Origin of the sequence: Pedobacter suwonensis (assembly GCF_044762335.1) — a bacterium.
Lineage (GTDB): Bacteria > Bacteroidota > Bacteroidia > Sphingobacteriales > Sphingobacteriaceae > Pedobacter.
Window position 1 is genome coordinate 1 of the sequence record NZ_JBIWEB010000026.1, and the last position, 57,671, is coordinate 57,671.

48 protein-coding genes (1 of these 48 running past the window's edge) are annotated in these 57,671 nt (G+C 39.0%); 20 read left to right on the forward strand and 28 right to left on the reverse strand.

From position 1 onward, the window contains the following. The first annotated feature begins 200 nt into the window (after window positions 1-200). The 9 genes from ACIQXP_RS23650 (at window position 201) to ade (ending at window position 10,505) form a co-directional block, all read left to right on the forward strand. Entirely contained in the window at window positions 201-1,397 is a 1,197-nt protein-coding gene (locus tag ACIQXP_RS23650; protein WP_387508243.1) for an LVIVD repeat-containing protein, read from the forward strand. 121 nt (window positions 1,398-1,518) lie between these two features. Beyond that, a complete protein-coding gene (gene tatC, locus ACIQXP_RS23655) occupies window positions 1,519-2,400 on the forward strand; it encodes a twin-arginine translocase subunit TatC (RefSeq protein WP_090986442.1) in 882 nt (293 codons plus the stop codon). Between the two features lie 45 nt (window positions 2,401-2,445). Beyond that, on the forward strand, window positions 2,446-2,895 hold the full coding sequence (rpiB, locus tag ACIQXP_RS23660; protein ID WP_387508246.1) for a ribose 5-phosphate isomerase B: 450 nt from the start codon (window positions 2,446-2,448) through the stop codon (window positions 2,893-2,895). 25 nt (window positions 2,896-2,920) lie between these two features. Beyond that, complete coding sequence (locus tag ACIQXP_RS23665; protein ID WP_387508248.1) at window positions 2,921-4,555, forward strand: M28 family peptidase; 1,635 nt, start codon at window positions 2,921-2,923, stop codon at window positions 4,553-4,555. 87 nt (window positions 4,556-4,642) lie between these two features. Continuing rightward, on the forward strand, window positions 4,643-4,852 hold the full coding sequence (gene vapB / locus ACIQXP_RS23670; RefSeq protein WP_293742596.1) for a type II toxin-antitoxin system VapB family antitoxin: 210 nt from the start codon (window positions 4,643-4,645) through the stop codon (window positions 4,850-4,852). Continuing rightward, window positions 4,852-5,238, forward strand: coding sequence for a type II toxin-antitoxin system VapC family toxin (locus tag ACIQXP_RS23675; protein ID WP_293742597.1), 387 nt, complete (start codon window positions 4,852-4,854; stop codon window positions 5,236-5,238). The genes vapB and ACIQXP_RS23675 overlap by 1 nt, the downstream gene beginning before the upstream one ends. Before the next feature lie 137 nt (window positions 5,239-5,375). Then, the gene (locus tag ACIQXP_RS23680; protein ID WP_387508251.1) at window positions 5,376-6,764 is read left to right on the forward strand and encodes a LutB/LldF family L-lactate oxidation iron-sulfur protein; all 1,389 of its coding nucleotides are present in this window, start codon (window positions 5,376-5,378) and stop codon (window positions 6,762-6,764) included. A gap of 30 nt (window positions 6,765-6,794) precedes the next feature. Continuing rightward, window positions 6,795-8,771 (forward strand): alpha-ketoacid dehydrogenase subunit alpha/beta, encoded by a 1,977-nt coding sequence (locus tag ACIQXP_RS23685; protein ID WP_387508253.1) that lies wholly within the window; start codon window positions 6,795-6,797, stop codon window positions 8,769-8,771. 96 nt (window positions 8,772-8,867) lie between these two features. Then, entirely contained in the window at window positions 8,868-10,505 is a 1,638-nt protein-coding gene (gene ade, locus ACIQXP_RS23690) for an adenine deaminase (protein ID WP_387508255.1), read from the forward strand. Here ade and ACIQXP_RS23695 read toward each other — a convergent pair whose 3' ends face one another. From ACIQXP_RS23695 to ACIQXP_RS23715, 5 genes are all read right to left on the reverse strand, one after another. After that, window positions 10,506-10,733, reverse strand: coding sequence for a DUF5615 family PIN-like protein (locus ACIQXP_RS23695; protein WP_367117513.1), 228 nt, complete (start codon window positions 10,731-10,733; stop codon window positions 10,506-10,508). Between the two features lie 98 nt (window positions 10,734-10,831). Further along, window positions 10,832-11,068, reverse strand: coding sequence for a DUF433 domain-containing protein (locus ACIQXP_RS23700; RefSeq protein ID WP_387508257.1), 237 nt, complete (start codon window positions 11,066-11,068; stop codon window positions 10,832-10,834). Window positions 11,069-11,113: 45 nt separating this feature from the next. Further along, window positions 11,114-11,722, reverse strand: a complete 609-nt coding sequence (locus tag ACIQXP_RS23705) for a SprT-like domain-containing protein (protein WP_387508259.1) — start codon at window positions 11,720-11,722, stop codon at window positions 11,114-11,116. 46 nt (window positions 11,723-11,768) lie between these two features. Then, window positions 11,769-12,146, reverse strand: coding sequence for a GxxExxY protein (locus ACIQXP_RS23710; protein WP_293742603.1), 378 nt, complete (start codon window positions 12,144-12,146; stop codon window positions 11,769-11,771). A gap of 63 nt (window positions 12,147-12,209) precedes the next feature. Continuing rightward, on the reverse strand, window positions 12,210-14,480 hold the full coding sequence (locus ACIQXP_RS23715) for a helix-turn-helix domain-containing protein (RefSeq protein ID WP_387508262.1): 2,271 nt from the start codon (window positions 14,478-14,480) through the stop codon (window positions 12,210-12,212). A 447-nt stretch (window positions 14,481-14,927) separates the two neighbouring features. Between ACIQXP_RS23715 and ACIQXP_RS23720 the strand changes: the two genes are divergently transcribed. Continuing rightward, window positions 14,928-16,511 (forward strand): peptide chain release factor 3, encoded by a 1,584-nt coding sequence (locus ACIQXP_RS23720; protein WP_387508264.1) that lies wholly within the window; start codon window positions 14,928-14,930, stop codon window positions 16,509-16,511. A gap of 140 nt (window positions 16,512-16,651) precedes the next feature. Here ACIQXP_RS23720 and ACIQXP_RS23725 read toward each other — a convergent pair whose 3' ends face one another. After that, window positions 16,652-18,169 carry a glycoside hydrolase family 32 protein gene (locus ACIQXP_RS23725; protein WP_293742606.1) on the reverse strand — a complete coding sequence of 506 codons (1,518 nt, stop codon included), beginning with the start codon at window positions 18,167-18,169 and terminating at the stop codon, window positions 16,652-16,654. A gap of 60 nt (window positions 18,170-18,229) precedes the next feature. Further along, on the reverse strand, window positions 18,230-19,276 hold the full coding sequence (locus ACIQXP_RS23730) for a helix-turn-helix transcriptional regulator (protein WP_387508266.1): 1,047 nt from the start codon (window positions 19,274-19,276) through the stop codon (window positions 18,230-18,232). A 1,023-nt stretch (window positions 19,277-20,299) separates the two neighbouring features. Between ACIQXP_RS23730 and ACIQXP_RS23735 the strand changes: the two genes are divergently transcribed. Further along, window positions 20,300-21,397 (forward strand): slipin family protein, encoded by a 1,098-nt coding sequence (locus ACIQXP_RS23735; protein ID WP_387508268.1) that lies wholly within the window; start codon window positions 20,300-20,302, stop codon window positions 21,395-21,397. Between the two features lie 62 nt (window positions 21,398-21,459). After that, window positions 21,460-22,884, forward strand: a complete 1,425-nt coding sequence (locus tag ACIQXP_RS23740; protein ID WP_387508270.1) for an RtcB family protein — start codon at window positions 21,460-21,462, stop codon at window positions 22,882-22,884. 367 nt (window positions 22,885-23,251) lie between these two features. Here ACIQXP_RS23740 and ACIQXP_RS23745 read toward each other — a convergent pair whose 3' ends face one another. The 14 genes from ACIQXP_RS23745 to ACIQXP_RS23810 form a co-directional block, all read right to left on the reverse strand. Beyond that, a complete protein-coding gene (locus ACIQXP_RS23745) occupies window positions 23,252-24,103 on the reverse strand; it encodes a hypothetical protein (RefSeq protein ID WP_293742610.1) in 852 nt (283 codons plus the stop codon). A 70-nt stretch (window positions 24,104-24,173) separates the two neighbouring features. Next, complete coding sequence (locus tag ACIQXP_RS23750; RefSeq protein WP_387508273.1) at window positions 24,174-25,427, reverse strand: pyridoxal phosphate-dependent aminotransferase; 1,254 nt, start codon at window positions 25,425-25,427, stop codon at window positions 24,174-24,176. 1 nt (window position 25,428) lies between these two features. After that, window positions 25,429-26,760: an argininosuccinate lyase gene (argH, locus tag ACIQXP_RS23755; protein ID WP_387508275.1), complete on the reverse strand. Its 1,332-nt coding sequence runs from the start codon at window positions 26,758-26,760 to the stop codon at window positions 25,429-25,431. A 55-nt stretch (window positions 26,761-26,815) separates the two neighbouring features. Further along, complete coding sequence (locus ACIQXP_RS23760) at window positions 26,816-27,148, reverse strand: DUF5615 family PIN-like protein (protein ID WP_387508277.1); 333 nt, start codon at window positions 27,146-27,148, stop codon at window positions 26,816-26,818. Further along, window positions 27,148-27,369 (reverse strand): DUF433 domain-containing protein, encoded by a 222-nt coding sequence (locus tag ACIQXP_RS23765; RefSeq protein WP_090765191.1) that lies wholly within the window; start codon window positions 27,367-27,369, stop codon window positions 27,148-27,150. The genes ACIQXP_RS23760 and ACIQXP_RS23765 overlap by 1 nt, the downstream gene beginning before the upstream one ends. Before the next feature lie 128 nt (window positions 27,370-27,497). Continuing rightward, window positions 27,498-28,565 (reverse strand): M20 family metallo-hydrolase, encoded by a 1,068-nt coding sequence (locus tag ACIQXP_RS23770; RefSeq protein ID WP_387508279.1) that lies wholly within the window; start codon window positions 28,563-28,565, stop codon window positions 27,498-27,500. A gap of 66 nt (window positions 28,566-28,631) precedes the next feature. Beyond that, a complete protein-coding gene (proC, locus tag ACIQXP_RS23775; protein WP_387508281.1) occupies window positions 28,632-29,444 on the reverse strand; it encodes a pyrroline-5-carboxylate reductase in 813 nt (270 codons plus the stop codon). 215 nt (window positions 29,445-29,659) lie between these two features. Then, window positions 29,660-30,448 (reverse strand): acetylglutamate kinase, encoded by a 789-nt coding sequence (argB, locus tag ACIQXP_RS23780; protein ID WP_387508283.1) that lies wholly within the window; start codon window positions 30,446-30,448, stop codon window positions 29,660-29,662. A 68-nt stretch (window positions 30,449-30,516) separates the two neighbouring features. Beyond that, on the reverse strand, window positions 30,517-31,488 hold the full coding sequence (locus ACIQXP_RS23785; protein WP_387508285.1) for a Rossmann-fold NAD(P)-binding domain-containing protein: 972 nt from the start codon (window positions 31,486-31,488) through the stop codon (window positions 30,517-30,519). 158 nt (window positions 31,489-31,646) lie between these two features. Continuing rightward, window positions 31,647-32,777, reverse strand: a complete 1,131-nt coding sequence (locus ACIQXP_RS23790; RefSeq protein ID WP_293742618.1) for an aspartate aminotransferase family protein — start codon at window positions 32,775-32,777, stop codon at window positions 31,647-31,649. A 31-nt stretch (window positions 32,778-32,808) separates the two neighbouring features. After that, window positions 32,809-33,180, reverse strand: coding sequence for a four helix bundle protein (locus tag ACIQXP_RS23795; RefSeq protein ID WP_293742619.1), 372 nt, complete (start codon window positions 33,178-33,180; stop codon window positions 32,809-32,811). Window positions 33,181-33,221: 41 nt separating this feature from the next. Beyond that, window positions 33,222-34,202 carry an N-acetyl-gamma-glutamyl-phosphate reductase gene (gene argC, locus ACIQXP_RS23800; RefSeq protein ID WP_387508288.1) on the reverse strand — a complete coding sequence of 327 codons (981 nt, stop codon included), beginning with the start codon at window positions 34,200-34,202 and terminating at the stop codon, window positions 33,222-33,224. A gap of 88 nt (window positions 34,203-34,290) precedes the next feature. Then, window positions 34,291-35,478 carry an argininosuccinate synthase gene (argG, locus tag ACIQXP_RS23805; RefSeq protein ID WP_387508290.1) on the reverse strand — a complete coding sequence of 396 codons (1,188 nt, stop codon included), beginning with the start codon at window positions 35,476-35,478 and terminating at the stop codon, window positions 34,291-34,293. 1 nt (window position 35,479) lies between these two features. Then, window positions 35,480-36,178 (reverse strand): GNAT family N-acetyltransferase, encoded by a 699-nt coding sequence (locus tag ACIQXP_RS23810; RefSeq protein ID WP_134204214.1) that lies wholly within the window; start codon window positions 36,176-36,178, stop codon window positions 35,480-35,482. Between the two features lie 570 nt (window positions 36,179-36,748). On the opposite strand from ACIQXP_RS23810, the gene ACIQXP_RS23815 reads away from it, so the two are divergent. Then, window positions 36,749-37,450, forward strand: coding sequence for a DUF4397 domain-containing protein (locus tag ACIQXP_RS23815; RefSeq protein ID WP_387508292.1), 702 nt, complete (start codon window positions 36,749-36,751; stop codon window positions 37,448-37,450). A gap of 171 nt (window positions 37,451-37,621) precedes the next feature. On the opposite strand, the gene ACIQXP_RS23820 is transcribed toward ACIQXP_RS23815, so the two are convergent. Genes ACIQXP_RS23820 through ACIQXP_RS23835 form a run of 4 tightly spaced genes read right to left on the reverse strand, consistent with a single transcriptional unit; the run spans window position 37,622 to window position 44,041 of the window. Beyond that, the gene (locus ACIQXP_RS23820; RefSeq protein ID WP_293742623.1) at window positions 37,622-38,605 is read right to left on the reverse strand and encodes a DUF5007 domain-containing protein; all 984 of its coding nucleotides are present in this window, start codon (window positions 38,603-38,605) and stop codon (window positions 37,622-37,624) included. 13 nt (window positions 38,606-38,618) lie between these two features. Further along, a complete protein-coding gene (locus ACIQXP_RS23825) occupies window positions 38,619-39,305 on the reverse strand; it encodes a hypothetical protein (protein ID WP_090986369.1) in 687 nt (228 codons plus the stop codon). 26 nt (window positions 39,306-39,331) lie between these two features. Further along, the gene (locus ACIQXP_RS23830) at window positions 39,332-40,849 is read right to left on the reverse strand and encodes a RagB/SusD family nutrient uptake outer membrane protein (RefSeq protein ID WP_293742624.1); all 1,518 of its coding nucleotides are present in this window, start codon (window positions 40,847-40,849) and stop codon (window positions 39,332-39,334) included. A gap of 12 nt (window positions 40,850-40,861) precedes the next feature. Next, the gene (locus ACIQXP_RS23835) at window positions 40,862-44,041 is read right to left on the reverse strand and encodes a SusC/RagA family TonB-linked outer membrane protein (RefSeq protein WP_293742625.1); all 3,180 of its coding nucleotides are present in this window, start codon (window positions 44,039-44,041) and stop codon (window positions 40,862-40,864) included. Between the two features lie 460 nt (window positions 44,042-44,501). On the opposite strand from ACIQXP_RS23835, the gene ACIQXP_RS23840 reads away from it, so the two are divergent. From ACIQXP_RS23840 to ACIQXP_RS23865, 6 genes are all read left to right on the forward strand, one after another. Next, window positions 44,502-46,940 carry a TonB-dependent receptor domain-containing protein gene (locus tag ACIQXP_RS23840; RefSeq protein ID WP_387508296.1) on the forward strand — a complete coding sequence of 813 codons (2,439 nt, stop codon included), beginning with the start codon at window positions 44,502-44,504 and terminating at the stop codon, window positions 46,938-46,940. 60 nt (window positions 46,941-47,000) lie between these two features. Next, a complete protein-coding gene (locus ACIQXP_RS23845) occupies window positions 47,001-47,711 on the forward strand; it encodes a DUF4198 domain-containing protein (protein ID WP_293742627.1) in 711 nt (236 codons plus the stop codon). A gap of 73 nt (window positions 47,712-47,784) precedes the next feature. After that, the gene (locus ACIQXP_RS23850; protein ID WP_387508298.1) at window positions 47,785-49,002 is read left to right on the forward strand and encodes a PepSY-associated TM helix domain-containing protein; all 1,218 of its coding nucleotides are present in this window, start codon (window positions 47,785-47,787) and stop codon (window positions 49,000-49,002) included. Between the two features lie 211 nt (window positions 49,003-49,213). Next, window positions 49,214-50,353, forward strand: a complete 1,140-nt coding sequence (locus ACIQXP_RS23855; RefSeq protein WP_387508300.1) for a M28 family metallopeptidase — start codon at window positions 49,214-49,216, stop codon at window positions 50,351-50,353. Window positions 50,354-50,527: 174 nt separating this feature from the next. Further along, window positions 50,528-51,601 carry a DUF5694 domain-containing protein gene (locus ACIQXP_RS23860; protein ID WP_387508302.1) on the forward strand — a complete coding sequence of 358 codons (1,074 nt, stop codon included), beginning with the start codon at window positions 50,528-50,530 and terminating at the stop codon, window positions 51,599-51,601. 274 nt (window positions 51,602-51,875) lie between these two features. Further along, on the forward strand, window positions 51,876-54,650 hold the full coding sequence (locus ACIQXP_RS23865; protein ID WP_387508304.1) for an outer membrane beta-barrel protein: 2,775 nt from the start codon (window positions 51,876-51,878) through the stop codon (window positions 54,648-54,650). Window positions 54,651-54,743: 93 nt separating this feature from the next. Here ACIQXP_RS23865 and ACIQXP_RS23870 read toward each other — a convergent pair whose 3' ends face one another. The 3 genes from ACIQXP_RS23870 to ACIQXP_RS23880 all read right to left on the reverse strand — a co-directional run bounded on the left by ACIQXP_RS23870 (window position 54,744) and on the right by ACIQXP_RS23880 (window position 57,315). Next, window positions 54,744-55,430 carry a class I SAM-dependent methyltransferase gene (locus ACIQXP_RS23870; RefSeq protein WP_387508306.1) on the reverse strand — a complete coding sequence of 229 codons (687 nt, stop codon included), beginning with the start codon at window positions 55,428-55,430 and terminating at the stop codon, window positions 54,744-54,746. A gap of 192 nt (window positions 55,431-55,622) precedes the next feature. Then, window positions 55,623-57,023 (reverse strand): MBL fold metallo-hydrolase RNA specificity domain-containing protein, encoded by a 1,401-nt coding sequence (locus ACIQXP_RS23875; protein ID WP_387508308.1) that lies wholly within the window; start codon window positions 57,021-57,023, stop codon window positions 55,623-55,625. Window positions 57,024-57,087: 64 nt separating this feature from the next. Continuing rightward, window positions 57,088-57,315, reverse strand: coding sequence for a YtxH domain-containing protein (locus ACIQXP_RS23880; protein WP_293742634.1), 228 nt, complete (start codon window positions 57,313-57,315; stop codon window positions 57,088-57,090). A gap of 79 nt (window positions 57,316-57,394) precedes the next feature. Here ACIQXP_RS23880 and ACIQXP_RS23885 point away from each other — a divergent pair, with 79 nt between their 5' ends. Continuing rightward, window positions 57,395-57,671, forward strand: partial view of an HAD family hydrolase gene (locus ACIQXP_RS23885; RefSeq protein WP_387508311.1) — the beginning only. Its footprint extends 347 nt past the window's final position; the window shows 277 of its 624 coding nt (coding positions 1-277); the start codon lies at window positions 57,395-57,397; its stop codon lies beyond the right edge, outside the window.

Consider the following 57,671-nt stretch of genomic DNA (forward strand, 5'->3'; position numbering starts at 1 on the left):
TTAAATAAGCATAAATTAAAGCTATTCATAAGAAGCTGAAAAAAATCAACTTTTGCTATAAACAAAAAGAGGGAGCCTTTTTAGACACCCCCTTTTTATTTCTCCTGGATTTATTTTACTTGATAGTTGACTACTAACATTTTACCTATAAGCTGTAGCGTTTGATTAATGTGTTACGTTTAATCATAAACATTCAAAACATGAAAAAAAATCTAATTAACGCATTCCTTATCCTACTTGCTTTTGCAGTATTTACTTCGTGCAAAAAAGATGAGTATGAAACCATTCAGATTGTCAAAATGATTTCCGCTAAGGAGATGAGGGCCTTACCTACAGGACTTACCAGGGCTATTCCAGCAAAAAAGACTGGAAAAATATACATCTACAAAGATTATCTTTTCATTAATGAGCCCAATGAAGGCATTCACATCTACAATAATACCAATCCGAATGCTCCTTTGAATATGGCTTTTCTGAAAATCCCGGGCAATGTAGATTTAGCAATCCACAATAATATTCTTTATGCCGATAATTTTATCGATTTGCTGGCTTTCGATCTATCGAATATAAACAATATTACATTGGTTAAAAGGGTAACTGATGTTTTTAGTCAGTTCAATAATCCAGGCATTGAAAAATATATTTACACTTATAAAGATACAGTAGTAAAAAAACAAACTTATAAGCATGAAATGCAATATGTTGCTTACAGTACTTCTTCTTCGCAAGCTGGTTCGGGACAGGGCGGTTCGATGGCCAGGTTCACCCTGATGAACGATTATTTATATACCGTTGGTACAAGTAATTTAAATCTGTTTAATGTTAAAACCGCATCAGACCCAACATTTTTAAAGACAATCAGTTTGGGTTGGGGAGTAGAAACCATCTTCCCTTATGATAACAAGTTATTCATAGGCACCAACAGAGGCATGCACATCTTTAGTGCCAGCGATCCGGCCAATCCTGTCCAACTATCTACCTACAGCCATATTTTCGCTTGCGACCCGGTGGTTGTACAAGGCAAGTATGCTTATGTTACTTTACGCACCGGCAATTTATGCAGGCAGGCAAGTAATCAGTTGGAAGTTGTGGATATTGAAGATCCGACCAAGCCGAAACAGATAGCGGTTTACCCAATGCAAAATCCACATGGCTTAAGCACCTCTGGTGATTATCTATTTCTCTGCGAAGGTAACTATGGAATAAAGAGTTTTAATATCAGAGATAACACGAAAATCAGCGACAACATGTTACAGCATCTAAACAATATTAAAAGTTTTGATGTCATTGCCGGCCCCAAATCTTTGATCGTTACAGGAGAAGATGGTGTATATCAACTTAATTATAGTAATGCCGCAAATTTAAAGCAGTTGAGTTTAATTAAAAACCAATTCTAAAACCACTATGAGAGCATAGGTTGTTATTTTTACAGCCATTTCTCATAATAATCTAAACTATTTCTATATTTAACACGTAAATACCATTCTATTCAAATAGAATGGTATTTTTGTTTTCAACATGAGCGACATTAAAAAAACTTTACTTACAAAAGCTATCGGTCAAAAGAGCACCAATTTAGAGGCAGAAATGTCTTTTTTCGATCATCTGGATGTTCTCCGTAAACATTTAATCAGAGCCGTAATTGCTATTGCCGTTTTTACGGGTATCGCTTTTTACTTCAACGAGGAGATTCTGGATAAAATAATTTTTGGGCCAAAAAAACCCGATTTTTGGACTTATCGAATGATGTGTAAACTGGTAGAGCATTTCCCATCCTTAGGTAAGGATATGTGTATTACTAAAATTAATGGGGAAATCATCAATACTGAGATGGCCGGCCAGTTTAACCTTCAGTTAAATGTTTGTGTGATGTGCGGTATCGTTGTGGGCTTCCCTTACCTCTTGTGGGAGATCTGGCGTTTCGTTAAACCAGCATTGCACGATAATGAGCGCAAATCGGCCAGTGGTTTTGTGTTTTTCGCATCCTTATTGTTCGTTGTAGGAATCTTTTTTGGCTATTTTATAGTTTGTCCCTTATCGGTTAATTTTTTAACCGGTTATACAGTTAGTACTGAAATTAAAAATACTTTTACAGTTGATTCTTACCTGTCATCGGTTGCAACCCTTACTTTGGGTACCGGGATTATCTTCGAGCTCCCGGTTATCATTTTTATTCTATCCAAGCTTGGTTTAATGACGCCAAAACTGATGCGTGCCAGCAGAAGGTATGCCACTGTAATTATTTTAATTATCGCTGCCATTGTAACCCCTACACCAGATATCATGACGATGTTGATCGTAGCTACCCCTTTATTCTTATTGTATGAGCTGAGTATTTTTGTTTCGGCCTATATTGAAAGAAAGAAGAAAAAAGCTGAAGCTGCATTCTATGCAAACTAACAAAAACATTACGAACAGAATTCATAATTCTCTATACATTTGACAATGTCTGATACAAAAATAAAAATTGCTATTGGCGCGGATCATGCCGGATTCGATTATAAAGAAATATTAAAAGATTTTTTAAAAGATTTTTTAAAAGATTACGAAGTAAAGGATTTTGGACCTTTCTCAGCAGATTCAGTTGACTATCCTGATTTTGCACATCCTGTGGCCAGTGCTGTTGAAAACGGAGAATTTACCTACGGTATTTTATTATGCGGCTCTGCTAACGGCGTGGCCATAACCGCAAACAAACACCAGGGCATAAGAGCAGGCTTGTGCTGGGAAAACCAAGTGGCTTCGCTGGTACGCCTCCATAATAATGCTAATGTACTTTGTATACCGGCTCGTTTTGTATCTGTAGATGAAGCCAAACAAATTACCGAAACCTTTTTAACTACGCCGTTTGAAGGTGGCCGCCACCAAAATCGGGTTGAAAAGATTTCTTGCTAACCAGACCTCAACTAAAATTATCATCATGAACAAAAAGTTTTTAACACTTGGTTTGGCTACACTTGTTACGGCAAGTTGTTTTAGCCAGATTAAACCACTACATGCCAATAAAGACGCTATTAAATTTAGCAGGGCCATTAATCCTGATAATGCCTATAAACACCTTTCCATTTTAGCATCCGACGAATATGAAGGACGCGAGACAGGAACAAAAGGCGCCTGGATGGCTGCAGACTATATCCGCGATTATTTTAAATCAATTGGCTTAAAAGGCCCGGTTGACGGAGGTTATTTCCAGAAAATCAACCTCGTAAATGTTACCTTGAAAGAAAGCCATGTAACTGTTAACGGTCAGCCGAAAGAGTATCAGAAAGATTATGTCGTTTCTCCGAGCCTAATCAGTGATAACGGTTTTACCTTCTCTACCGATCAGATTGTATTTGTCGGCTACGGAATAAAAAAAGACAGCTATAACGATTTTGCAGGAACAGATATTAAAGGCAAAGTGGTGATGATGTTTAACGGTGGCGACCCAACCATTAAACCTGGTACCCGTGTTGATAGGGCTGCTTACCGCGCCATGTTAGAAAGCAGGGCAAAATATTTTGCTGAAAACAATGTAAAAGCCATTATCCTGATTGATCCAAGTGTGGATAGAATTACAGAAAACACCAAACAGGCTCAAAACAAAGGCCGTGTAATGGTCAAAACAAATGCGGCTATTGAGGCCCAGAAACAGAATGAGATACCACGCATCTCTATCTCTGTGGCCTTAGCCAACGATCTGTTAAAATCAGCAAATACTACAGCAGCCGACTTACAAAAGAAAATTACAGAAAGTCTTACACCTGCTTCACAGGTAATAAATATTCCTTTTTCGGCAAGTGCCGCCAAAAACGAAGCATCGGTTAGGTGCGAAAACGTTTTGGGTTACTTGGAAGGATCAGATCCCGTACTTAAAAAAGAAGTATTAATCTTAACCGGCCACTACGATCATATTGGTTTAGAAACTGATCCTAACGCAAAAGATAAAGTAAACAACGGTGCCGACGACGATGGATCGGGTACTACCGGTGTTTTACTAATGGCAAAAGCTTTTACTGATGCCAAAAAAGCAGGTAAAGGTCCTAAACGCAGTATCTTATTTATGACCGTTGTTGGAGAAGAAAAAGGACTGTGGGGCTCCGAGTGGTATTCTGAGCATCCTGTTTTCCCGGTTGCCAATACCATTGCTGATTTAAATACTGATATGATTGGCCGTATAGGTGAAGAGTATTTGGGCAAACCTGATTCGGCAAACTACATTTATTCAGTAGGTTCGAGGATGTTAAGTAGCGACCTCGCCAATTTAAGTGAGCAGGTAAACGCTACCTATACTAAAATGAAACTGGATTATAAATATGATGACCCTAAAGATCCCGAGCAAATTTATTATCGCTCAGACCACTATAACTTTGCTAAATTAGGCATTCCGATTATTTTTTATTATGATGGAATGTTACAGCAGGATTACCATAAACCAGGTGATGAAGTAAGCAAAATCAACTTCCCCTTATTGTCAAAAAGAGCAAAACTCACCTACTTTACCGCATGGGAGCTTGCTAACAGAGCCAAGCGTCCGGTTGTAGACATGGACGGAAAAGGGAATCCAAAGAAATAATGTTCAAAATACTCAGCCTCAACGAAATGTTGGGGCTTTTTTGTGTGTATTTCAAACTTAAAATGTTATTTTTGATAAAACGAGTTTATGGATCAATTGCATATTTTAGAAAAAATTAAAATGATCCCTGTTGCCTACCAGCAAGAGGTAGAAGACTTTATTGATTTTATTTTGCAAAAAAAAGTCTCTCAAAAAAATGCGGTTAAAAGCAATAGAAAACTTGGTTTACTTAAGGGGAAAATGAAAATGAGTGATGATTTTAATGCGCCATTAGATGATTTTAAAGATTACATGTAGTGAAAAAGTATTTACTTGATACGCATGTTTTACTTTGGATGCAGGACGACAACATCGCATTATCTAACAGGGCAAGAAACATCTTAGAAGACCCAACCCTTAACCTCTATCTAAGTATTGCCAGTTTGTGGGAAATCACAATAAAACAATCAATAGGTAAACTTCAGTTAGAGTATTCATTTGATGAACTCATTGAATCATGTAATGAAACGAATATTACCGTTCTTCCAATAGATATAGAAATATTAAAAACACTTAAAGATTTACCATTTCTACATCGCGATCCTTTCGATAGAATTATTATTGCAACAAGTATAAAATTAGGCTTAGATTTTATTTCAAGCGATGAAATAGCTAAAAAATATATGCCAGAAGTAATCTGGTAAAAGTATTTGTTATTACAATAATTTCTTTTGTTTCAACTTTGAAAAATAAACTCAATGGGTTTCCTATCTTTGGTTTTTAACGAAGTAACACCAAACTAAAAGCGGTTATTCTTCGTTACCCCTATAATAAATTGCTATTGATGAAAACTGCCGAGGAATTTTTAGAGAAGTCAGATGAGAAAGCTTTCGATTTGCCGCACCGTAAAACCATAAATTACAATATTGGTAAATACAATGCGGCGGTTGAAAGGGGCTTATCGAAATTCGAAAACCTCGAGGCTTCTAAGAAAAAAGCCCATGTAATTAAATGGCGTGTAATGGAAAATCTCGACAAGTTCTTACCAGAATTCGAGTCAAATTTTCAGCGTCGCGGCGGTAAGGTGATCTGGGCAAATGATGCTGCAGAAGCCCAGGCAGAAATCCTCAATATCATTAAAAGAAACAATGGAAAAACGGTCATCAAATCTAAATCGATGACGACCGAAGAAATTCACCTGAACGATTTCCTGGAGCAGAATAATATTGAATCGCTGGAAAGCGATCTGGGAGAATACATCGTACAGTTATTGGGCCAGGCGCCCTACCATATTGTTACCCCTGCCATGCACTTAAGTGCTACTGATATTGCGCAGTTATTCCACGATAAATTTGGAACTCCCATTGATGCTACACCACCGCAGCTGGTGCAAAAAGCTAGGGAACTACTTCGAGACAAATATTTGAATGCCGATATTGGTATAAGCGGAGGGAATTTCCTGATTGCCGATACCGGTAGTATTGCCATTACCGAAAATGAAGGAAATGCCAGGTTAAGCACTACTTTCCCCAAAATACATATTGCCATTGTTGGTATTGAAAAGGTCATCCCTTCTATGGCCGACCTGGACCTGTTCTGGCCTTTGTTGGCTTCGCATGGTACCGGACAAAACCTAACGGTTTACAATAGTATCCTGAGTGGACCGCGTCAACCAAATGAAACGGATGGACCTGAAGAAATGTATGTGATCCTGCTGGATAATGGCCGCACCAATTTACTGGCACAAAAGGATCAGCGACAAGGTTTGTACTGCATTCGTTGTGGTGCCTGTTTAAATGCCTGCCCGGTATATAAAAATATCGGTGGACACACTTATAATACCACCTACAGTGGCCCCATTGGCTCGGTAATTACGCCGCATTTAAAAGGTATGGAAGAGTTTAAGCATTTGAGCTATGCTTCCAGTCTCTGCGGAAAATGCTCGGAAGTGTGTCCGGTAAAAATCGATATCCATAAAATGCTGCTGCTTAACCGAAGAGATGCTGCAGCTGGTCATGAGAACGGCAAACAGGAAGAAATCAGCTGGAGCATGTTCAGCAAGATGATGCAAAAACGCAAATGGATGGATTTCTTCGGCGGAAAATTTAAAAACTTTATGCTCAAAACCTTCTTTAAAAAGAGTTGGGGCAAATACCGTGAAATGCCAAAGGTTGCCGATAAATCATTCGCCAAACAGTTTGAGGAATTAAAGAAGAGCCGGGAGTCCTGAGTCCAGAATCACTAGTCAAACCAACCAGATATGCATTTCAACCGAAGAGATAAAGACGATGAATTCTTATTGAATTTATATAAAAAACTACTTTATCCCAGAATGGTAGAGGATAAAATGCTTAAATTATTACGACAGGGACGTATAGGGAAATGGTTTTCGGGAATTGGACAGGAAGCCATTTCTGTGGGCAGTACCATGGCCATGCAGAAAGGTGAATACATTTTACCCATGCATCGCAATTTAGGTGTTTTTACCTCACGTAATATTCCGCTAAAGAAATTAATGGCCCAATGGCAGGGCAAGTTAACCGGCTTTACCAAAGGCCGCGACCGCTCCTTCCATTTTGGCACACAAGATTATAAAATTGTGGGCATGATCTCCCATTTAGGGCCACAAATGGCTTTAGCCGATGGCATCGCCCTGGCCGATCTTTTGGCTAATAAAAAACAGGCTACACTGGTTTATACCGGCGAAGGCGCCACCAGCGAAGGCGATTTCCACGAAGCCGTAAACGTGGCAGCAGTTTGGGGCCTTCCTGTTATCTTTCTGATCGAAAACAACGGCTATGGACTGTCAACCCCAACAGCAGAACAATACAGATGCAAAAACCTGGTTGATAAAGCCATTGGTTATGGAATAGAGGGTGTTCAGATCGACGGAAATAATATTTTAGAAGTTTATGATACCATTAACCAGCTGGCCATGGAAATCCGAAAAGATCCCAGACCTGTTTTGGTTGAGTGCATGACTTTCAGGATGCGTGGCCATGAAGAAGCATCAGGTACGAAATATGTTCCGCAGGAACTTTTTGACCAGTGGAAAAAGAGAGACCCTTTGAATAATTATGAGGCCTATTTAATTGAGCAAGGTATTTTAACAACAGATACCATTACGGATATTAAGATTCAGTTTAAGCAAGATATTGAATTAGCAGTAGAAGAAGCTTTTGAAGATCCGGAACCCATTGCAGATTACGCGAGAGAAGAAAGGGACATGTACTTTCCTTACCAGTCCGAAATTGTTCGACCAGGCGAATCTGCTACTGAAAAAAGGTATCTGGATGCAATTAGTGATGCACTCGATCTCGCGATGGAAAAATATCCTAACCTGGTTTTAATGGGGCAGGATATTGCCGGTTATGGCGGGGCATTTAAAATCACAGATGGCTTCATGGCTAAATATGGCAAAAGTCGTGTGCGCAATACACCTATTTGCGAATCGGCCATTGTGGGCGCTGGTCTAGGGCTTTCTATAAACGGTTACAAAGCTGTTGTAGAAATGCAGTTTGCCGATTTTGTAAGCGCTGGCTTTAACCAGATTGTAAACAATTTGGCCAAAACGCATTACCGATGGGGCGAAAAGGCAGATGTAGTTGTACGTATGCCTACTGGTGCTGGAACAGGAGCCGGCCCGTTCCATTCGCAAAGCAATGAGGCGTGGTTTACAAAAACACCGGGATTGAAAATTGTTTACCCCGCATTTCCTGAAGATGCCAAGGGTTTGCTTTTGTCTGCCATAGCCGATCCCAATCCCGTAATCTACTTTGAACATAAATACCTTTATAGAAGCCTAACCGGGTCGGTACCGGATGGCTATTATACTACCGAAATAGGAAAAGCCGCTACTTTAAAACTGGGAGACCAGTTTACGATTATCACCTATGGTTTAGGTGTACATTGGGCTTCAGAACATTTGAGCAGCCATCCTGAACAAGCAGCAACCCTGGTTGATCTGCGTACGTTACAGCCATGGGATCAGGAAACGGTAAAGGATGCTGTAAAAGCAACCGGAAGGGTGCTGGTTTTACATGAGGATACCTTGACCAATGGTTTCGGTGCTGAAATTTCTGCTTGGATTGGCGAGCATCTTTTCCAATACCTGGATGCACCTGTAATGCGTTGTGCAAGTTTAGATACTGCCATTCCAATGAGCAAGGTGCTGGAAGATGATTTTCTGGCTAAAGCCAGATTAGCAGAAATAATTGATAAACTATTAAAATATTAAACAGAGGTTAATTGTATAAACTGTTTAAATTGGTTAACTGTGTATCCTAAACAATTAACCGGTTTAAACGATTAACCTGTTAAACATTAAAGCAACATGGGCACTTTCAAAGTCAGTGGAAATATAGTTAATATCGTAGCACGTCATATTTTCTTTGGCGAAATAACGGTTGACGCCGGAAAAATAAAATCGATTACCCAAATTTCGGAAGAACGTCCGGGAAGCCCCTTCATTACGCCAGGCTTTATTGATAGCCATGTACATATCGAAAGCAGCATGCTCATTCCGAGCGAGTTTGCACGCCTGGCTGTGGTGCACGGTACAGTGGCGACCATTAGTGATCCGCACGAAATTGCAAACGTATGCGGGATGGAAGGGGTTGAATTTATGATTGACAACGGCAACACCGTACCCTTTAAATTCAATTTCGGTGCACCAAGCTGCGTACCGGCTACTACCTTCGAAACTGCAGGCGCCAAGTTAAATCACAATGATGTAAAGGCGCTTTTAGAACGCCCGGAGATTAGATACCTCAGTGAAATGATGAATTTTCCCGGCGTGCTGCATAAGGATGAAGAGGTTTTAAAAAAAATTGCCGCAGCCCATCAGCTTGGCAAACCGGTTGACGGACACGCACCAGGCTTACGCGGTGATGCAGTCCAAACATATATAGATGCAGGCATTTCTACCGACCATGAATGTTTTACTGCCGAAGAAGCACTGGATAAACTACAGCGTGGCATGAAGATCCTGATCCGGGAAGGCAGCGCAGCCAAAAATTTTGAGGCTTTAATCCATTTACTCCAGGAGTGGCCCGAAATGATGATGTTCTGTAGTGACGACAAACATCCTGATAGTTTAGTTGAAAGCCACATTAACGAAATTTGTGCCAGGGCAGTGGCCAAAGGAATCGATGTTTTTAAAGTGCTTCGCGCGGCATGTATTAACCCCATCTTACATTATAAGCTTGGAGTTGGTGCGTTACAGGTAAACGATGATGCTGATTTTATTGTGATGGAAGACCTGATTAATTTTGAGGTAAAACAAACCTATATTAATGGGCTTTTATTAGCAGAAAACGGCAAAATGATCGGCAACTGGATCAACCATGCACCGAGTAAAGAATCAATTAACCATTTTAATTGCAGCTTGAAAAACGAAGAAGATTTTATCTTGCCCCATCAAAACGAACAGGAGATTCCGGTTATCGAAGCCCTGGATGGTCAGTTGATCACCAATAAACTACATATGAAACCAAAAGTTGAAAACGGAAACATGGTGAGCGATGTAGAAAATGATATGCTAAAAATGGTGGTGGTTAACCGCTATCACGATGCGCCCATTGCCATTTCCTTCGTTAAAAACTTTGGTCTAAAAAAGGGCGCAATTGCCTCAAGTGTGGCGCATGATAGTCATAATATTATTGCAGTGGGTGTTGATGACAACAGCATTTGTGCGGCGGTAAATCTGGTGATTCAGGAAACTGGTGGAGTTGTCGCTTTAGGAAACGGAAAGGAAGAGGTTCTACCGCTACCTGTTGCCGGCTTAATGAGTAACCACAATGGTTACGAGGTTGCTGCATGTTATACTGCTATCGATCAGTTTGCAAAAGACCTGGGGTCAACCCTGCTTGCTCCTTTTATGACACTTTCTTTTATGGCACTTTTGGTTATTCCGCATTTGAAACTGAGTGATAAAGGTTTATTTGATGGTGATGAGTTTAGGTTGATGTAACTAAATAACACCTTCTATCCTATCGGCAAAAACATTAACTAACTTATAATTTTTGTTTAAAGAGATAACCTCTGGCCGTAAAATATTAATTGCATCGTGAAATTGAGACATTTCCATATTTCCTAATCTAATATGAATCACTTTAGGTGGCGGAGTATGTAAAAGTATTCTGGAAGAAAAATCGCTGTCTTTTGTTATAGTGGTCAAATTTTGAGCCTTAGCGACCATTTATCACCTAAATCGGCCTGATGAATGTATTGAGCATTGTTCCAAAGTGAGGAAAAACGAGGAAGGTTAACGTCTGCTAAAAATCTACATTCCTCCATTTAAGCCACCGCCCGTTTAATAATGAAACTACGATTCATTAATTCTGTTGCATAGCGCATACAGGCGGTAATATCTTCAGGTTCAAGTGAAGGATACTGATTTGAAATTTCTTCGGCTGTTTCACCTGCAGATAAAAATTTCATTACAGTCTGTACCGTAATTCTCTTTCCCCTTATAATTGGCTTTCCATTACAAATATCACTATCAATGTAAATACGATCGAAAATCTGTTCCATAATGTAAAGTTGACCAATTAGTTTATCTTTTGATAATTTGGAAAGTTAATCCAACAAAAACACTTCAGCAAGCGGATTAAACAGGTAAATCCGCTTATCATCTAAACAAATACAGCGATATCGCTTCCTAATCTGTTCGCCTTTGGTAAAGCGACGGCCATCTTTGATTTTAAAGTTGGTGTTAACTGGCAGTTGCTCTACATGTAAAGTTTCGCTTTTATTGCTGTCGTATTTTTTTAAGGCCCGCGATAAATGTAAATCAGAACAGCTTGAGGCCGCAGGATTCGACATATAATTGTCTATCGCATGATGGATATCCTGCGGAAAAATATTCATATCAAAGAAAGGAACCATCATCCGCTGAAAGTTTTTCTTCCATTCGGTTCCGTGCGGCTTTACTTTATTCTTAAAATCATTCCAGGTGAGCAAATGGGCGAATTCGTGCACTGTGGTCACTAGAAACGCATAATGGTTGAGGTTAAAATTAACTGAAATACGATGGCCTTTACCACGGAATGGATGGCGGTAATCGCCTAATTTGGTAGAACGTGTTTTAGCGATTTTGAATTCGCATTGAAAATAATCAATCCACCTGGCAATTCGCGGGGCGGCCTCTGCAGGCATGTATTGCGCTAAAACTTTAACTTTCTCCATTTAACCGCAAAGTTCGCAAAGTTTTTCGCAAAGAAATAAAGAAAAGTTATAAGCCATTAACAATTCTCTTTAATCCATCTTTTAAGCGGGAAACATTGAAATTCATTAATAAGCCTAACTTATAATTTCCCAATTTCATATAGGTCAAAGTTTGGGCAAGATGAACATCATTTAGCATCTCGACACTTTTCAACTCCAATACTAACTTATTTTCTATCAGTATATCTATTCTATAACCACATTCTAATCTAACATCTTCAAAAACTAAAGGTATTTTCTTTTCCTTTTCAACGAATAAACCAGTTTTAGCAATTTTATAAAACAAGCATTCTTTATAAGCACTTTCCAATAATCCTGGTCCCAAAGCGTTATGCACATCTATTGCCAATCCGATTACAATTCTTGATAATTCATTCTCATTCATAATCTTCAAATTAACTTTGCAAACTTCGCGTTTCTTTTCTTCGCGCTCTTTGCGGTCAATAGATTATTCTTCTGTTGGAAACAGCGACGCCAGTACCATTTTTATCTCGCCGAAAGAATAATCTTTGCCTAAAAACTCCCTGATGGTAGCCATCGATTTTGTTTTCTGGCTTTCAACGGCATCTGTAATATTGCGGATTTTATTGGCTTTTACCAGCTTTTTTACATCCAGTTGCTGTGTAGAAACATAATATGCCAAATGGCCCTCAATAGTACCAACCGATAAGCCCCGCTCCTTTGCAATTTCATCTAATGTTTTGCCCGCATTGTATAATTCAAAACTAATCAGTTTGGTATCGGGCTTCGGCTCTTTCTTTTTTTTCTCTGTAGCAGTTCTTACTTTTAACGCCATGCCTTTAAGCGTAATCGCCTTTTTTAATTGTGCCTCTCTTTCTACCGCATTTAAAAGTGCATCGGTATCGGCCTTACTAAACTCTTTTCCATCAATAATGGCTTCCAGCAATGCTTTGCTTTTATGAATTTTCTTCAGCTGTTCATAAATCACAATTTCCAGTTCAAGCAGTTCAGTCAGGTAAGTTTTGACCTGTTTCTCTTCTTTTATGGCTTCAATTTGGGCTAGGAATTTATCTGACACCTCCTTAATCAGCGGACTGAAATATTTTACCGCGGCCTGTACCCGCTTGGACACATTGAACAAAGTATGCTCGGTTTGTTGTGCAAACAAGTTTTTAAGCTGGTTTACAAAAGTATCAGCCGTCGCAGTAATTTTCTGGAAATCTTTATACAGATCTATCGTCCAATCATCATAGCGCTGTTTGGTCGATTTAGCCTCACTCTTATCAAAAGTTTGCATGTGTTCCTTAAAATAATAGCGTGCCATATTCAGATCGAAAGCTGATAACAGATAAGTCCGGATAAAATCATAGCTCTCGGCACTGATCTGCTGGCCGAGTACTTCTGTAGGCTGTTTGGTTTTAGAAAAATAATGGATGTTCTGGTCTTGCTGCAAACCGCTTTCGCGCAGATGCGACGTTAACACCAACCCCTTAAGCGAGCGAAGGCGTGAAAGCGCCACATAAGCCTGCCCGGGGGCAAAAGCGTCACCAATATCAATAATGGCTTTATCAAAGGTTAAACCCTGACTTTTATGCACCGTAATGGCCCAGGCCAGTTTAATTGGATACTGCACAAAGGAACCTGCTACATTTTCTTCAATTTCATTCGTGGCCTCGTTCAGTTTATATTTTACGTTTTCCCAGGTATAAGGCGAAATCTGGATTACCGTTTTATCTTCTGGCAATTCAATTTCTACCAGATCTTTTTCAATGTGGTGCACCACTCCTATTTTCCCATTGTAATAGCGTTTTTCGGCGGTCATATCGTTTTTGATAAACATAATCTGCGCACCAACCTTCAGTTCCAGACTCCTATCATTGGGATAAGCATATTCATTAAATTCGCCTGTTATCCTGGCTTCAAAAAAATACGATTTCGTTTTCAGTTGAGTTAACCTTTCGCGGTTAATGCCATCAGCCTTATGATTATGCGTAGTTAAGGTGATGTAATTGTCATCTGCTGCCGGCTTAAAATCACGGATAAAATGTTGTTGCAATAATGCCGTATCCTGCGGGGTAATCTGGTTATTCCGCAAGTTATTCAACAGGTCAATAAAAACAGTATCATCCTGGCGATAAATTTTATCCAGCTCGATATATACCGGTGGATTATTTTGCAATGCCAGCGCGTCAAAAAAATAAATACTCTTATAAAATCCGGCCATTACCCGCCATTCATCATTTTTAACCACAGGCGGCAACTGGTGTAAATCACCGATAAATAAAAGCTGTACGCCCCCAAACGGTACATTTTTACTTCTCCTGATGTAGCGCAGGGCAAAATCAATGGCATCAAGCATATCCGCCCTCAGCATACTTACCTCATCAATTACCAACAGTTCCAGTTCCTGAATCAGGCGCCTTTTATTGCCCTGCATATTTAAGTGCTTGGCCAGGGTACGTGGTGTATTAAAGTTGAAGCTAATCTGCTGATTGATAATATTTCCGGCCGCATCAGGGAAAAAAGCACCAAAAGGCAGCTGAAAAAGAGAATGGATCGTAACCCCGGCAGCATTAATCGCCGCTATACCTGTTGGCGCACATATAATCGCTTTTTTATGCGTAAGCTGAATCAGTTTCCGCAAAAAGGTCGTTTTACCTGTCCCCGCTTTTCCGGTTAAAAAAACGTGTTTAGAGGTATAATTCACAAATTTAGCCGCGATCTCAGCGGGCATAGAAGTTTCTTCTAATGTAGGCATCTGCAATAAAATTTTAGTGTGCTAAACAGGGAGGATAAATAAAGCTAAACATTTTAGCACAAAACTAAAGAATGATTGGTGAGAAATTTTAATTTTAAGTTGATATTTTTGGTCTAAACCTTTAATTAAGCAATAATTTCTGAATTGGCGAACCAAAAAACCTTAACAGAACTGCCACAGAAGCAATATAAACCTTACAGGAACCGCAGCCTCCGGTTTCTATAAGCGGAGCTATAGTGTATAACAGGGCTCTAATAACAAAAGAACCACTGCCACTGCTTTTCAATCTTAAAAATTGCAATCAGTTTTCAATTAAACAATTAACCACTTAAAACAGTTAACCAAATTCCCTATCTTTGCAACCTGATGAAACAACACTATTCAAATCTTATCGCTGTTAAATTCCTTTAACAAGGTTTCATCATTTCTTATACCCAAAATTTTATTATGCTTAACCCTGAAATAGAAAAACGTAAAACCTTTGCCATTATTAGCCACCCCGATGCCGGTAAAACCACACTTACAGAAAAATTTCTGCTTTTTGGTGGTGCCATCAACACCGCTGGCGCAGTAAAAAGAAATAAGGCCAACCAGAGCAATACCTCCGATTTTATGGAGATTGAAAAGCAAAGGGGTATCTCTGTTGCCACCTCAGTAATGGGTTTCGAATACAGCGGTAAGCGTATTAATATTCTGGACACTCCGGGTCACAAAGATTTCGCCGAAGATACCTACCGTACTTTATCCGCTGTGGATAGCGTGATTTTAGTGGTCGATTGTGTGAAGGGTGTGGAGGAACAAACCGAGAAGCTCATGTCGGTTTGCCGAATGCGGAACACGCCTGTAATTATCTTCATCAACAAAATGGACCGTGAAGGTAAAGAAGCTTATGATTTACTGGATGAAATTGAAGAAAAACTAAACATCAGCCTTTGCCCGCTTTCCTGGCCTATTGGACAGGGACATACTTTCAAAGGGGTTTACAGCATTTATAACAAGCATTTAAATTTATTTAATTCTGATAAAACTAAAGTAACCGATTCGGTTATTGCCGTTAATGACCTGAACGATACCTCGCTCCTGGATTACCTCAAAGAAAATGAAATTAACACGCTGAAAGATGATGTTGAATTGGTTGATGGTATTTACGGCAAAATTGATAAAGATTTATATACCGATGGTTTAGTTGCGCCTGTATTTTTCGGCAGTGCAATCAATAATTTCGGGATTAAAGAGCTTTTAGATACCTTTATAGATATCGCTCCTAGTCCTCGTCACCGTGAAGCTGAAGAACGTGATGTACTGGTAGAAGAAAAAAACTTTAGCGGTTTTGTATTTAAAATACACGCCAACTTAGATCCTAAGCACCGCGATCGGATTGCATTTTTGAGGATCTGCTCTGGTAAATTCGAACGCAATAAATTCTATTACCATACCCGTCAGGATAAAAAACTAAAATTCTCTAACCCGATGGATTTTATGGCCAACGAGAAAAGTATTGTAGAAGAAGCCTGGCCAGGTGATGTAGTGGGTTTGTATGATAGCGGAAACTTTAAAATTGGTGATACTTTAACTGAAGGTGAAAAACTGCAGTTTAAAGGAATCCCAAGTTTCTCTCCTTCTATTTTTAAAGAGGTAGAAAACATGGACCCGATGCGCACCAAACAGCTGGAAAAAGGAATTGAACAATTAACTGACGAAGGGGTAGCACAGTTATTTGTGATGCAGCCTGGAAACCGCAAAGTTATTGGCGCGGTTGGTGAGCTTCAATTCGAGGTAATCAACTTTCGTTTAGAGCATGAATACGGGGCGAAATGCCGTTTCCGCACGCTGAGTTATACCCGTTCGAGCTGGGTAACTTCAGAAGATAAAAAGAAGTTGGATGAGTTTGTAAAACGCAAGCAACAGCACATCGGCTTCGATAAAGAGGCTAACCCGGTGTACCTGGCTGATAGTGAATATATGATTAATTTAACCAAACAGGATTACCCGGATATCGAATTCCATAAAACAAGCGAATTTAAGAGCTAGTTTTTGATCCGGAGTCTGGAGCAGACTTCCGTCTTTGCGAGAAGGCTTTTTCAGCCCACGAAGCAATCTTTACAGGAACAATCGTTAGCTTGAAAGATTGCTTCGTCGTTCCTCCTCGCAATGACGATCAGTGCTAATTATCATTCCCTACTCAAATCCCAGATTTTTAAACTGCTTAGCGTACTTCTGCCATCTTTCGAAAACGCCGTAATTCCGGTCGCTTTTTCATCCGGGAAAATCATGGTCGAAATTACCTTTTCGCCTCCATTACCAAAAACTTCGAGCGATGATTTGTCAATCAGGATCTGTATGTTTACTTTACCGGCAACAGGATTTATTTTTGCCGTTTGTACGATATTCTTATCGTTTTTAATACCTTTTTCTGAGCGCGAACAATCAACATACAATTCGTTTTTATCAGCCTTGTAACCCACTTCAACTTCTTTAATTACTTTCCCTTGTCCGTCTTTTAACTGGGCCAGCTTAAAACCTGTATTTTTAGCACCTTTTAAATCAAATTCTGCTTCAATCCAGTTTGCATTTGTGATTTCACCCAGTTTCATTTCGCCACCAACAACCAGATTCTGTTTGGAAATTATTCGGTTTCGTGCAAGTTTTTTAAGGTTACCCGCAATAACCGAACTTGGCTGTTGAAACAATCTTACCCCATCAGGCGTAGTTTTTAAAGCTAAATCCCTCGGGATAGACATCTGCCCTTTCCAGGGAAAGGTTTCTTTACCGCCAGGCTGCAACCAGCCCAAAAGGATGCGTTTATCATTGGGCGCATTATTCCATGGAATGGCTGCATAAAATGAATCACCATCATCTACCAGCAAAGTTAACTGACCATCGTTATCATTCTTAAACGTTTTGCCGTCAAAATCACCCACAAAATATTGCATGGTTGGCCCTTTTGGCCCAAAAAGCGAAATCATCAGCACCCATTTTAAATTGTTCTGGTTTCCATCAACGGCCAGCGGAACGATGAAAGGACATTCCCATCCACTGCCCTGATCGCCCTGCTTGCCAAAATCGCTCAGCATGGTCCAGTCTTTCAGATTTTTTGAGCCATAAAACCGGGCCTGGTGTTCATCAACCATCGCAACCGTCATAATCCATTGTTTAGAAGCTTCATGCCACCATACATTTGGGTCGCGGAAATCTTTTTTATTTAAATCAATAATGGGATTTTCTACATAATTGGTAAAAGTTAAACCGCCATCATTACTATAAGCCATATACTGCGATTCGTTATGCTGTTTTGGCAAATCAGCTGTATAAAAAGCCAGAATTGGCGCTTTGCCCTTGCCTAAACCACTTACATTTTGTTTATCCAAAACTGCCGAACCAGAAAAAATCATGGTGGTGGTATCTTTGGTTACTTTTTCGGCAATGGCAACTGGCAGGTGTTCCCAATTGACCAGGTCTTTACTTTTTGCATGGCCCCAGCTCATGTGTCCCCATTTATTTTCGAATGGATTATACTGGTAATACAAATGGTATTCACCGTTCAGGTAAATTAACCCATTTGGATCATTAAGCCAGTTTGCCTGTGCAGTAAAATGGTAATTGGGCCGCCATTGCGGAGTAGCATGCTGTGCAAAGGTGTTCATCGCACAAGCGATCACCAGTAACAGGATATATTTGGTTCTGCTCATAATTGGTTTTCGAGCCTTTAAAATACGAATTAGAATCCAATAACTAAAACGTTTAACTATTTATGATTTTCGAACACCAGCCTGCTGTTCATCCGTTGCTTCATATTGCTTATAAGTCTGTTCTAAACGGCGTTTAATTTTAGCAATCAGCAACCTTGGTGAACGCACTTTAACGCATTCTCCAAAACCCAATATTTCGCGCTCCAACTCATAATTCAGCACGACATCAATTCTGATTGTAGTCGTACTGGCATTTTTATTCAACACGACCTGCGAGCTATGCAAAGGTTTGGTAATGACATAGGGAGCATGATCGTTATTAAATTCCAGAATCACTTTTTGTGGGCGGTCTCTTTCGCTTTTGGTTACCCCAATTAAATCGTCATAATAACGGTCAAAATCCACTCCTTCATAAGCGATAAAAGGTTCGTTTGGTAATTCCTGAAATTCAACTATCCTATCGAGTGCTAAATTTAATATTCCGGGCCGCTTTTTCGCCTTGCAAATCAAAAACCAGCGGTTACGGTATTCTTTTAACAGATAGGGGAAATAAATGCCTTGCTGTGCCTGTTGTGCCTTGAACGATTTATATTCAATTAACAACGATCGCTTGTTTAAAACCGCCTGATAAAGCGGCGGGATACATTCCAGGCCCTTCACCAGCTTATTACTTTCCAGCTGAATGTTGTTTCCGCTCTGTTTGGTCGATTTATACAGGTTATTCTCCAAACGGGCAATCATATCGCTCATTTCATCGAAATAATTAAAAGCATTAAACTGTTTCAGCACCCCCACAATTTCTTTCATTTTATCAACATCAGCATGGTTGATCGGTGCTTTTGTGATACTAAAACCAGGGTCGTCATAAGCATAAAACCGCCTGTCTTTTACCACAATAGGTGCGTTATAACCCAGCTTATCACTCCTCATCAACTGGATATCTGCCTGGATGGTGCGTTTACTTACGCCACTGGTTATGCCTTCAAGTTCGTACAGCGTTTCGGCGACCTTTTCAATAAGATCATCGAGGGTCCATTTGCGAAAGCGGTTTCTCAGACAGTCGTCGATAGTTTTGTAACGAATAAGGGCTAATTTATTGATGGCCATTTTGAGGTAATTAGCGTGTAGGTTAAAAAATCTGGTGTTTATGCTTCGGTTAAATATAACTAAGTTACCTATAACTGCGCAATAGAATTGCGCAATTTGATACTTAAAACATGAAACTTATCAAAAAATAAATTTTAAAACACTGATAAACAATTTTTTGACTAAAAATCATTAAAATTTTATTTACTGCGCAATTCCTCCGCGCAGGGCTGGTGGCATCTTTGTCATGTCGCCGGTCGATAATGAAGTTCTTTGAAAAAAATTAATAATAATAACTGATTTACAAGAAATTAAACTGCTTTAGAATACGCGCTCTCACGGCGCTGCTCATTTTCTGAGCAGCGCTTTATACGAAGCCCCTGTTCCGGATCTGCGGAACAGGGTTAAGGGCAGCAATTAAATAGTTTAAGTAAATCATTACATATAAAGAAATTCCGGTGAATAACCGGGATGGCAATACTACATCAAACTGATCCCGGTTGAGGGTTTCGGAATAGCCCCAAAGTATTCGTGCGATAGCATGGAATATACTGGTCAGGATGGTGCTGGTTTTTGTCTTAACACGTTGTGTGTCGTGGGTTCGAATCCCGCTTCCGGAGCAATCCGGAATAACTCAGGGGTTAGAGTAACAACCGTCAAAGTGCAGGTTCGAATCCTGCTTCCAACTCAACCTTGGAATCGCATAAGGGTAGTGCAATGGATTAGGGTTCCATTTTAAAAGAAGAGATACTTCAAATTTCTCGTTGATTAGCCTGTAAAACCACATTCTGCTTAAGGATTCTTTTATGTTCCTGACAAGCAAATTTGCTTTTGCTTTGAAAATAAAACGATGAACGAACTGATTTAAAAGTCAGGTTATTTAAACGTTAGAATCAATCCCCGGATCTCAGCTAACTGAAAAAATAATTTCACTCTTAAACACATCAGGATTCAATTTATTTCCGCAAAAACCAGATGAGTGTGCTTTTACAAGGCTTTATAAGCAAAACAATTAAATAATTATAAATCTTAACATCAAAAAACATGAAAAGAGTAACCATTAACACCAATTATGTTGGATTGGTGTTTAAAAGAGGAAAATTAAAAAACGTATTAACCTCAGGAACCTACTGGTTAGGTTTTGGAGAAGATATCTCTTTGTTCGATATGGGGAAAGAGTATTTTTTCACTCTTGCAGAACTAGAAGTACTGTTAACAAACACTGATTTTACTAACCTGGTCCATGTAGTAGATGTAGCCGATAATGAGTTGGCACTGGTTTACAGAAATGGAAATTTCAAAAGTGTGTTAACAGCGGGCAAGCATGCCATCTGGAAAGGTTTGTCTGCCTATCACTTTGTCAGAGTTGATATTAGTAACATCAACATTGATGAGACGGTTGATAAAAATTTGTTAGAGAAAGCTCCTTTATTAAATTATATCAGGGCCTTCAAAGTGGAGTCTTTCGAAAAAGCATTGTTATTTGTTGATGGCAAATTTGAAAGGATAATGGAAGCCGGAAACTATGTTTACTGGAAAAATGCCACTACGATTCAAGTTTTAAAAACCGATATGAGGCAATTGAATATGGAGATTATCGGACAAGAGATCTTAACTAAGGATAAAGCACAATTGAGGGTAAACTTCAGTATTCAATATCAAGTTGATGACATTATCAAAGCCTTATTGGATAACAAAGATTTTGATAAGCAATTGTATATCACGATGCAATTGGCCTTACGGGAATCAGTTGGCTTAATGACCTTTGATGAGTTGATGGAAGGCAAAGAGAGAATTGCCGCACAAGTAATGGATTTAACTTTAGCTAAAGCAACCGATTTGGGTGTAAAATTAATTAACTGCGGTGTTAAAGATATTATTTTGCCAGGCGATGTGAAGGAGATTATGAACCAGGTTTTAATTGCCGAGAAAAGAGCGCAAGCCAACATCATTACCAGGAGAGAAGAAACGGCTTCAACCAGAAGTTTGCTAAATACTGCCAAATTAATGGAAGAAAATTCGATGTTGTATAAGTTGAAGGAGATGGAATATGTGGAGAAAATCGCAGAAAAAATCAATAACATCAGCTTATCTGGCAGCGGGCAGATTGTGGATCAATTGAAGCAAATCTTCGTAAAATAAATTAAATTGAGAAACCCCTCGGTTAGGTGCATGTTGCCTGCCGGGGATTAATGAAGAATAAAATGAAAAACAACATAACAGGAAGCAACCTGATCGAAATAGGTTATTCCGAAGGGAAAATACTAGGCATGGCCTTGGAGATTTTGAAGGCAAATTTCACAGATACAGAAGAAAAAGAATTGCTGGCTTTATTTAAAAAAGTTAAAGATTACCCGGAAAGTTTTTTGGATGATCCGGTTTTAAAACCATTGGCCACAGCGATGATTGAAGAGGCCAATATACCAAAAGACGAAACCATTGAACTGGTGAACCATGCCACACCCTACGCGGTATTTGGTTCTGATTATATTGAAGAAGGTGCCAGAAACCAAATGGATATTGCCATGAAATTACCGGTATCGGTAGCGGGTGCTTTAATGCCCGATGCACATCAAGGTTATGGTTTGCCTATAGGTGGTGTACTGGCTACAAAAAATGCCATTATTCCTTATGGTGTGGGTGTTGATATTGGCTGCCGAATGGCCCTGAGCATTTTTGATATTCCGGAAAAACATTATTTCGGTAAAGATGCCATGTTCAAACGGGAACTGATTGCTTTTACTAAATTTGGTGCAGGCAGAGAGTTTAGGGGTTTGGAAAGAGCCGAACACGAAGTATTGGATCACGAAGCTTTCAACTCCACCACTTTTCTGAAAAATTTACATGGGAAAGCCTGGGCACAATTGGGTACATCAGGCGGGGGTAACCATTTTGTAGAATGGGGGATTATTGATTTTGCCGACCGCGACGAAGTTTTAAATATTGATAAAGGTCGTTATGTAGCTTTATTAACCCACTCCGGTTCGCGCGGTTTGGGCGCTACCATCGCTGGTCATTATACCAAACTGGCTAAAGAGATTTGCAAACTCCCGAAAGAGGCTGCAAACCTGGCTTATTTAGACCTGAATACTGCTGAAGGCCAGGAGTATTGGATAGCCATGAATTTGGCTGGTGATTATGCCTCTGCTTGTCACGAGGTGATCCATAAAAGATTAACCAAAGCCATTGGTGCAAAGGTTTTAGCCAAGGTAGAAAACCACCATAATTTTGCATGGAAAGAGTTGATCAATGGAGAGGAAGTAATTGTTCACCGAAAAGGGGCTACACCTGCCGGTAAGGGTGTAATGGGGATAATCCCCGGCAGTATGACGGCGCCAGGATTTCTGGTGCGTGGAAAAGGCGAAACCAGTGCAATCAATTCAGCATCCCATGGTGCCGGTAGACAAATGAGCAGGACGAAAGCGATCCAATCGATCACCAAATCAGATATGAAAGCCATTTTGAAAGACCACAATGTGACCGTGATCGGCGCAGGTATAGACGAAGCACCTATGGCATATAAAGACATCCATAAAGTAATGGCGGCACAAACTGAACTGGTTGATGTAGTGGCTAAATTCGAGCCTAAAATGGTAAGAATGGCGGATGATGGAAGCAGAGAGGATTAGTTTTGAGTTGGGAGTTCTTAGTCTAAAATGTAATTTAACCTCGCTGGTTCAAACCTGCGAGGTTTTTTAGGCCTTTTCCAACAAGAGAAATCTGATTTTAAATTTGAAATAGGATTTTCTAATAAACCAGAGCTCGATTAACACATACATGCTATGTTTAATCGTGGTACTATTCAGAACCTAAACGTCATGCTGAATTTATTTCAGCATCCTTTATCCGGCATAGACCTTGAAATAAATTACCTTCAGTGAGCTCACTAAGGCTCGGTTCAGGGTAACGACAGCTTCTTGGATATATCTTCTGAATTTTTTTTAAGTTCACTCTATTAATTGAGTTTGCGTTATCAAAAAGTTCAGAATTTTTTAATTAAATATTAGCGTTCTCGAGAGGATAAAATTTTAGAATGCTTTTTAATTTTTTATCTTTCGCCTTTCCTGTAGGGTTTGATACATTTACCACGCTGATGTACTTGGTTGGATCGCCAGTGAATTCAAAAATCAGTACTTCGGAATAATCAGTTGCATTTATTAATGAAGGCTGATCCTGTAAAACCGTAAAATTTCGCTGATTTAATGCTTCTACAATTGTTTCTTTATTTTCTACCAGTGGAATGCGATGGGTAATTTTTCGCCTTTTCATCCAGTTATCATTAATTTCAGAGTAGGGATGGATGACCTGACCATTCAAAACGCCAAATATTGCACCTCCCAGAATAACGATAAATTCACCGGCCCAAATTATCCATAACAGTACACCGCTAATGGTACCTGTTCCGCTGATGCGGAATGTACCTATTTCATTCATATTAATAATTTCCTGAAATAAAATATGGGGATGCGTAAAAAGGAAAAAGAAGTCTTGAGCCAAAAACTTTAAATCATCGCCATTCAGGTTGAAAGTAAAACCTTTCCTACTATAGGCTAAAGTATCAAACAATACCCATTGAACATAAAAGGCAAATAAGCCACAAAAAATTGCAATAATGGTAACGATCTTTTTATTCCTGAGTTTTCCGATCTTAACCCCAAGATCAATAAAAAACCCTAAACCCAGGCCTAAAAGAAAAGCAATAATGGCGATGAACCAAATATTGGGAATAAGCCTTCCGAGGATAATGTAGAAAACCGGAAGAATGAGTGATGCCAATATACCAATGGCAAGTGTAGTAAGGATAGCTGATGTAGAAGCGTAACCCTGAGGCGTGTATTTTGGTTCCATATAAGCGAGAAATGAGATTTTTATCTGAACACTCCATCATGCAATTTGTTTGATGGAGTGTTCAGATTTTCTATTTCAATTTGCTTAATGCCAGTTTTATCCTCGGCAGCATGTCTTTTATATCCTGTAAAGTACAAGCCCCAACTGACGCCCGGAACCATGGCATACTATGCTCATTTCCGAATGCCGAGAACGGTACCAGAGCAGCTCCGGCTTCTTTAATTAAATAAAAGTTAACATCTGCACTATCTTTTAAAAGCTGACCATCTTTGGTTGTTTTACCTATATAATCAATTTTAATGGTTAGATAAATGGCACCCATAGGTTCTACTGCATCTACATTAAAACCTTCAGCCTTTAAATCATTAAAACCATTGTAGAGTGCATTTAAACTATCCTGGATTTGTGCTTTGAAGCTGGTCAAAAAAGCATCAACCTGAGGCTTATTGTTAAAATAGTTAGACATTGCAACCTGCTCTGCTTTTGGCGCCCAGGCACCCATATGGCCTACCAGCGCTTTCATCCTGTTTACAATATCTTCCGGACCAAAGCCCCAGCCTACACGTACACCCGTTGCAGCCAGGCATTTAGAACTACCATCTACAAAAATGGTAAACGGTTTCATTTCCGGGCGGAGCGAAACCGGATTTACGTGTTCTTTATCAAAAGTTAAAAGCGAATAAATCTGATCGTACATCAGGTAAAGCGGCTTTTCGTCCGCTCCCCTTGTTGCATTTTCCTCTAAAACAGCATCACAAATCTCAGCCAGGGCATTAGCATCGAACATGGTGCCCGTTGGGTTTAAAGGCGAGCAAAGGGCCAATAATGTTGCCCCTTTTAAATGCGGTTTTAACTGCGCCGCAGTTGGCATAAAGTTATGGGCTGCGTCGGTTTCAACTGCAATAGCATTTGCCGATGTTAAATGGCAGTAGTGGTTATTGTTCCATGATGGAGCGGGAAACACTACGGTATCACCCGGATCAATCAATGCCAGAAAAGTAGCATAAATTAAAGGCCGCGAACCACCTGAAACTAAAATGCTATTTGTATTATACGCTAATCCAAATCTGTCTTTTAATAATTCAGAAACTGTTTCTCGTAATTGCAAAACACCATCTGCAGGCGGGTAATTGGTTTGATTGGCATTATACGCTTCCACAATTCCTGCCTTTAACTCAGCTGGGATTGGATAAATATTTGAATCAAAATCGCCAATGGTCAGGTTAGCGATAGATGCACCTTTGCGCTTCATTTCGTTAACTTCGTTACCAATTTTTATAATCTCTGATCCAATTAATGAATTGGCTATTACTGAAACTTTCATATTATACTATTAAATCTGCTATTGCTTTATTCACTTTTTCAAAACCAAACTGAGACAGAACATCCTGCATTGCTGCCGAAATCTGCTCATTGCAAAGGTTACCGATGCTTCCTTCGTGTGTATGATGTATCTGGCTAGATGGGGCAAATGTACCACTTTCAATTTGCTCGCCAACTATTTTATAAGCTTCTCTAAATGGCACGCCTTGTAACGCAAGGTCATTAACCACTTCAACACTGAACAGGTAATCGTATTTTTTATCTTTTAAAATATCATCCTTTATGGTGATGTTCTGAAACATAAAGGTTGCGATTTCCAGACACTCATTAAGCGAAGTAATGGCAGGGAAAAGATTTTCTTTTAATAGTTGTAAATCGCGGTGATAGCCTGATGGCAGATTGGTAATCATCATCGCAATTTCATTTGGCAAAGCCTGAATTTTATTACAGCGCGAACGGATCAGTTCAAAAACATCAGGATTCTTTTTGTGTGGCATAATGCTCGAACCTGTTGTCAATTCCGGCGGAAAACTAATAAAGCCGAAATTCTGATTAATGAAGAGGCAAACATCCATAGCCATTTTTGCAAGTGTTGCGGCAACAGCGCTCATGGCCTGCGCCAGGATTCTTTCGGTTTTACCACGCCCCATTTGTGCATAAACCACATTATAGTTTAGGCTTTCAAAACCCAACAGTTGGGTAGTTAATGTTCTGTTTAACGGGAATGATGAGCCGTAACCTGCTGCAGAGCCTAATGGATTTTTATTGGTGATTTTCCAGGCAGCCAGCATTAGTTCCATATCATCGGCAAGGCTTTCGGCATAAGCACCAAACCATAAGCCAAATGAGGAAGGCATGGCAATCTGTAAATGCGTATAACCTGGCAATAATTTATCTTTATGGGCATTGCTCAATTCGATTAACTGATTAAACAACGTAGCCGTCTGGTTAACCATATCTTCAATACAGGCACGGAAAAACAGTTTTAAATCGACCAAAACCTGATCATTACGTGAACGGCCGCTGTGGATTTTTTTACCTGCTTCGCCTATGCGTTGTGTGAGCAACCATTCTACCTGCGAGTGTACATCTTCCACCGTATCTTCAATCGTAAAGTTACCCGCTTCAATCTCAGCGTAAATATTTTTCAATTCCTGCTGAACGGTTTTTAACTCTTCTGCGGTAAGCAAATTTATCGTTTCCAACATTTCAGTATGCGCCAGTGAACCCAGTACATCAAATTTTGCCATTTGCAGATCAAGCTCACGGTCTTTACCTACAGTGAAATGTTCTACAAACTGATTTACATCAATATTTTTTTGCCAAATTTTCATTTTAATTTATTTAACCGCGAGGAGTGCTTGGTTTTTCGCAAAGCACACTAAGTTTTTATTGAATTTCTAAACAAGAAAATTCTGCTTGTTTTATAAATTCTATTATTAATTCTTTTTTTGTTAGAAGTATCTGTGGTATTGATAGCGTTGTGTTGTTGCCCGTTCTGAGCCAAATTATTTTCGGCGGGTGCCCGTACAAATTAGAAAACTCATAAAAATCGGCATCAAAAGTAACAATCGTAAAACCATTTTGGCCAGCAAATGTCCAGATCTCCTTATCCGATTTATTCTCCAGATTTAATTTCCTAATCTGCTCACTCTGCGGAAAAGCGAACTGAATAAGCTTAATAACTCGGAAAGAAATATTCTGATCAAATAGTAATTTCACTAGGCAACCCGTATTTTGTGTTCCCGATCGGCAGCGTAGGCCAAACAAGCTAAAACTTGTGCTTCGGTCAATTCATCAAAATCTTCCAAAATCTGTTCCAAGGTCATTCCGTTCGCAAACCAGTTTAAAACATCGTAAACAGCAATTCTAGTCCCGATTATACATGGCCGACCGAACCGTTTATCGGCATTAATCTCGATAAAATTAGCGTAGGTGTTCATATCCCAAATATAAACATTATTTAAAGCATTTTCGTTTAACGCATAGAGCGCTGAGTTATACTGTTTTTACCTCAGTGTTCTTTGAGCTTTCACAGAATCAAAACCATCAACCTTAAAACCCTCTACCTTCAACCTTGCACAACTGGCTTCAACATATTCACATATCCTTCCACCCCTTCTGCAACTTCTCTAACATACAAAAATTCATCGGCCATGTGTGAGCGGCCCGAAAAACCGGGGCCACATTTTACCGATGGAATATCCAGCAGCGCTTGATCGGAAGTAGTAGGTGAGCCATAAGTGGTTCTCCCCAATGCTACACCAGTCTGCACAACAGGATGGTTTTTATCAATTGATGAAGGCTTTAAACGGATAGACCGTGGAGTGACATCACAATCTACATTTGCACGGATAATTTCTAACACCTCTTCATTGGTATATGCATCGGTTACGCGTACATCAACTGTAAAAGTACAATTGGCCGGCACCACATTATGCTGCGAACCCGCATTAATGATCGTTACCGTCATTTTCAGCGGGCCAAAAACTTCCGACACTTTAGGAAACTGGTAGTTCCTGAACCATTCTATATCTTTTAATGCCTTATAAATGGCATTCTCCCCTTCTTCCCGCGCCGCATGTCCGGCCTTTCCGTGCGATACACAATCCAACACCAGCAAACCGCGCTCAGCGATAGCTAAATTCATTTCTGTTGGTTCGCCTACAATACCAAATTCAAGCTCACCTAAATCAGGCAGTACCAGTTCCAGGCCGTTATTGCCTGAGATTTCTTCCTCGGCTGTGGCGGCCAAACAGATGTTATATTTTAAATTTTCCTGCTTGTAATAGTATAAAAATGTTCCGATTAAGGAAACCAGACAGCCACCAGCATCATTACTACCCAGGCCAAAAAGTTTATCCCCTTCAATTGCGGCATCGTATGGATCGCGCGTATAACCCGAATTTGGTTTAACCGTATCGTGGTGTGAGTTTAACAATAAAGTTGGCTTATGGGCATCAAAATGCTTGTTATAGGCCCAAACGTTATTCATCTTGCGGTGGGTTTTAACCCCTCTCTCTTCCAAAAACTGGGCTATTAAATTAGCAGTCCGGTCTTCTTCTTTACTAAAAGACTGGATGCGAATCAATTGCCGCAATAATTCCAGGCTTTCCTTTTGTATATTTTCTAACAACATAGTATTTAGTAGTTAGTATCAAGTATCAGGATAGCGTTAAAACCCTACACCTTCTACCTTACACCTTTAACCTTCGTTTGTGTACAAATTCCCGGCTTTTAGTGCCGAAAGTTTAATGCCTTTTATCAACGATGAACTAAAACCGTTATGTTCCATTTCATTTAAGCCGGCAATGGTACAACCTTTCGGCGAAGTTACCTTATCTATTTCTGATTCCGGGTGTGTTCCATGTAATAAAAGCAAATCGGCAGCACCTTTGGCGGTCTGAACAGCCATTTTTAAAGCTTCATCTGCATGAAAACCAATTTCAACACCACCTTGCGATGCAGCCCTGATGGCCCTCAAGAAAAAAGCAATCCCGCAAGCACAAAGCGCTGTCGCAGAAGTCATTAAATCTTCATTAATCTTCACAACAGACCCAACAGTTTCGAACATTTTGGTTACTTCAGTCATATTTTCTGCTGATGCATTATCGCTCGCCATGCAAGTCATAGATTGACCGATCGCAATTGCTGTATTTGGCATTACGCGAACCACTTCAACACCCTCTCCTAATTTTTCCCTCACAGCCGCACAGCTCACACCCGAAATTACCGAAATCACCAGATGTTTAGCCTGAACAATTGAAGTTTGAATTTCGTCTAAAACCGTATTTAACTGCTGGGGCAGAATGGCAAGGATTACCACCTCTGCATCAACCACAGCTTGTTTATTATTATTACTAACTTTAAAGCCGGCTTCGGAAAAAGACTTTAAATGGTCGGTATTTCTACGGGTAAGGGTAATGTCGGCAGCCTGGGCAAAGCTGGCTTTAACCAAACCTTTCGCTAAGGATAAACCGATGTTCCCGCTACCAATGATGGCTATTTTTTTATTCATGGTTGATTATGGTTTGTTTCAGATTGTTAATACAGCTTTTCATTTTTAGTAAAGCAATTTCAGTAAGGCTATTTAACGGCATTTCCTGCTATCCGCTTTACTTCGTTGCACTGCGTGTTCGCTATTATCAGGTTTATTATGCAAAAACAGCATATTATCAGCCACTTTTCCATGCAATGTCTCACCCTCTACCTTCAACCTTATTACCTTCCGCCTTACTTCAGCATTTTGGTACCAAAAGTACCTGTAGCCAATCCAGCAAGTTCATCAGCTTTTCCAACATAGACGGCAGAAACACCCTTTTTAATGGCTTCAAAAGCATTGTGCAGTTTTGGAATCATCCCACCGGCTACCGTTCCATCAGCCTTTAGGCCATCAAACTCTTCTGCCTTAATTTCCCTTACCACAGTGGCATCATCGTTCACATCCTTTAGTACTCCTTTTTTCTCAAAGCAGTACACCAATTGTGTTTCGTATAAGGCTGACATCGCCACCGCTACAGACGAAGCAATGGTATCGGCATTGGTATTTAAAAGTTGCGTATCGCCATCATGTGTAATGGCACATAAAACAGGAACCAATCCCACTTTCAATAAGTTATCTAATGTGTTTCCTGATACTGAAGTTTCATCTAGATCACCTACAAAACCATAATCGATATCTTTAACCGGACGTTTTTTTGCCTGGATAACATTGCCATCAGCACCGCTTAACCCAATGGCATTGATACCCTTGGCCTGCAATTGGGCAACCATGTTTTTATTGATTAGTCCGGCATAAACCATCGTTACAATGCGGAGGGTTTCGATATCGGTAATTCTTCTGCCTTCAACCATTTTGGCTTCAATGCCTAGCGATTCTCCTAGTTCAGTTGCAATTTTCCCCCCGCCATGCACTAAAATTTTATCTCCCGGCAATGCCGTAAAATCCAGTAGAAACCGATGCAGTTTTTCTGAATGATCGATTACGTTTCCACCTATTTTTATGATTGTAAGTTGTTTCATTTTATTGCGCTTAAAGCTTAAAGCAAAATGCTGAAAGCTTTGGTCTTTTAGCTTTAGTCTTTCTGCTTTTACAATTCTTCCAGCACGGCTTTAATCACAGCTTGTGCTGCCCATAGGCGGTTTCCCGCCTCATGAATTACCAATGAGTTTGGACCATCCAAAATTTCTGACGATAATTCCAGATCACGACGCACAGGTAAGCAATGCATCACCTTTGCATCGTTGGTGATTTTTAACTTTTCGTTATTCATCATCCAGCCGTCCGGATAAGTTAACACCTTTCCGTATTCTTTGTAGCTGCTCCAGTTTTTCACGTACACATAATCGGCACCAACCAGGGCTTCTTCTAAATTGTATTCAATCCTTGCACCTGGTGTGAAATCTTCAGCAAGTTCATAACCTTCTGGTTGCGCAATCGTAAAATCGATCATTCCTTCTGTCTGCGCTTTACACATCCACTCGGCAAAAGAATTAGGAACGGCTTGGGGTAAAGCCTTTACATGAGGTGCCCAGGCTAAAACTACCTTGGGTTTTCGACCGTCAGGTTTCTTTGTCCAGGTTTCATGAATGGTAATAATATCAGCAAAACTCTGCAAAGGGTGGCGTGTGGCACTCTCCAAACTCATTACCGGCACAGCACAGTATTTTACAAACTTGTTAAAAAAATCTTCACTATAATCTTCCTCGCGGTTATTCAGTTTCGGAAAAGAACGCAAGCCTAAAATATCACAATATTGTCCCATAACCGCAGCAGCTTCACGAATATGTTCTACTGTAGAACCATTCATCACCACACCATCCTGCGTCTCCAATGCCCAGCCCTCTTTATCCAGGTTCATCACCATCACATTCATCCCTAAATTTAAGGCTGCTTTTTGCGTGCTTAAACGCGTACGTAAGCTGGGGTTCATAAAAACCAAACCCAGGGTTTTGTTCTTACCTAAATGCTGATGTCCATAAGGATTGGCTTTTAATGCCAATGCATCAGTTACAAATTGCTTGATGTTTGGAACATCGTTTACGGAAGTGAACAACTTCATTTTTTTGAGGTTAAAGGTTGAGGGTTGAAAGGCTGAAGGTTTTCTGACAACCTTCCAACACTCAAAAATTTATAAAATGCGATTATCACCGCTTGATTTATATTAAAGTTTTGGGTTTCCATCTTCACTTTTCGTCCTTTTGGCTTCCCGCCCTCTGCCTATTTTACCAACTTCCCAAACGCCTCCAAAAACTCATCAGCATATGCTTTGGTTAAGTTTAATGCCGGCAGTAAACGGATTACATTCGGTTTTGCTTCGCCGGTAAAAATGAAGTGCTTAAACAAAAGCTCTTTTTTAACATGCGCTAGTTCTTCCGGTAATTCAATGCCAATCATTAAACCACGGCCACGAACTTGCTTTACCTGCTCAAATTTCTTTAATTCAGCAATTAAGTAATCTCCAACTTCTTCGGCATTTTTCATCAGGTTGTCTTTTTCCATCACTTCTAAAACCGCTAACGCCGCAGCACAGGCTAAATGGTTACCCCCGAAAGTTGTACCTAACTCTCCGTGCCATGGCTTAAATTTAGGAGCAATAGCAATTCCGGCTACCGGAAAACCATTACCCATACCTTTTGCCATGGTATATACATCGGCCTCTACGCCTGCCCAATCGTGCGAATAAAACAAACCTGTTCTGCCATAACCACATTGCACTGAATCAGCAATATAAACAGCATTATACTCATCGCATAGTGAACGGATTTTTTGAAGAAAACTTTTTGATGCCTCTTTAATTCCGCCAACACCCTGTATACCTTCGATAATTACCGCAGAAATCTCACTGCCCTGCGCTTTAAAAGTTTCTTCTAAAGCCACCTCATTATTATGCGGCAAGAAGATCACGTTTTCAGTCTGATTAACCGGCGCTACAATTTTTGGGTTATCGGTTACCGCAACGGCTAAAGAGGTACGTCCGTGGAAAGCACCGGTAAAAGCAATTACCTTTTTTCTGCCGTTGTAAAACGAAGCGAGTTTAAGTGCATTTTCGTTGGCTTCTGCTCCTGAGTTACATAAAAACAATTGGAAATCTTTTTTCCCCGATACTTCGCCCAGCTTTTCAGCTAGTTGTACCTGCAAAGGAATTTTCACCGAATTTGAATAAAAGCCAACTTTGTTTAACTGATCGGTTAAACGGCTTACATAATGGGGGTTGGTATGCCCAATAGAAATTACAGCGTGTCCGCCATATAAATCTAAATATTGTTGTCCGTTGGCATCCCAAACATTACTGCCGGCTGCTTTGGTAATTTCTATATCATTAAGTGGATAAACGTCGAATAGTTGCATCTTTTGAGGTATAAGGTTTGAGGTGTAGGGTTTAAGGTTTTTTCCCTGCACTTCTTAAAAATTTTAAAAATGAAATTAGCATTGCCCTAACTTCGTTAATTAACTGATTTACTTTTAGATAATCATCTTCACTTATATACTTCAACTCTGAAGCACATAAACAGCAATAATCTATCTCGTTGGCAGAGCCTAAAGCATTATCAAGAAAATGTGCAAAATCTTTATTTGTAAATCTTCCACATCCTTCAACGATATTCAAGGGTATAGATAATGAAGCACGGGTAAGTTGTGAGGTCAATTCAAATCGCTCTTCTTTTGGAAATTGAGTCGCAATATTCTTTTTGATGAACATATTCAACTCATGTGCTTTTTTCCAAACGTCAAGTTTTTTATAATCTCTCATGCTTTTACCTTACGCCTTAAACCTTAAACCCTTTACCTTAATTAAAAATTTGCTGCCTTTAACTTAAGTCCTGCTGTTTCATCAAAGCCAAACATCAAGTTCATATTCTGAACCGCTTGTCCGCTGGCGCCTTTCAAAAGGTTATCGATAATACTGATAATAAACAATTTACCACCGTGTTTTTCGATGTGTACCAGTGCTTTATTGGTATTTACAACCTGTTTTAAATCGATATTTTTCCGGCTCACATGCGTAAAAGGATGCGCGCTGTAATAATCTTTGTAAATGGAATAGGCTTCTTCCAGCGTAAGTTCGCTTTCCAGATACATAGCGGCCAAAATACCTCTGGTAAATGCGCCACGCTGTGGGATAAAATTTAAAGCTTCCTTAAGAGATGGTTGCAATTGCAATAAACTTTCGCTGATCTCATTAAGGTGCTGGTGCTCAAAAGCCTTATAAATAGAAAGATTGTTGTTTCTCCAGCTAAAATGAGAGGTTGCAGCCAAACTCTGCCCCGCGCCGGTTGAACCCGTAGTTGCATTAATATGAACTTCATTATTAATCAAACCTTTCGATGCCAACGGCAGTAATCCCAACTGGATACAAGTGGCAAAACAGCCTGGGTTAGCAATATTTTTAGCTGATTTAATTTTATCACGGTTTAATTCAGGAAGACCATAAACGAATGAACGATTTTCGAATTTACATTTTTCATGCAATCTGAAATCCTGCGATAAATCGATGATTTTGACGTTTCCGTTAATTGGGTTAGCCGCTAAAAGTTTCTTTGCATCGCCATGTCCAACGCATAGAAACAAGACATCAATATCCTGATTGATATCACTTACAAACCTTAAATCAGTATCGCCGATTAAATCTGTATGTACATCAGATATTAAGTTACCAGCATTACTGGTACTGTTTACGAAAGCAATCTCAACATTCGGGTGGTTAACCAAAATACGCAGCATTTCGCCACCAGTATACCCTGCGCCACCAATTATTCCTGCTTTAATTTTCATATTTAAAAAGGTTTAAGGTTTGGGGTGTAAGGCTTAGGGTTTAGGCGCTAACCTTACGCCTGTAACCTTTTACCTTAAACCACAGAGGCTATGCCTCGTTATTTACTTTATGCCAAATCATGACCTGGTTGCCGAAGATTTTAGAAAAACCTTTCACATCTTCACCGCTCCAGGCATTGTTCATTTCACCATAGCTGCCAAATTTGTTACTCATTAAATCGTGGTCAGATTCAATGCCGATAATCTGGAAACGGTATGGCAATAGCTCAACAAAAACTTTACCGCTCACAAATTTCTGCGTATCGGCTAAGAATGCTTCAATATTCCGCATGATAGGATCATGGAACTGACCTTCATGCAACCAGTTGCCATAAAAAGAAGACAATTGTTCTTTCCAGCTTAACTGCCATTTGGTTAAGGTATGTTTTTCTAAAGTGTGGTGTGCTTTAATAATAATTACCGGCCCTGCCGCCTCAAAACCCACACGGCCTTTAATACCAATAATGGTATCGCCCACATGTATATCGCGACCAATGCCGAAAGGCTGTGCTATGGCCTGTAATTTCTGGATGGCTTTTACCGGCGCCAATTTTTCGCCATCAAGCGCTACCAATTCACCCTTTTCGAAGGTCAGTTCAATTTTGCGTGATCCGGTTTCTGAAACCTGGGTTGGCCAGGCACTTTCTGGTAAGGTTTCGTGTGAGGTTAACGTTTCTTTACCGCCTACCGAAGTGCCCCATAAACCTTTATTGATTGAATATTTTGCTTTCTCGGCACTATATTCAACACCATGACCGGCTAAATATTCAATTTCAGCTTCGCGTGATAATTTCAAATCCCTGATTGGCGTAATAATTTCAACACCTGGAATCAGGATATTAAAGATCATATCGAAACGAACCTGGTCGTTACCAGCGCCTGTACTGCCATGCGCTACATAATCAGCACCGATTTTCTTTACATAATTAGCAATTGCGGTAGCCTGACTTACACGTTCTGCGCTAACAGAAAGTGGATAAGTTGCATTTTTTAATACATTTCCAAAAATCAGGTACTTAATACAATCGTCATAGTAGCCCTCTGTTTCGTCTACTACCGCATGCGATTTTACCCCTAAAGCATAAGCCCTTTTCTCAATTTCCTGTAATTCCTCATCAGAGAAACCACCCGTATTTACAATCACCGAGTGCACTTCCAACCCACGGTCTTTTGCCAGGTAAATACAACAAAATGAGGTGTCTAATCCTCCGCTAAATGCTAAAACAACTTTTTTCATGCTATTTGAATAAAAGGGTAAATAAAAATAAAAGGGCTTTTAAGCCGGTTTTCGGCTTTTGTTTAACAACCAAACGCTGTTTAATGCGCATAAAGCGCTCATATAATTTGGGTTTTTTCTGCAGTTCTTCAGCAAATTGTTTGGCTACTTCGTGTTTTTTCTCCGCCGGATCATAAAGCATAGCCGTGCACATGCAGTTCTTACGTTCCTTCATTTTCAAAATCTCGAAGTTTACGCAGCTCTGGCAACCTTTCCAAAATTCTTCATCCTGGGTAAGTTCGCTGTAGGTTACCGGCTCATAGCCCAAATCTGAGTTTATCTTCATTACGGCCAAACCTGTTGTTAACCCAAATATTTTTGCTTTGGGGTACAACCTTCTTGATAAGCCGAAAATCTCATTTTTAATGGCCTTAGCCAATCCGGCTTTACGGTATTTAGGGCTTACCACCAAACCACTGTTGGCTACAAATTGCCCGTGACTCCAGGTTTCGATATAGCAAAACCCTGCCCATGAACCATCTTTGTGGAAAGCAATAACCGATTTGCCCTCTTGCATCTTATTAGAGATGTATTCCGGCGAACGTTTTGCGATGCCTGTACCACGCGCTTTCGCAGATTCGGCCATCTCGGTTACAATTTCTTCTGCAAATACACGATGTTCAGGAAGTGCAACCTGCACTATAAATTCGTTAATATCCATTCGTTTTCTAACGAAAAATTATAAGTATTCTTGTTAATTGGGTTTTTAGAGAGGATCAATTCCTCGTTACGTTTAGTTGAGTACTAAATACGTGGAGTGAAATTTTGCCGGCTTGTGGGATAATAAAACACGGATTGAAAATGATTAATAAACAAACCTTTTCCAGACACGGTTTGTGCATTGGAAACTGAAAGTTTATGTAAAATTGGTTTAATCATTTCTTGCGTATTAAAACGGCTTTAACTCTATTGAGGTGCAAAGGTTTAAATAAAAATCGAGTTACGCAATAATATTGTATTTTTTTTATGTTAAGCTTTCTGTTTTATTGGATTATTCTGACTGAAGCGAGCAATAATGTAGATTAAAATAAGCAATCACTTAACATTGAAGTTTATCATTCTAATTGTCAATTCAACTTTTGTTAAAAAAGGCACTAATTTTTAACATCTGCTTAACATCATTTAACATCTTCAGATAGTGTTTAAATGCAATATTTACATGCCTGTAGCGAATAAGACTGAATGATCGTTTTATGGGTAATCCTTAATTATTAAATCAAATTTTAACCGTATGAAGAATTTTACGTCATTTCATTTCAAACCAATCACTTTATTTTTCCTAATTACTTTAACAGCGTTAACTTCATGTAAAAAAACCGACACTGTCGATCCTACGATATCGTATTTAAGGGTAATTAATGCGTCACCATCTTTGGCAACTTATAATGCATACTTCAATGGCAATATGGTTAACTCAGCAGCTTTGCCATTCGGAGGCGCCATTAGTTATCTTTCATCTCCCGCTGGCACTTACAGTTTAAAATTTACCACCGCCAGCAGTGCAGAAAGTTTGTTGACCAAAAATATCACTTTAAACGCAAGCACCTATTATTCATCTTATTTAATCAATAAATCCGGTGCACTAGATATTTATACTATTGGCGACGATCTTTCTATTCCATCAACCGATAAAGCCTATATCCGCTTTATCAACCTATCGCCCGATGCCCCTGCTTTAGACCTGGCGAAAACCAGTGCAACCACCTCATTGGTTACCAATAAAGCCTACAAAACTGCAAGCGGCTTCGTTGCAGTAGATGCAGGGACTTATACATTGGATGCTAAAGAAACATCATCCGGAGCAGTCAAAGCTACTTCCGAGAGCACCAGCTTTACAGCAGGTTATCATTACGATATTATTTGCGGTGGTTTGGTAACACCGGCAAATGATACCGAAAGACCGTTGAGTTTACAGGTTATAATGATCAAATAAGAAAGATTTTAGTTTTCAACTTTCATAAAAAAAGGCAATTTTCGATATGAAAATTGCCTTTTTGGTTTTAGTAGAAATTATAACTGTATCATGATTAAGAAGGTATATGATAGATCCTTCAACAGGCTCAGGATGACACTTCTAAATTTATTCCACAGCTCCTATTTTTCTTTATTTTCTAGTTACATCAGTAAATTTTACCTGGATGACATAAGTACCTTCCAATTTGAGTCTCCAAGACCACCTTGGGTTTACTGAGAAACCTGGTGATGATGGAAAGCCATCTATTGATTTTATATAGGTACTCGGTATTCTATAATACATTAAGAAACCCCAATCGGTAGTTGGCGTAACATATTTTGTTAAAGGAAACGGTGCTACCTCAAAATCGCAGATCATAGCGGTGTCCGTTTGAATAACCGGGTTGAATTTAGCATAGTTTTCAAAAATTGGCCTATCTCCCCTTGCTATAATTTCCTTTGCTTTAGGATTAAAGACATTCCCATTTTTATCCACCATTTTCAGTATAGCTCTTGCACCTGTAGATGAAATTTTTGTACAGGTAATGATTGGGTTTTTCATTGGCGTTACCGCACCGGTAACATCATTAAAGCCGTTAGCTACATTATCAGTAATCTCAAACAGGTCATCTATAGTGGGATCTACCACATTAATTGTCGCTAATTTAGGAAATAACTTGGTACCAGTACCATTAGTCATTTCTACATCATACACATATCTTCCCAAAGGTAGGAAACCAGATGCTTTGTTAAAGGTAAGCTGTCCGCTCAATTCATTAAACTCCATTGGTTTCTTTTTAACCACTTCCCTTTTCTTATTCAGAAGCTCGAGGGTTACATCTGTTTCAGGATCAAAATTGGCGCCTGTTTTAAAAACAGTAATTTCATATTCCTTCGAAAACTCTGCAGGCGCAGGAGAACCATCTTCTTTTCTCAAATTGAGCAATTTATAGGTAAAAGGTGGTGTAGAACCATCTGCATTGATTCTATCTGATTGAAAAAGAGTCAAGCCTCTTTTTGCATAAATATTATTGTCTTTATATCGAATGGCATCACTTAGAAAACCATTCTGTATCTTTTTACAGGCCACTACACTTAACAAGAGTAATAATCCTAAAATGTATTTTATTTTCATAATTGCGATTAAATTAATTGCCCAAAGACTGTGCATTAAAAAATAACCTGTGGTATCCACTAAGCACATGAACTATACCATTGGTTGTGACTATTCCAGATGTTTGACAATCCACAGCCTTATCTTTTTGTGAATCGGGAATAGTACTTTGATCCGTCTCCTGATCATCACGGGTTCCGATTACTTTGGTATACGTTACATAATCCACATAATTAAGATACTGTGTATATTCATAAGAACGTCTCAATTTGATCAGGTACTGAACATTTGGAATAGCCCCCAATAAACTGTTATAAAGCTTACCGCTAACGGTCATCTGGTCTCTGTTGATCTTGCCCGCAAATAAATAAGTCTTTAATGAATCGTTCAGCTCCTGTGATGGAATATCTTTGATCCCAAAATCAAAATTTTCCTTCCCAAGTTGGAGAGATTTCTGATATTTCTTGGCTTTTACATACTCCGCTATGCCATAATTTGTAGTTGCAAAAAGGGTTACATTACCATTTACTACATCCTTTAAGCCAGCCCGGTCTATCACTTTCACTAAGGAATCGAAATTGCGGTTAGACTTTAAGTAATCGTAAGTACTTAAATTTACATTGGGATCACTAGGGCCGCCATCCCTTTTATAATCATTTTTTTTACAAGCCGTTAGCGCCAGTAATAATAATGAAAGATATACTAATATATTATTTTTCATATTTTTAATCTCTTAATAAAAACAACTTATACTTTACCCAACCAATATGGTGTTTGTTTCAATAACGGATTGTTTCTAAACAACGCAGGGTCTACAGGCCAATAAAACCCTTCTCTTCTAAACCTGCTTTCCGTAAGCCAGTCTACGATAAGGCCGTATCTTCTGGTTCTAAGCAAATCATAAAACAAATGCCCTTCCAGGTACATTTCTTTCCCACGCTCATAAGCATATTCATCCATTACCTGATCTACGGAGCTTCCAGAAGGAATCAATACCGGATTTGGGTCATTTCTTTTCCTGAAATCATTAATAATACCGATAGCTGTTGCTGCATCCTTTTTATAAAGTGCAATCTCCGCCTTAAGTAGTTTCAAATCACCCAGTCTGAAAATGATAATGTTATTACTTAGATAAGGGTCTAATTTTTGCCCAGGATTTCTATACGTTACATTACTGTACTTTACACTCATTGGTTTATCTGGGTTGGCAAGGTCAAAGCCCTTTTTATAACGGATATCAGTAGTTGTTTCGAAATGATTATTAAGATATAAAAGCGTGGTATAAAAACGTGGGTTGTTTCCGTAACCTTTGATATAATTCTCATTTAAAAAATAAGAACCTATAGAACTATTGGAACCTTCCAATGTATTCTCGCTAATATTGATTTCAAATATTCCCTCAGAAGAACGACCAATGAAGGTATTTTTATAATTGGCAGTATCGGTTAAAGCATATCCTCCTTTGGCAATCAGGGTATTTATGGTCGTATCAGCACTGTTCACGTCAGTCAAATTTGGTGCATCCACTGAAACATCCAACATCGTTGCTCTCCAAAGATACAAATGTGCTAAAAGGGCATATACTGAGCCTTTATTTGCAGTAACTTTGGCGTCGCCGGTATTGGTATAATTCCAGCTTAATAGATTAATGGCTTTTTTACAATCATTTTCAATCAATTTCATCACCTCCGATTTTGAACTTCTTGGCAATTGAGGTGCATTGATTGGATCGTCGTAGGCTTCTGTAACCAGCGGTACATCGCCCCATACCCTTACCATCATAAAGTAACTTAATGCGCGAAGAAAATAGGCCTGGCCAATTACTGAATTCCGGAATTGTGTAGGATCGTCTTCGCCAGACAATTGTGTATCGCTCATCGCATTAACTTTCTTCAAAATCAGATTAGACATGGCAATGCTTTTATAATATAAAGTATAATTTGCCAGCGTATTAAGATTGTATTGAAAGGTAAAATCTCCACCCTGAATTCCTTCTAAACCGTCTCCGGAATATTGGATGGTAAAATAGTTTTTGGCAATCGCATCACCATACATAAAATAACGATTGTTTTTGTTGGTAATCGCACTACGCATCATGGCATAATTACCGGCGATGGCACTTCTTACATCCCTGGACGATTGCCAGAAGGTTTGCTCATAAGGTGCGTCTTTAGGTTCTTCATATAACAATTTTTTACAGGAACTTACGGTAACTGCTATGCCCAAAGCGATAAGAACACCGATTTTTGTGATTATATTTTTCATTTATTGACGATATTAAAATTGAACTTGTACACCTAGAGTATATTTTCTTGGAATAGGATATCCAGTTCCGTTATATTCTCCATATCCGTTAACAGCTTCTGCATCTGGTAATTTTTTTGATTGCTGGAACATATATACGTTATCAACAACGGAGTATAATTTCAGCTGACTTAAGCCTAATTTTCTTACGGCTTTAGGACTAAAATCATAACTAAAATTGATACTTCTGATCCTTGCATAACCACCTTTTTCTAGGAAAAAAGATTGTGCAGCTGTATAATAATATCGATAGGATCCCAAATCGAGTTTTGCATATTCGGCTTGATCTCCAGGGTTTCTCCAGATGTTCAGGCGACTTAGATCCGGTGAAGAAACACTAGCAAAATTATATACGGCATTAGCATCAGTTGAGTTCGTAAAACGATCTGAATCAAATAGGTTGAGTACATCACGTTTAAGTGTAAAGTTTACAAAAACACTTAAGCTAAAGTTTTTGTAAGAAAAGTTATTGGTCCAGCCACCGGTAAAACGTGGGTTAGGATCACCAATTGGAGCCTTATCCGGATTGATACCATCATTAAAAATATCTATAAAATAATCTCCATCCAAATCTGCCAGATAAAAATCACCTGCACTAAATGTTCCATTACTATTTCGATATCTTTCTCCAGTGTAAGGATTCTGGGGAATATCTGCTGAAGTAGAAAATACGCCTTTTGTACGATATAAATAAAAAGCATTTAGTGGACTACCTACAGAAAGCACGTGGTTTTTATCAAAACGATCTCCGCTCAAAATAATATCACGGCCACCATTCGGCAGACTCATGACCTGATTTTTATTGTAAGAGATATTAAAAGAGCTATTCCACTTAAATTCCTTACGGATTGGATTAGCAGTTAGAACCAACTCCAAACCTGAATTACGAACGGCAAATGCATTGGTAAAGGCATTGTCATAGCCTGATGTAACCGGCAAATCAACATTAAAAAGTTTTTGTCTTACTTCTTTGTTATACACATCGAATGAAATGGCATATCTACCATTATCGATTTCCAGATCGGTACCAATATTCCATTGGATCGATTTCTCCCAGCTTAAGTCTTTTTGTGCCACACCATTTCTGAAGTTAGGTGTAATTGCGGTTACACCATTATATGAGGTTGCTCCAGAATTCCCACTAAAATAACCATTGTTAACCTGATAGGTATTATATTGCACATAAGCATTTCTTTTATCCTCATTTCCTGTCACGCCATAACTTCCTCTTATTTTTATGAGTGTAAAAGGATTATTAGATAGGTTTTTCATAAAGTTCTCTTCTGAAAGAAGCCATCCTGCTGAAATGGAAGGGAATACGCCATATTTGTTATTTTCACCAAAACCAGATGAACCGTCCGTTCTGATTGTTCCTGATAAAAGGTACTTGCTATCATAGTCATAATTGAAGCGGCCGTAATATGCGATTAGGCCATGGGCAATGTAATTTGAATAGGCAAAAATATTCTGTTGTTTAAACCCTGTAACCGTTTGAATATTGTCTGAAGCGCCTCCATAGCCAGATGCCTGGGTAGATTGAAACAAACTATACTCGATATCCTGACCCGCTACTGCACTAAAAGAATGTTTTTTAACGGAACCATTATAAGCCAGATAGTTTGATGTTCTTAAGCCTATAGCGCTAGAAGAGAAACTGGAAGAGCTGTTGCCAAAACCATTGTTTAACAAATTGCTCATGCTCACATCCCTGCGCGTATTATCATTAGTATAGGAAGATTGAGAATTTAAAGTAAAATGTTTATTAAATTCATAAGCCAAGTTGAGGTTAGCTCCAAACTGGTTCGACACATTTCTATTTAAATTTTCACCATCTTTACTTACAAAATAATCCAATTTTTCGGGAGATATATTAAATAACGAGGAGGGCAAATTCCCTGAACCAACTTTTGTAGGCTTAGATGGATCGTTTGGATCTTCATTACCTCTACCTCTGCTGGCACTTGAATAATAAAATATGGGGTTAATCATTAATTTTTTATTCATCGCCCTTGAGGTAAGGTTTAAGCGTGTGGTATAACGTTTAAAGCCTGTTCCTTTTACAATACCATCTTCATCATAATAACCTCCGCTGAAACGATAAACCGTTCCATTATCAGTACCACCACTTATACTGAGGTTATTATCATTGATTTTACCTGTCTGATAAAATAAATCCTGCCAATCGGTATGGCCATTGAATGCCGGATTCAAACTATCTGTAAGGATATATGGTAGTTGTACCCGCTGATCATAGCTAAGCTGTCTTTGAAGTACCTCCATTTTTTGACGGCGTTCTGTAGTACCCATGGTTGCCTGCCTTAAGTTAGGACGTTGCACCATACCGTAATAAGAGTTAAAGCTTACTCTTGTATCGCCACCTACACCTTTTTTGGTTGTAATTAAAATCACCCCGTTAGCAGCTCTTGAACCATAAATGGCCGCTGCTGAAGCATCTTTTAATACATCAATAGATTCGATATCACTCGGATTAAGGCCGGCCATGTAGTTGGTTCCTGTACCTGTTCCTGGTGGCACAAGATCATCAGATGATTGAGGAACACCATCTACTACATAAAGTGGCGATCTAATGACATTAAACTGATCATAACCTGTACTACCTGTTGAGTTACCCCTTACAGATACTGTTGGTGCCACACCTGGCTGGCCAGTAAAGTTTTGAACGTTTACACCAGATAAACGCCCCTGTAACAACTGATCAAAACTTGCTGCAGGTAAATTGGCCAGTTCTTTACCGGAAATACTGGAAATTGCTGCCGTCGTTTTCTTTCTGGTAATTTTCTGATAACCGATGGTAACCACTTCACTGAGTGTGTTATTATCCTCTTCCAAAGAAAAATTTAATGTACCATTGGCCGAAACCGCTTTCTCTACCGAGCGATAGCCTACAATTCTTGCGGTAACAATTGCACCCTCTTTTTGAACAGTTAGCGAGAATTTTCCCTCAGCATTGGTGGCCGTACCATTTTTGGTACCCTTTTCAATAATCGAAACGCCGGGTATCGGTGTGTTGGTTTGATCTACAACTGTCCCTTTAATTGTTTTCTGCGCGAAGGCCAGCCAGGGGATGAGTAGATAAAATAAGGTTGCCGTTAAAAATTTTACATAGCAATGTCTTGTAGAAATTTTTTCCATTGATGTTTAGTTAGTTAGTTTGATAATATTTAAAAGTATCAACATTTTTACCCGAGGGTTAACTAATTTTTAGCTAACTAAAACCATATTTTAACCTAAAAATTTAACATTAATTAACATTTGATTTTTAAAATATCTCCTTTTGTAATTCTAAATATGCCTCTGCATTACTAAAATTGCCTATCTCGATTAAATTAAGTCTTATTTTCGTCTCTTTTCAGAATACGTTTTACTAATTAATTAGCAATCAAATTTTGAGGGGTGATGCCAGAAAAAATCTATGAATAGAGCTATCTAAAACGATAAACTAATGTTTTAGTATATCAGCATTTTTATAGGTAAAATAACAAGCTAATTTTTTTAAAATCCTCTAATTTAGAATAGTTCAAAATAATTTGGATTATAAAAATTTCTGACGTTATTTTGCGTCTGTTTAGAATTAATCCAAATAAATACTGCAATGTTTAAAATCAAACTTTTTAGTTTTACTTTCCTGTTCACCTCTGCCAGTTTATTATGCCTTGCCCAACAGTTTTCAACCATCACTGGTACAGTTACCACATCTGATGGAAAACCAGCAGCTTATCTTTCAGTTGGTTTGAAGGGGAAAGGCTTAGGAAACGTCACTAATGATAAAGGTATCTATGAGATACCAAGGGTTAAACCAGGTTCTTATATCGTACGCGTATCAGGTGTTGGCATCCAAAGCGTAGAAAAATCAATTATAATCAATACAGGTGAAAACAAAACGGTTGATTTCGTAATCAACCAGAATTCAAACCAGCTCAATGAGGTTAATATTAATAAAGTTAAAGCCAATAAATATGGCGCCCAAAAGAGTGATTATGTAGCTAAAATGCCAATTAGCAACCTGGAAAATCCCCAGGTTTACACCACCATTACCAAAGAAACATTTAACGATCAATTGATTTTCTCAGTTGATGATGCGACACGTAATGCAGTGGGTATTCAAAAAATGTGGGAATCAACCGGGCGTGGTGGAGATGGTGGCGCGTATTATGCCTCGCGGGGTTTTATTGTACAGTCGAAATTAAGAAACGGAATTGCAGGTAATATAACCAGTCGTAATGATGCAGCCAACATCGAAAGTGTGGAAGTAATTAAAGGGCCGTCGGCTACTTTATTTGGCAGCACCTTAACTTCTTATGGAGGTTTAATCAACCGCATTACCAAAAAACCATTCGAGGGCCTGGGCGGTGAGGTAACCTATTCGGCAGGTAGCTATGATTTAAACCGGGTGAGTACCGATTTTAATTTCCCTGTTGATAAAGCCAACCACATTTACGCGCGTATCAATGCATCTTATAATTATAAAGGCTCTTTCCAGCAAAATGTATTCGACAGGGGTTTCTTTGTGGCACCAAGCTTTTCCTATAAAGTAAACGACAAGCTGGATTTTACTTTTGATGCCGAAATTGCAAATGGTAATAATACCTTAAAACCATTTGTTTTCTTTTATTTTCCGGTGAAAGACCTTGGTTTTGATCGGGCAGATCAATCAGGCATACCTTACGATAAATCGTTTACAGGTGATGTGATGAAGCAAAAATACAACAGCACTACTTTCTTCGGCCAGGCCAATTATAAATTTAACGAAAACTGGTCATCACATACCAGCTTTTCATCCAGCTATAGTTTTTCTAATGGCCGGGGAACCTACCTGTTCTTAATTCCCAATAACTATCCTCCACTAGGCAACCCAAATGCTGCTCCGGGCGCCGATCTCATTTCAAGGGCAGATCAATCAACAGATAACAGCAAACTTTACAACTACGAAATCCAACAAAATTTCAATGGGACTTTTAACCTGGGTTCAGTCAAGAACAGGGTTGTTTTAGGCTTGGATTATTTACGTCAAAACTCTGATCAACTCTTTTATGGCATTGATAGTTTCGATTTCACAAATAAAAACGGAACAGGCAGTAATTATAATAATTTCACAGAACAAAATTTAGCCGCCATTTATGCATTAAATACCTATTCCAAATATCCAATTAATTTTAAATCGAACACCTATAGTGCCTACGCTTCTGATGTGATTAACCTAACCGATAGGTTAATAGCTTTAGCTGCCATCAGGGTAGACCGTTTTGATAACAAAGGTAATTCTGACCGTGCAGGTTCAGCACCAAAAGGTGCTTATAAACAAACCGTTTTCTCGCCAAAATTCGGCTTGGTATTTCAGCCTATAAAAGATCAGTTATCATTGTTTGCTAATTATCAAAATGGATTTAACAATCTTAACGGCATAGATTATAAAGGTGAAGCATTTAAGCCAGAGCAAGCCAACCAGATAGAAGGCGGTGTAAAAAGTAACCTGTTTGGCGGCAAATTAACCGGGTCGGTATCTTATTATTACATCAAAGTGAAAGATATTGTAAGGGGTTATAATGGCGATCCGTCTAATCCGAATGCACAGATCCAGGATGGCAACAAAATCAGCAAAGGTATAGAAGCAGAAATTGTAGCCAACCCTTTAAACGGTTTAAACATTATTGCTGGTTTTGCCTATAACGATAACCGTTTGCAAAATGCTTCTCCGGATGTTGAAGGAAGACGTGATGCTTATTCAGCTGCTCCTTATTCGGCGAACTTATGGATTAGTTATAAGTTGGCGGCGGGTGCTTTAAAAGGCTTTGGTTTAGGTGCAGGCGGTAACTATGCCAGCGACAACAAAATTGTAAACAGCGTAAGCCAGGGCGTATTTATCCTGCCTGCTTACGAAGTTTTTAATGCATCGGTATTTTATGATCATCCAAGGTTCAGAATCGGTGCCAAAGTAGACAATTTTACCAATCAAAAATACTGGACTGGTTATAGCACGATGAATCCTCAGGATTTAAGAACTTTTACCGGTAGTGTAACTTATAAATTTTAATAAAACAAACAGGAGCACCTGGATCAGATCAGCTGCTCCTGGTGTCAAAATACAGAAAACATGAAAACTAAAATCTCATTACTATTTTTCTTTCTAGCCTTTGGCATTTCGAGTGCATTTGCACATGCGTTATGGATAGAAACAGCTTCAACGGGCACAAAAGGACAAGCACAGGAAGTGAAAGTTTTCTTCGGAGAATATGAGAGTAACGAGCCTGACTCAGCCGCAAAATGGTTTAGCAATTTAAAAGAATTCAGCCTGGTGTTAACCGCTCCAAACGGAACAACCAGGGTTTTAACCACCGCTCCGGCTGTACGTTTCTTTAAAGCGAGCTTCACTCCAGATCAGGATGGCACTTATAAACTTTCTGTAGTGCATGAGGTTGCTGACATCTATGAAAAAGCTAAAATTGAATATTACGCCTTTGCAGATGTGGCCATAGGAAATGCAAAAATAAACACGGCCTTCCCTGCAACTGCAGCATTAACCATCAGACCGGATAAACATGCCTTAAAAGTGGGTGAAACCTCAGTTCATCAGGTCATTTACAACAAAGCTCCTTTTGCAAAACAAAAGTTAACGGTTGTAAACGCTGAAAGAAAAACACAACCTACTGAAACCGATGGAGAAGGAAAATTCACTTTCAAACCAGCGCAAAAAGGAAACTATTTTTTTGAAGCTTTTACCGAAGATAAAACACCAGGCAAACTGAACGGAAAAGATTATGAGAAAACCTGGCATTTGGTAACCTATACCACCGAGGTTCAATAAACAGATTAATTCAAAGTTGTTAACCAATTGGCGTGTAAAATCGTCAATTGGTTCTTCTATTTAATAAAGCCCAATGTCGCCAACCAAACCCATACAGAAAAAAACAAAGAAATCGCGGATACGAAAAATCAATGACTGGCTGCACTTGTGGCTGGGTATAACATCTGGTCTTGTGGTCTTTCATTTGGGCATTACCGGCTGCATTTTTGCCTTTCAAAAAGAAATTACTGAATTTATCCATAGAAAAGAGTTTTTTGTTGAGGTACCGGCAAATAAAAAAACTATTCCTTTAAGCATATTAAAAGCAACAGCCGAAAAAACCTTGGGCGGCAAGAAAAAGGTTACCTTCATCTCGAGTTATAGGCAAGCTGATCGCGCATGGGAGTTTGGTGCTTACAAGCCGGGTAATCCTAAAGCATTCTGGTATTTTGATTCGATAGATTATTACGACATTGTGTTGATTAACCCCTATACAGGTAAGGTCACATTGGTTTCTGATTATAAATACGAATTCTTCAGTATCATTAAAATGCTGCACTGGAGTTTTCTCATCAACCATCCCATCGGACAGCAGATTATAGGCTGGAGTAGCTTCATATTTGTTTTTCTTTTGATCTCTGGCATGATCATGTGGTGGCCTAAAAATCTTAAAAAATCGAACTTCGATAAAAGTTTCAAAATTAAATGGAAAGCCAAATTTAAACGTATCAATTATGATCTGCATAATGTACTTGGTTTCTACGTCATGATCATTTGTTTAATGCTGGCGTTAACCGGTCTGGTTTGGGCTTTTCAGTGGTTTCAGACTACCGTTTATGTAGTGGCATCTCGCAGTATCTCACCTCCAAAACAAATAGTAGCTCAATCAGATTCGACCAAATCCGTTAAAGCGATACCGTTTGATGTCGCTTTCGAAACTGCCCAAAAGCTATTCAAAAACGCCGAACGCATCGGGATGTCGCCTGCCGGGGGTGGTACGGCAACCATTTACGCAACGGGTTACAGCGGGAAAGAAACCTATTGGAATTTCGATGTTTTGCTGTTCGACCAGTACACGGGTAAATTGCTGGCCCGTAAAAATCAAAGAGATAAAAATGCAGGTGAGGCACTTATCGGCATGAACTACGATATCCATGTTGGCGCTATCTTAGGACTTCCAGGGAAAGTAATGGCATTTTTTGCCAGTTTAATTGCTGCCAGTTTACCTATAACCGGATTTATCATTTGGTGGGGCAAAAAGAAAAAGAACAAAAATCACCCAGGCACGAAAAATTTGCCACAACATCATTAATCACTGTGATATTGAATCCCTTCCATCTGGTTAGATACTGAAATAAATCCGATAACTAACTACCGGATCAGGGTACCAGTTGCTCCCGCTTTTACTCAAGATTTGCCATCTCGTATCAATGAATTGTAGATTTGTAATCCAGCTAAAGAATTACGCTACACCCTGATTACACATCCAGACTAACAATTACTTTATTTTACTAAATTCCGGCATGAAAAAACTCGGATTCTTTCTTTTGCTGTTTTGTGTAATCAACAGTTTTGCACAGGACTCTACTTATACCAGAGGGATCATCAATACCCTTACGTCAAAAGCTTTCTGGGGCAGAGGTTATACCAAAGACGGGATGAAAAAAGCAGGCGATTATATTGCAGTTGCGTATCAAAAAATCGGCTTAGTGCCAATGGGTACAGCCTATAAACAGACCTTTAGTTTCCCTGTAAATACCTTCCCGGGAAAAATGATGGTAACCATTAATGGCGAAAAACTCATACCAGGAAAAGATTTCATCGTAAATAATGAAAGTCCGGGCATTAAACAAATAGCCCAACTAACACCGGTTGACAGCCTTCACTTCCAGGTTAAACCTTCGATACAAGTTTTACTAAAAGATAAATTAACCTGGTCTGTAGCTACCGAAGTTGGGGATATTACGACCATACAGCTCAATAAAAAGAGCCTTAACACCCTACCGAAAAAAATAAGCGTTGACATTGAAAACAAATTTATCCCCGATTTTCAGGCAGCAAATATTTGTGGTTTGGTTAAAGGCACTCAGTATGCTGATTCCTTATTAATCATCACCGCGCATTACGACCACCTGGGCGGAATGGGTGCAACTACCTATTTCCCCGGTGCAAATGATAATGCAGCTGGTGTGGCCACTTTATTGAGTCTGGCCAAATATTACGCCGCTAATCCTCAGCCCTACTCTATTGGTTTTATCTGTTTTGCAGCCGAAGAAGCCGGATTAATAGGATCAGGATATTTTGTAGAAAACCCTCTGGTTCCATTAGGTAATATAAAATTCCTCATCAACCTCGATTTGGTAGGCACAGGCGAGTCAGGCATGACGGTGGTCAATGCCTCAGTTTACCCCAAAGCCTTTGCACAGCTAAATGCCATCAATAATGAACACCATTACATCCCGAAAATCAATCAGAGAGGTAAAGCAGCCAATAGTGATCATTATTTCTTTACTGAAAAAGGTGTTCCCGCATTTTTTATTTATACCCAGGGAGGTCCCTCTGCCTATCATGACATATTCGATAAACCAGAAACCTTACCCCTTACCAAATACAAAGATCTGTTTAAACTAATTGTAGGTTTTAATCAGAAATTAATGAAATAGTTGCATTTTTTTTAGGACCAAAACGATAAACCGCTATTCAAACACCCCGTTATCCATACTCAACACCTAAATCCCCGTTTTTCCGATTGGGATAATATTATCAGCCTTTGGGATAATTAAATTGAGTGGTAAGGCTTGTATACTCATCTTTGAATCAACAAAAACGAACGAATTATGAGAACTATACAAAAACTTAATCTGGTATTACTACTGGTGGCATTTACACTTAAACTGAGTGCACAAAATCAAATCGAAATTGTTATCGTAGCTTCCGCACATGATAACGCTAAATCAACCATAAATTTTCAGGCCATAATTGATAAACTTAAAAATTTCAAGCCTGATATGGTATTTGGTGAATACCTGCCACAGGATAATTATGCTAAACTGGAAGAAAGTAACTGGGCAAAAGAATTGTTTAAAAAGGAGCGTGACTACCTGCAAAAATTAAATCCTGAGTCTCCTAAAAATATAGATACACAGATTAAAAAAGACCTAAAAGCACTTGCAAAATTTGCTTACTATCATCAAACGAGGATGAATTTAGCGGTTAATTATGCTAAAAACTGGGATAGAGGAAATACTGAGTATCAAATCTTTGTGCTAGAGAACTATATGAAACAGCATTTTGGCAAAGAAGAACTTGCCACCTATAAAAAGATGTTTGGTAGTGTAGATTCGTTAAAAAAGATGGGTTTTTACAGACCGGGAAGTGAATACAGCAAAATCTATTTCCCCCTTATTTACCAATTGAAACAAGATCGGATTTATAATATGGATTGCCAGACCTATGATAAACCATGGGGCGAAGCCTGGAATAAAACAGACTCGTTATACAAGATTTTAATCGGCAAAGCGAAAGCCGACAGCAGTTCTCAGGAAGCTGCTACTGTTAACGCTATAGAAAAATACTGGTCTTACAGTAAAGATGAAGCAAATGTATTTAATGCTGACCCTTATGCAGGTATGAATACAGTAAAATATGGTGTTTTAGATGAAGCCTGGAACTTTTATGGCGGATCGCACTTTTATGGATATGCGGGATTTCCGACTGAAACGGTAAAGGAAATGATAGCGCAGTGGACACTGAGAAATGAAGGGATGTGTAAAAATATCATCGAACAGGCGAAAGCTAAAAAAGCAAAAAGGGTTGTAGTAGGAGTTGGTGCATCGCACCGGAAGTGGATGGAAGAAATTTTAGCAAAAAACCCAGATGTAAAAATTATTAACTATAACGATATACACTAAAATTTAACATACGCTCCAGAGCCTCCTTGCCGTGCAAGGGGGCTTTTTTTTTAAAGTTCGCAAATTTTCCCACTGTTAGTTGCAAATGCAACATAAACAGACTACTTTTAAACTAATAAATTAGTTGTTTTTCCTTTTATGCAACATCTGAATGAATTGTTTGTCTGCTTTTTAAACAAACCCCTGGTCCATCACATTTTTAGTCCCGTTTATCACATTTATTGAATTTATAAGGAAATAGCCGATAATTTTAGGTTACTTATTTAAACCAAACATGAAAAAACTCTTACTTTCTCTCACTTTTAGCCTGATTATCTTTAGCCTGTTTGCACAAAAAAACGGAAGCATCACCGGAATATTAGCGGATAGTGCAAACCATAAAACCACATTAAATTATGCTACTATTTCGGTTTATAAAGTTGGTGATAGTGCATTAGCTACTTATAAACTGTCTGATGATAAAGGCGTCTTTAAAATTAATGGTCTGGCCACGGATGTAAAATACCGATTAGTAGTAACCGCCTGGCAATATGGAACTTTTAGAAAAGAAGTAGAACTCAGCACAGCCAATCCGAGTTTAAACCTTGGCACACTTTACCTTTCCACCAAAGCAAATGAATTAAATGAAGTGGTCATATCTGCAGAGCGCCCGCCCGTAATTGTGCGTAAAGATACCATTGAGTTTAATGCCGAATCTTTTAAAACCCTACCATCTGCAGTGGTAGAAGATCTGCTAAAAAAGCTTCCTGGTGTTGCCATTGCAGCCGACGGTTCTATACAGGTTAACGGCAAATCAGTTAGTAAAATTTTGGTAGATGGAAAAGAGTTTTTTGGTGGCGACCAGCAAATTGCAACCAAAAATCTGCCGGCAAATATCATAGATAAAGTACAGGTAGTGGATGATAAGCAGGCCAAACGACGGGCTCCTGATTTAACAGAAGCAGAAATCCCACAAATTATTAATTTAAAGCTCAAGAAAGCTATAAAAAAAGGTGCTTTCGGTAAACTATATGCGGGAGGAGGTTTAAAGGACCTGTATCAGGCTGGAGGATTAATGAACTTCTTCAGGGATACTACGCAGGTAAGTGTTTTGGCTTACGGCAACAACATCAATCAGCCTGGCTTTAACCCCAGTGATGTTCAGCGGATAGGTGGATTTAACAGAAGTGGGGTTAACTCGATGATGATGAGTTCGGGCGGTTATTTCGAGTTTAACGGCATCAATTTTGGTGGAAGTAATGACGGTGTTCAAACTTCATCAGGCGGGGGTTTTAATTTTAACACCATCAATAAAAAAGGGATCAAATTTAATACGCAGTATTTCTTCGGAAAATCGAATAATCTTTTAGAAAAGCTTTCCAACACCAACCAAACCCTTGGCACAGATCGCTTAATTACCAATGCCAATGAAAATACTACTTCTATTATTTTAAAGCATAATATTGGCGGAAAACTGGACTGGCAGATCGATTCTTTAACACAGCTTACCATCGAACCCTCAATTGTATTAAATTCCAATAATTCGATAAGCAAAGTGTCATCTAACAATAGCAACGTCAATAACCAGTTAATCAATGCACTCGAAAATCTAAATGATAGAAACAGCTCCAGCAATAAATATCAGCTAAGGACCGATTTTAATAAAGATTTTAAAAAGCCCGGAAGATCTTTAAACCTTGGTGCCGATATTTCTGCGAGCCCAAACCCTGTTAATAATTATAACAAAAGCACCAGCATTTTTTACCTCACACCTTCAACTTCAGAAATTGACCAGTTACGGCAAAATAGTATAGATAACTTCAGGTCTTACTTCTATGGCAACTATGCTGAGCCGATCAGCAAAAAACTGAAATTTAAAGCCGATATCAATGGAAATATCATCAATAGCGAAAATGCATTAAGTACATTTTACCGTAATCCGGCTAACCAGCTGTATGATATTGTAATACCAAGCTTATCGCAAACCGTTAAACAGAATGGATTCAAAACCAATACAAACATCAGCCTCGGATATAAAGTAACTAAAGATTTCTACCTTCAGCCCGGATTGGTACACAATTATATTTCATTGAACAACCGTTTCACAAATGGAGCAGCTGTTGATCAACGTTATCATTTTATGTGGCCGACATTTCAGTTGACTTATAAAATATTCCGTTTTAATTATACCGCCAGTTTTACAGAGCCTAACGTGAGTTATCTTCAGCCAGTGGCCGACAATACAAATGCGCTTTACATCAGAAATGGAAATCCTAATTTATTGCCAGCCCGCAGGCAGAGTTTAAGCATGTATATGTACAAATATGACCCTAAAAACCTTATTAATTATAATTTATATGGCTATGGCAATTTCACCAAAAACGGCATCATTAACACCGTTACCATCAATAATGGCGTTCAAACGGTTAATCCGATTAATATGAGCGGCATTTATAATTTTCAGGGCGGGGCGAATGTTTCAAAAGATTTCAGGAAAGATAAAACAAGCTTGAAGGTTGGGATGGGTTTTTGGGCTAATTTCGATCATACGCCTGTTATTGTTAACAATATACAAAGCAATGCCAATGTTTTCTATGTTGGCCCAAATGGTAGCATCAGATTGAACCTGAACGATAAAGTAGAAATCAATCAATCATACTACATCAATTTAAACCGTAGCAAATACGATGATAGTTTTTATACCAACATTAGCTACAATACCCATCAGAGTACATCTGAACTGATTATCCGTTATCCTAAAAAAGTCGTTTTCGAAACGAGTTATGCTCTAACCATTAACGAACAAAAAATTGCAGGCTTTAATAATAACATTAAAATCTGGAATGCCGGCCTTACTTACCTGTTTATGAAAAATGATCGGGCCCAATTAAAATTTTCGGTAAACGATATTCTGCAGAGCAACGTAAGAAGGAATATACAGATTATAGGTAACAGTGTTATTGATGCACAAAGCAATAACCTGGGCAGGTACGGCATGCTTACACTTACATATAACATCCAAAACTTCGGTCAAAAAGTTGGCGGCAGACAAACGTTCTTCAGTTTTTAACTACCTTATTCCGAATGTAGTGAAGAGTCTTTGCGCAGGTTTAGTTTGCTGTCATAAGAAGATTCTTCGCTGCGTTCAGCATGACAAATTAGCTTATTGCATTAACGTTAGTCTAACCAGATACTGATCTTCACCATCATCGAAAATCAATTCAGCATTCCATCCTGTTTCTGCGGCAATCTGTTTAATGGTTTCTTCATCTATATAAATCCAGTTAAACCAATTGCCTTTTTCGCCTTTATATTCATACTGGTAAGATACCTCACCGTAGTACTGGTTTTGTGGTTTAGGCAGATCTTCATATAAATAAGCAATATCAGATGAATCAAAAATGACCTGTCCGCCAGGATTGATCAGGTCTTTCAATTTGATTAAAAAAGCTTTAAAACCTGGCAAAGTTCCTGTTAAACCAATACCGTTCATGAGCATGATGATGGTGTCGAATTTCTCCTGATAGGTAAAAATATCCTGTACAAATGCTTTTCTTACTCCACGGTCTTTCATAATGTTTACCGCAGCTTCCGAAATATCTATAGCGGTAACATCGATATTAAATGCCTGTAGCACTAATGCATGGCTCCCCACACCGGCGCCGATATCCAGCACCTTTCCATTACACATATGCAAAGCCTGAAGCTCTAAAACGGGCATATCTTCATCATCACGGAAGAAGAATTCCAGTGGCATTTCCTCCGGTTCTCCGTAAGAATTGTGTAACCAAAGGGTATCAGCCTCGCCTGTTCTGTAAATATCTGTTAGCGCTTTACCAAAAACATCCATAATGCAAAGATACTGAAAATGGGAGATGTATAAATGGATGATGGAAAAGGGAAGATGGGAAATGGAAACGGTAAATTTTATGTTGAGGTAAATTTGGTCGGGATTTGTAGTCCCGCTTCAAGGGCCGGGGATTCGAAACTCGTATAGAAAAGTCTGGATTATAAAACCCAGACCAACAATTTTAAAACATTTTTATGCTAACTCATATACCTGGTGGTATTCTGGTATAGCCACATGTTTAAACCCTTTATCTTTTAATTTAGTAGCGAAACTTTGCTGTACTTCGTACTCTCCGTGTACCAGAAACAACTGTTTTATCTGAGCAGGATCCTGACCAGATAAAAAATGCAATAAATCTTCGTAATCGCCATGCGCACTCATCGATTTTATGGATTGCACTTCAGCTTTAACTTCATATTCATCGCGAAAAATTTCAACCACCTTATCTCCGGCAATTAGTTTTCCACCAAGCGAATTCGGTTCGCAATAACCTACCATTAAAATGGTGTTTTTCTGGTTGCTGATATTGTTCCTGATGTGATGTTTTACCCTTCCGGCCTCAGCCATACCTGATGCAGAAATAATTACACAAGGTCTTGGATCAGCATTTAAGGCTTTTGATTCTTCTACACTTTCGACGAAACGCAAGTCTTTGAACCCAAAAATATCATGATCTACTTTTAAAATTTCTTTAACCCCATTATTGTATACCTCGGGATGGTTTTTAAGAATTTGAGTGGCTTTTGATGATAAAGGACTGTCTACGTAAAAGGGAACATCAGGCAGTTTACCTTTCAGCTCTAAGCCATTTAAAGCATACAGGAGTTCCTGCGTACGGCCAACAGCGAAAGCAGGGATAATTACCTTTCCTTTTTTAATTTTACAGGTATTATTGATGACCTCCAAAAGCATATCTTCGATCGGATCGAGATTTTTATGTAGCGAATCGCCATAAGTTGATTCCATCAGGATATAATCAGCCTGATCAAATTTTTGCGGACTTTTTAATAACAAGTCGCCATAACGGCCAACGTCGCCAGAAAAGGTAATGCGGGTGGTTTTTCCATCTTCTGTAATACTAAGATGAACAGCAGCACTGCCCAAAATGTGGCCTGCGTCAGTAAATCTTAACAGAATCCCCTCTTCGATTTTAAAATCCTCTTCGTATTCCACAATTTTCATCTGGCCAACCGTTTTGGTCACATCTTCCTCCGTGTAAAGTGCTTCTTCCATCTCTTCGCTTTCCCTAAGATTACGGTTGGCATATTCAGCATCCTGCATCTGGATCTTGGCAGAATCCATCATTAAAATGCGGGCCAGGTCCATTGTAGCCGAAGTACAGAAAATCTGCCCTTCAAATCCTTCAGCAACTAATTTGGGCAACAGGCCGCAATGATCTATATGTGCATGAGATAAAATGAGGTAAGTGATTTTTTTTGGATCAAAACCAAAATAATCGTTTAGTTTATCGGTAACATGGCCCATCCCCTGGAACAAGCCACAATCTAATAAAATCTGGGTGCCGTTTTTTAAGGTAATAAGGTGCTTACTTCCCGTAACCGTACGGGCCGCACCATGAAAAGCAATGTTCATCAATATATTGGTTAGCGCATATATAGCTAAAAAATGCCGGAATATTTCCGGCACTTTCAATTCGTTACCCGTTTATTTCTGCTACTTTATCTTTAACCTTATCTGCAACATTTGTAGCTTTATCGGCCAAACCTGCCAGTTTATCTTTCGAAGCATCTAAAAGATCAGCAAAAAAATCCGATACTTTATTTTTAAGATCGCTGGTCGAATCTGATGATAATGCCAATGCGATAGTTGCACCTAATGCTGCTCCGGCTAATACGCCTACTATGATTTTTGTTTCTTTTTTCATGGTCTTAGTGATTTACTTATTAAACATAATTAACCCACAGGTGTTTTTATTTTTTTCATCTTACAAAAACCAATCCATAATGAAACGAATATTCTTTATAGACTTAGACAATACCATTTATTTTACCAGGCAGAACGAAGAACAACTGATGGGGGAGTTATACCGTTTCCTGGAAAATTTAGATTTAGGAATTAGCCAGGCTGATTTTCAGTTAGCCAAACAGGAAATGTTGAGGACGCCTTTTCTAAAAGTAGCTAAAAAGTATCGTTTTAACGAAAAGGTGATGCCTGAAGTAATTTCCTATCTTGAAAACAGATCTGTAACCCAGCCGCTGAAACCCAGCGATGATTACCATT

Excerpts from the sequence above, each read along its gene's own strand:
- ACIQXP_RS23700 (WP_387508257.1), bottom strand. The coding sequence starts at position 11,068 with ATGGAACAGATTTTCGATCGTATTTACATTGATAGTGATATTTGTAAT.
- ACIQXP_RS23785 (WP_387508285.1), bottom strand. The coding sequence starts at position 31,488 with ATGAAGTTGTTCACTTCCGTAAACGATGTTCCAAACATCAAGCAATTT.
- ACIQXP_RS23735 (WP_387508268.1), top strand. The coding sequence starts at position 20,300 with ATGAAAAGAGTAACCATTAACACCAATTATGTTGGATTGGTGTTTAAA.
- ACIQXP_RS23745 (WP_293742610.1), bottom strand. The coding sequence starts at position 24,103 with ATGGAACCAAAATACACGCCTCAGGGTTACGCTTCTACATCAGCTATC.
- ACIQXP_RS23845 (WP_293742627.1), top strand. The coding sequence starts at position 47,001 with ATGAAAACTAAAATCTCATTACTATTTTTCTTTCTAGCCTTTGGCATT.
- tatC (WP_090986442.1), top strand. The coding sequence starts at position 1,519 with ATGAGCGACATTAAAAAAACTTTACTTACAAAAGCTATCGGTCAAAAG.
- ACIQXP_RS23865 (WP_387508304.1), top strand. The coding sequence starts at position 51,876 with ATGAAAAAACTCTTACTTTCTCTCACTTTTAGCCTGATTATCTTTAGC.
- ACIQXP_RS23810 (WP_134204214.1), bottom strand. The coding sequence starts at position 36,178 with ATGGATATTAACGAATTTATAGTGCAGGTTGCACTTCCTGAACATCGT.
- argC (WP_387508288.1), bottom strand. The coding sequence starts at position 34,202 with ATGAAAATTAAAGCAGGAATAATTGGTGGCGCAGGGTATACTGGTGGC.
- argG (WP_387508290.1), bottom strand. The coding sequence starts at position 35,478 with ATGAAAAAAGTTGTTTTAGCATTTAGCGGAGGATTAGACACCTCATTT.
- argH (WP_387508275.1), bottom strand. The coding sequence starts at position 26,760 with ATGAAAATTTGGCAAAAAAATATTGATGTAAATCAGTTTGTAGAACAT.
- proC (WP_387508281.1), bottom strand. The coding sequence starts at position 29,444 with ATGAATAAAAAAATAGCCATCATTGGTAGCGGGAACATCGGTTTATCC.
- ade (WP_387508255.1), top strand. The coding sequence starts at position 8,868 with ATGGGCACTTTCAAAGTCAGTGGAAATATAGTTAATATCGTAGCACGT.
- vapB (WP_293742596.1), top strand. The coding sequence starts at position 4,643 with ATGGATCAATTGCATATTTTAGAAAAAATTAAAATGATCCCTGTTGCC.
- ACIQXP_RS23650 (WP_387508243.1), top strand. The coding sequence starts at position 201 with ATGAAAAAAAATCTAATTAACGCATTCCTTATCCTACTTGCTTTTGCA.
- rpiB (WP_387508246.1), top strand. The coding sequence starts at position 2,446 with ATGTCTGATACAAAAATAAAAATTGCTATTGGCGCGGATCATGCCGGA.
- ACIQXP_RS23790 (WP_293742618.1), bottom strand. The coding sequence starts at position 32,777 with ATGCAACTATTCGACGTTTATCCACTTAATGATATAGAAATTACCAAA.
- ACIQXP_RS23740 (WP_387508270.1), top strand. The coding sequence starts at position 21,460 with ATGAAAAACAACATAACAGGAAGCAACCTGATCGAAATAGGTTATTCC.
- ACIQXP_RS23880 (WP_293742634.1), bottom strand. The coding sequence starts at position 57,315 with ATGAAAAAAGAAACAAAAATCATAGTAGGCGTATTAGCCGGAGCAGCA.
- ACIQXP_RS23855 (WP_387508300.1), top strand. The coding sequence starts at position 49,214 with ATGAAAAAACTCGGATTCTTTCTTTTGCTGTTTTGTGTAATCAACAGT.
- ACIQXP_RS23730 (WP_387508266.1), bottom strand. The coding sequence starts at position 19,276 with ATGGCCATCAATAAATTAGCCCTTATTCGTTACAAAACTATCGACGAC.
- ACIQXP_RS23820 (WP_293742623.1), bottom strand. The coding sequence starts at position 38,605 with ATGAAAATAAAATACATTTTAGGATTATTACTCTTGTTAAGTGTAGTG.
- ACIQXP_RS23850 (WP_387508298.1), top strand. The coding sequence starts at position 47,785 with ATGTCGCCAACCAAACCCATACAGAAAAAAACAAAGAAATCGCGGATA.
- ACIQXP_RS23830 (WP_293742624.1), bottom strand. The coding sequence starts at position 40,849 with ATGAAAAATATAATCACAAAAATCGGTGTTCTTATCGCTTTGGGCATA.
- ACIQXP_RS23685 (WP_387508253.1), top strand. The coding sequence starts at position 6,795 with ATGCATTTCAACCGAAGAGATAAAGACGATGAATTCTTATTGAATTTA.
- ACIQXP_RS23715 (WP_387508262.1), bottom strand. The coding sequence starts at position 14,480 with ATGCCTACATTAGAAGAAACTTCTATGCCCGCTGAGATCGCGGCTAAA.
- ACIQXP_RS23770 (WP_387508279.1), bottom strand. The coding sequence starts at position 28,565 with ATGTTGTTAGAAAATATACAAAAGGAAAGCCTGGAATTATTGCGGCAA.
- ACIQXP_RS23840 (WP_387508296.1), top strand. The coding sequence starts at position 44,502 with ATGTTTAAAATCAAACTTTTTAGTTTTACTTTCCTGTTCACCTCTGCC.
- ACIQXP_RS23665 (WP_387508248.1), top strand. The coding sequence starts at position 2,921 with ATGAACAAAAAGTTTTTAACACTTGGTTTGGCTACACTTGTTACGGCA.
- ACIQXP_RS23795 (WP_293742619.1), bottom strand. The coding sequence starts at position 33,180 with ATGAGAGATTATAAAAAACTTGACGTTTGGAAAAAAGCACATGAGTTG.
- ACIQXP_RS23705 (WP_387508259.1), bottom strand. The coding sequence starts at position 11,722 with ATGGAGAAAGTTAAAGTTTTAGCGCAATACATGCCTGCAGAGGCCGCC.
- ACIQXP_RS23825 (WP_090986369.1), bottom strand. The coding sequence starts at position 39,305 with ATGAAAAATAATATATTAGTATATCTTTCATTATTATTACTGGCGCTA.
- ACIQXP_RS23710 (WP_293742603.1), bottom strand. The coding sequence starts at position 12,146 with ATGAATGAGAATGAATTATCAAGAATTGTAATCGGATTGGCAATAGAT.
- ACIQXP_RS23725 (WP_293742606.1), bottom strand. The coding sequence starts at position 18,169 with ATGAGCAGAACCAAATATATCCTGTTACTGGTGATCGCTTGTGCGATG.
- ACIQXP_RS23860 (WP_387508302.1), top strand. The coding sequence starts at position 50,528 with ATGAGAACTATACAAAAACTTAATCTGGTATTACTACTGGTGGCATTT.
- ACIQXP_RS23695 (WP_367117513.1), bottom strand. The coding sequence starts at position 10,733 with ATGGTCGCTAAGGCTCAAAATTTGACCACTATAACAAAAGACAGCGAT.
- ACIQXP_RS23765 (WP_090765191.1), bottom strand. The coding sequence starts at position 27,369 with ATGAACACCTACGCTAATTTTATCGAGATTAATGCCGATAAACGGTTC.
- argB (WP_387508283.1), bottom strand. The coding sequence starts at position 30,448 with ATGAAACAACTTACAATCATAAAAATAGGTGGAAACGTAATCGATCAT.
- ACIQXP_RS23750 (WP_387508273.1), bottom strand. The coding sequence starts at position 25,427 with ATGAAAGTTTCAGTAATAGCCAATTCATTAATTGGATCAGAGATTATA.
- ACIQXP_RS23870 (WP_387508306.1), bottom strand. The coding sequence starts at position 55,430 with ATGGATGTTTTTGGTAAAGCGCTAACAGATATTTACAGAACAGGCGAG.
- ACIQXP_RS23875 (WP_387508308.1), bottom strand. The coding sequence starts at position 57,023 with ATGAACATTGCTTTTCATGGTGCGGCCCGTACGGTTACGGGAAGTAAG.
- ACIQXP_RS23815 (WP_387508292.1), top strand. The coding sequence starts at position 36,749 with ATGAAGAATTTTACGTCATTTCATTTCAAACCAATCACTTTATTTTTC.
- ACIQXP_RS23720 (WP_387508264.1), top strand. The coding sequence starts at position 14,928 with ATGCTTAACCCTGAAATAGAAAAACGTAAAACCTTTGCCATTATTAGC.
- ACIQXP_RS23835 (WP_293742625.1), bottom strand. The coding sequence starts at position 44,041 with ATGGAAAAAATTTCTACAAGACATTGCTATGTAAAATTTTTAACGGCA.